This window comes from Streptomyces sp. NBC_00239 (assembly GCF_036194065.1).
GTDB lineage: Bacteria > Actinomycetota > Actinomycetes > Streptomycetales > Streptomycetaceae > Streptomyces.
The window spans coordinates 6752978-6808623 of the sequence record NZ_CP108095.1 but is presented as its reverse complement, the minus strand read 5'-3'; the positions used below and the strand labels follow the sequence as shown (position 1 = coordinate 6808623).

At 70.0% G+C, this 55646-nt stretch carries 71 protein-coding genes and 1 pseudogene (2 of these 72 running past the window's edge); 43 read left to right on the top strand and 29 right to left on the bottom strand.

What is annotated here, in order from left to right:
• Positions 1-84, bottom strand: the beginning of a protein-coding gene (locus tag OG764_RS30150; RefSeq protein ID WP_033215538.1) for a helix-turn-helix domain-containing protein. 771 nt of this gene lie to the left of the window's left edge; 84 of the gene's 855 nt are visible here — the first part of the coding sequence; its start codon is at positions 82-84; its stop codon lies beyond the left edge, outside the window.
• 568 nt (positions 85-652) lie between these two features.
• Between OG764_RS30150 and OG764_RS30145 the strand changes: the two genes are divergently transcribed.
• The 10 genes from OG764_RS30145 (at position 653) to OG764_RS30100 (ending at position 8834) form a co-directional block, all read left to right on the top strand.
• A complete protein-coding gene (locus OG764_RS30145) occupies positions 653-1735 on the top strand; it encodes a hypothetical protein (RefSeq protein WP_051762606.1) in 1083 nt (360 codons plus the stop codon).
• On the top strand, positions 1732-2490 hold the full coding sequence (locus OG764_RS30140; protein ID WP_033215536.1) for an ATP-binding protein: 759 nt from the start codon (positions 1732-1734) through the stop codon (positions 2488-2490). Before OG764_RS30145 ends, OG764_RS30140 begins: the two co-directional genes overlap by 4 nt.
• A 151-nt stretch (positions 2491-2641) precedes the next feature.
• Positions 2642-3358, top strand: a complete 717-nt coding sequence (locus OG764_RS30135) for a WhiB family transcriptional regulator (protein WP_051762604.1) — start codon at positions 2642-2644, stop codon at positions 3356-3358.
• Positions 3355-4278: a DUF2637 domain-containing protein gene (locus OG764_RS30130; RefSeq protein ID WP_328971563.1), complete on the top strand. Its 924-nt coding sequence runs from the start codon at positions 3355-3357 to the stop codon at positions 4276-4278. Before OG764_RS30135 ends, OG764_RS30130 begins: the two co-directional genes overlap by 4 nt.
• Positions 4268-4822 (top strand): hypothetical protein, encoded by a 555-nt coding sequence (locus tag OG764_RS30125; protein WP_328971562.1) that lies wholly within the window; start codon positions 4268-4270, stop codon positions 4820-4822. The genes OG764_RS30130 and OG764_RS30125 overlap by 11 nt, the downstream gene beginning before the upstream one ends.
• Positions 4819-5010: a hypothetical protein gene (locus OG764_RS30120; protein ID WP_033215534.1), complete on the top strand. Its 192-nt coding sequence runs from the start codon at positions 4819-4821 to the stop codon at positions 5008-5010. The genes OG764_RS30125 and OG764_RS30120 overlap by 4 nt, the downstream gene beginning before the upstream one ends.
• 458 nt (positions 5011-5468) lie before the next feature.
• Positions 5469-5819, top strand: coding sequence for a plasmid mobilization protein (locus OG764_RS30115; RefSeq protein ID WP_267803809.1), 351 nt, complete (start codon positions 5469-5471; stop codon positions 5817-5819).
• Entirely contained in the window at positions 5816-7552 is a 1737-nt protein-coding gene (locus tag OG764_RS30110; protein ID WP_328971561.1) for a relaxase/mobilization nuclease domain-containing protein, read from the top strand. The genes OG764_RS30115 and OG764_RS30110 overlap by 4 nt, the downstream gene beginning before the upstream one ends.
• 81 nt (positions 7553-7633) lie before the next feature.
• A complete protein-coding gene (locus tag OG764_RS30105) occupies positions 7634-8056 on the top strand; it encodes a hypothetical protein (protein WP_267803806.1) in 423 nt (140 codons plus the stop codon).
• A gap of 85 nt (positions 8057-8141) precedes the next feature.
• Positions 8142-8834: a hypothetical protein gene (locus OG764_RS30100; protein WP_328971560.1), complete on the top strand. Its 693-nt coding sequence runs from the start codon at positions 8142-8144 to the stop codon at positions 8832-8834.
• A gap of 137 nt (positions 8835-8971) precedes the next feature.
• Here the strand turns inward: OG764_RS30100 and OG764_RS30095 are convergent, their stop codons facing one another.
• The 3 genes from OG764_RS30095 to OG764_RS30085 all read right to left on the bottom strand — a co-directional run bounded on the left by OG764_RS30095 (position 8972) and on the right by OG764_RS30085 (position 10886).
• A complete protein-coding gene (locus OG764_RS30095) occupies positions 8972-9370 on the bottom strand; it encodes a hypothetical protein (protein ID WP_328971559.1) in 399 nt (132 codons plus the stop codon).
• Complete coding sequence (locus OG764_RS30090; protein WP_328971558.1) at positions 9367-10215, bottom strand: IS5 family transposase; 849 nt, start codon at positions 10213-10215, stop codon at positions 9367-9369. Before OG764_RS30090 ends, OG764_RS30095 begins: the two co-directional genes overlap by 4 nt.
• 146 nt (positions 10216-10361) lie before the next feature.
• Positions 10362-10886: an SMI1/KNR4 family protein gene (locus OG764_RS30085; protein WP_257854403.1), complete on the bottom strand. Its 525-nt coding sequence runs from the start codon at positions 10884-10886 to the stop codon at positions 10362-10364.
• Between the two features lie 276 nt (positions 10887-11162).
• Here OG764_RS30085 and OG764_RS30080 point away from each other — a divergent pair.
• Together OG764_RS30080 and OG764_RS30075 are read left to right on the top strand one after the other, a co-directional pair.
• Positions 11163-12016, top strand: a protein-coding gene (locus OG764_RS30080; RefSeq protein WP_328973228.1) for an IS5 family transposase whose coding sequence is annotated in 2 segments (ribosomal slippage) — positions 11163-11502 and positions 11502-12016 — 855 coding nt in all. Because the reading frame shifts where the segments join, the coding sequence is not laid out codon by codon here.
• Positions 12000-12335 (top strand): hypothetical protein, encoded by a 336-nt coding sequence (locus OG764_RS30075; RefSeq protein ID WP_328971557.1) that lies wholly within the window; start codon positions 12000-12002, stop codon positions 12333-12335. The genes OG764_RS30080 and OG764_RS30075 overlap by 17 nt, the downstream gene beginning before the upstream one ends.
• A 176-nt stretch (positions 12336-12511) precedes the next feature.
• Here OG764_RS30075 and OG764_RS30070 read toward each other — a convergent pair whose 3' ends face one another.
• The 5 genes from OG764_RS30070 to OG764_RS30050 form a co-directional block, all read right to left on the bottom strand.
• Positions 12512-13420, bottom strand: a complete 909-nt coding sequence (locus tag OG764_RS30070) for a hypothetical protein (RefSeq protein WP_328971556.1) — start codon at positions 13418-13420, stop codon at positions 12512-12514.
• 97 nt (positions 13421-13517) lie between these two features.
• Positions 13518-14264 (bottom strand): DUF317 domain-containing protein, encoded by a 747-nt coding sequence (locus OG764_RS30065; protein ID WP_328971555.1) that lies wholly within the window; start codon positions 14262-14264, stop codon positions 13518-13520.
• A 23-nt stretch (positions 14265-14287) separates the two neighbouring features.
• Positions 14288-14581: a hypothetical protein gene (locus tag OG764_RS30060; protein WP_328971554.1), complete on the bottom strand. Its 294-nt coding sequence runs from the start codon at positions 14579-14581 to the stop codon at positions 14288-14290.
• A gap of 52 nt (positions 14582-14633) precedes the next feature.
• Complete coding sequence (locus OG764_RS30055) at positions 14634-14996, bottom strand: DUF317 domain-containing protein (protein ID WP_328971553.1); 363 nt, start codon at positions 14994-14996, stop codon at positions 14634-14636.
• Positions 14997-15440: 444 nt separating this feature from the next.
• A complete protein-coding gene (locus OG764_RS30050) occupies positions 15441-15761 on the bottom strand; it encodes a DUF6087 family protein (RefSeq protein WP_328971552.1) in 321 nt (106 codons plus the stop codon).
• A gap of 225 nt (positions 15762-15986) precedes the next feature.
• Between OG764_RS30050 and OG764_RS30045 the strand changes: the two genes are divergently transcribed.
• Both OG764_RS30045 and OG764_RS30040 read left to right on the top strand, forming a co-directional pair.
• Positions 15987-16994 carry a hypothetical protein gene (locus OG764_RS30045; protein ID WP_328971551.1) on the top strand — a complete coding sequence of 336 codons (1008 nt, stop codon included), beginning with the start codon at positions 15987-15989 and terminating at the stop codon, positions 16992-16994.
• Between the two features lie 313 nt (positions 16995-17307).
• The gene (locus tag OG764_RS30040) at positions 17308-18135 is read left to right on the top strand and encodes an SDR family oxidoreductase (protein ID WP_328971550.1); all 828 of its coding nucleotides are present in this window, start codon (positions 17308-17310) and stop codon (positions 18133-18135) included.
• A gap of 114 nt (positions 18136-18249) precedes the next feature.
• On the opposite strand, the gene OG764_RS30035 is transcribed toward OG764_RS30040, so the two are convergent.
• From OG764_RS30035 to OG764_RS29945, 19 genes are all read right to left on the bottom strand, one after another.
• The gene (locus OG764_RS30035) at positions 18250-19242 is read right to left on the bottom strand and encodes a SpaA isopeptide-forming pilin-related protein (RefSeq protein ID WP_328971549.1); all 993 of its coding nucleotides are present in this window, start codon (positions 19240-19242) and stop codon (positions 18250-18252) included.
• A 60-nt stretch (positions 19243-19302) separates the two neighbouring features.
• Positions 19303-19599: a hypothetical protein gene (locus OG764_RS30030; protein WP_328971548.1), complete on the bottom strand. Its 297-nt coding sequence runs from the start codon at positions 19597-19599 to the stop codon at positions 19303-19305.
• Positions 19600-19788: 189 nt separating this feature from the next.
• Complete coding sequence (locus tag OG764_RS30025) at positions 19789-20628, bottom strand: DUF317 domain-containing protein (protein ID WP_328971547.1); 840 nt, start codon at positions 20626-20628, stop codon at positions 19789-19791.
• Between the two features lie 32 nt (positions 20629-20660).
• Complete coding sequence (locus OG764_RS30020) at positions 20661-21920, bottom strand: ATP-grasp domain-containing protein (RefSeq protein WP_328971546.1); 1260 nt, start codon at positions 21918-21920, stop codon at positions 20661-20663.
• Positions 21921-21976: 56 nt separating this feature from the next.
• Positions 21977-22387, bottom strand: a complete 411-nt coding sequence (locus OG764_RS30015; RefSeq protein ID WP_328971545.1) for a hypothetical protein — start codon at positions 22385-22387, stop codon at positions 21977-21979.
• A gap of 34 nt (positions 22388-22421) precedes the next feature.
• The gene (locus OG764_RS30010; RefSeq protein ID WP_328971544.1) at positions 22422-23687 is read right to left on the bottom strand and encodes an MFS transporter; all 1266 of its coding nucleotides are present in this window, start codon (positions 23685-23687) and stop codon (positions 22422-22424) included.
• A gap of 52 nt (positions 23688-23739) precedes the next feature.
• Entirely contained in the window at positions 23740-24195 is a 456-nt protein-coding gene (locus OG764_RS30005) for a hypothetical protein (protein ID WP_328971543.1), read from the bottom strand.
• Complete coding sequence (locus OG764_RS30000) at positions 24192-24710, bottom strand: hypothetical protein (protein ID WP_328971542.1); 519 nt, start codon at positions 24708-24710, stop codon at positions 24192-24194. The genes OG764_RS30005 and OG764_RS30000 overlap by 4 nt, the downstream gene beginning before the upstream one ends.
• Positions 24707-25579, bottom strand: a complete 873-nt coding sequence (locus OG764_RS29995) for a winged helix-turn-helix transcriptional regulator (protein WP_328971541.1) — start codon at positions 25577-25579, stop codon at positions 24707-24709. Before OG764_RS29995 ends, OG764_RS30000 begins: the two co-directional genes overlap by 4 nt.
• Positions 25580-25610: 31 nt before the next feature.
• A complete protein-coding gene (locus OG764_RS29990) occupies positions 25611-26006 on the bottom strand; it encodes a hypothetical protein (RefSeq protein WP_328971540.1) in 396 nt (131 codons plus the stop codon).
• Positions 26007-26456: a hypothetical protein gene (locus OG764_RS29985; protein ID WP_328971539.1), complete on the bottom strand. Its 450-nt coding sequence runs from the start codon at positions 26454-26456 to the stop codon at positions 26007-26009.
• Entirely contained in the window at positions 26453-26905 is a 453-nt protein-coding gene (locus tag OG764_RS29980) for a hypothetical protein (RefSeq protein ID WP_328971538.1), read from the bottom strand. The genes OG764_RS29985 and OG764_RS29980 overlap by 4 nt, the downstream gene beginning before the upstream one ends.
• A 150-nt stretch (positions 26906-27055) precedes the next feature.
• Positions 27056-27766: a hypothetical protein gene (locus OG764_RS29975; protein ID WP_328971537.1), complete on the bottom strand. Its 711-nt coding sequence runs from the start codon at positions 27764-27766 to the stop codon at positions 27056-27058.
• 54 nt (positions 27767-27820) lie between these two features.
• Entirely contained in the window at positions 27821-28489 is a 669-nt protein-coding gene (locus OG764_RS29970) for a hypothetical protein (protein WP_328971536.1), read from the bottom strand.
• Positions 28467-29027: a GNAT family N-acetyltransferase gene (locus OG764_RS29965; protein WP_328971535.1), complete on the bottom strand. Its 561-nt coding sequence runs from the start codon at positions 29025-29027 to the stop codon at positions 28467-28469. Before OG764_RS29965 ends, OG764_RS29970 begins: the two co-directional genes overlap by 23 nt.
• The gene (locus tag OG764_RS29960; protein ID WP_328971534.1) at positions 29012-29623 is read right to left on the bottom strand and encodes a DUF3631 domain-containing protein; all 612 of its coding nucleotides are present in this window, start codon (positions 29621-29623) and stop codon (positions 29012-29014) included. Before OG764_RS29960 ends, OG764_RS29965 begins: the two co-directional genes overlap by 16 nt.
• Positions 29623-30108: a type II toxin-antitoxin system RelE family toxin gene (locus OG764_RS29955; RefSeq protein WP_328971533.1), complete on the bottom strand. Its 486-nt coding sequence runs from the start codon at positions 30106-30108 to the stop codon at positions 29623-29625. Before OG764_RS29955 ends, OG764_RS29960 begins: the two co-directional genes overlap by 1 nt.
• Positions 30105-30710, bottom strand: a complete 606-nt coding sequence (locus OG764_RS29950; RefSeq protein ID WP_328973227.1) for a DUF4913 domain-containing protein — start codon at positions 30708-30710, stop codon at positions 30105-30107. Before OG764_RS29950 ends, OG764_RS29955 begins: the two co-directional genes overlap by 4 nt.
• A 214-nt stretch (positions 30711-30924) precedes the next feature.
• Positions 30925-31680: a DNA-methyltransferase gene (locus OG764_RS29945; RefSeq protein WP_328971532.1), complete on the bottom strand. Its 756-nt coding sequence runs from the start codon at positions 31678-31680 to the stop codon at positions 30925-30927.
• A 533-nt stretch (positions 31681-32213) separates the two neighbouring features.
• Between OG764_RS29945 and OG764_RS29940 the strand changes: the two genes are divergently transcribed.
• The 16 genes and pseudogenes from OG764_RS29940 to OG764_RS41795 all read left to right on the top strand — a co-directional run bounded on the left by OG764_RS29940 (position 32214) and on the right by OG764_RS41795 (position 46347).
• On the top strand, positions 32214-33353 hold the full coding sequence (locus OG764_RS29940; protein WP_328971531.1) for a C40 family peptidase: 1140 nt from the start codon (positions 32214-32216) through the stop codon (positions 33351-33353).
• Positions 33354-33468: 115 nt separating this feature from the next.
• Positions 33469-33783, top strand: coding sequence for a DUF6112 family protein (locus OG764_RS29935; RefSeq protein WP_266449619.1), 315 nt, complete (start codon positions 33469-33471; stop codon positions 33781-33783).
• Complete coding sequence (locus OG764_RS29930) at positions 33783-34466, top strand: hypothetical protein (RefSeq protein ID WP_443056092.1); 684 nt, start codon at positions 33783-33785, stop codon at positions 34464-34466. The genes OG764_RS29935 and OG764_RS29930 overlap by 1 nt, the downstream gene beginning before the upstream one ends.
• Positions 34467-34498: 32 nt before the next feature.
• Positions 34499-35851: an SCO6881 family protein gene (locus OG764_RS29925; RefSeq protein WP_328971530.1), complete on the top strand. Its 1353-nt coding sequence runs from the start codon at positions 34499-34501 to the stop codon at positions 35849-35851.
• 95 nt (positions 35852-35946) lie between these two features.
• Positions 35947-37410, top strand: coding sequence for an SCO6880 family protein (locus tag OG764_RS29920; RefSeq protein ID WP_266449544.1), 1464 nt, complete (start codon positions 35947-35949; stop codon positions 37408-37410).
• A 42-nt stretch (positions 37411-37452) separates the two neighbouring features.
• Positions 37453-37896 carry a DUF6238 family protein gene (locus OG764_RS29915; protein WP_328971529.1) on the top strand — a complete coding sequence of 148 codons (444 nt, stop codon included), beginning with the start codon at positions 37453-37455 and terminating at the stop codon, positions 37894-37896.
• A gap of 30 nt (positions 37897-37926) precedes the next feature.
• On the top strand, positions 37927-39444 hold the full coding sequence (locus tag OG764_RS29910; protein WP_328971528.1) for a VirB4 family type IV secretion system protein: 1518 nt from the start codon (positions 37927-37929) through the stop codon (positions 39442-39444).
• Positions 39441-40016, top strand: coding sequence for a hypothetical protein (locus tag OG764_RS29905; protein ID WP_328971527.1), 576 nt, complete (start codon positions 39441-39443; stop codon positions 40014-40016). The genes OG764_RS29910 and OG764_RS29905 overlap by 4 nt, the downstream gene beginning before the upstream one ends.
• A 116-nt stretch (positions 40017-40132) precedes the next feature.
• Positions 40133-40489, top strand: a complete 357-nt coding sequence (locus tag OG764_RS29900; protein ID WP_328971526.1) for a hypothetical protein — start codon at positions 40133-40135, stop codon at positions 40487-40489.
• Between the two features lie 278 nt (positions 40490-40767).
• The gene (locus tag OG764_RS29895; RefSeq protein WP_328971525.1) at positions 40768-41355 is read left to right on the top strand and encodes a hypothetical protein; all 588 of its coding nucleotides are present in this window, start codon (positions 40768-40770) and stop codon (positions 41353-41355) included.
• Positions 41356-41503: 148 nt separating this feature from the next.
• A complete protein-coding gene (locus OG764_RS29890; protein ID WP_328971524.1) occupies positions 41504-41806 on the top strand; it encodes a hypothetical protein in 303 nt (100 codons plus the stop codon).
• A 23-nt stretch (positions 41807-41829) separates the two neighbouring features.
• Positions 41830-42264, top strand: coding sequence for a hypothetical protein (locus OG764_RS29885; protein WP_328971523.1), 435 nt, complete (start codon positions 41830-41832; stop codon positions 42262-42264).
• A gap of 53 nt (positions 42265-42317) precedes the next feature.
• Positions 42318-43310, top strand: coding sequence for a hypothetical protein (locus OG764_RS29880; RefSeq protein ID WP_328971522.1), 993 nt, complete (start codon positions 42318-42320; stop codon positions 43308-43310).
• Positions 43311-43458: 148 nt separating this feature from the next.
• On the top strand, positions 43459-44514 hold the full coding sequence (locus tag OG764_RS29875) for a hypothetical protein (protein WP_328971521.1): 1056 nt from the start codon (positions 43459-43461) through the stop codon (positions 44512-44514).
• 54 nt (positions 44515-44568) lie between these two features.
• Positions 44569-45585: pseudogene (locus OG764_RS41800) on the top strand (MFS transporter); the annotation flags it as partial.
• A gap of 264 nt (positions 45586-45849) precedes the next feature.
• Positions 45850-46347: a hypothetical protein gene (locus tag OG764_RS41795; RefSeq protein ID WP_443056253.1), complete on the top strand. Its 498-nt coding sequence runs from the start codon at positions 45850-45852 to the stop codon at positions 46345-46347.
• A gap of 67 nt (positions 46348-46414) precedes the next feature.
• On the opposite strand, the gene OG764_RS29865 is transcribed toward OG764_RS41795, so the two are convergent.
• Entirely contained in the window at positions 46415-47152 is a 738-nt protein-coding gene (locus tag OG764_RS29865; RefSeq protein WP_328971519.1) for a TIGR02391 family protein, read from the bottom strand.
• 158 nt (positions 47153-47310) lie between these two features.
• Here OG764_RS29865 and OG764_RS29860 point away from each other — a divergent pair, with 158 nt between their 5' ends.
• The 13 genes from OG764_RS29860 to OG764_RS29800 all read left to right on the top strand — a co-directional run.
• On the top strand, positions 47311-47730 hold the full coding sequence (locus tag OG764_RS29860) for a hypothetical protein (RefSeq protein WP_328971518.1): 420 nt from the start codon (positions 47311-47313) through the stop codon (positions 47728-47730).
• Between the two features lie 23 nt (positions 47731-47753).
• Positions 47754-48485, top strand: a complete 732-nt coding sequence (locus tag OG764_RS29855) for a relaxase/mobilization nuclease (protein ID WP_328971517.1) — start codon at positions 47754-47756, stop codon at positions 48483-48485.
• A gap of 32 nt (positions 48486-48517) precedes the next feature.
• Complete coding sequence (locus OG764_RS29850; RefSeq protein ID WP_327167734.1) at positions 48518-49228, top strand: hypothetical protein; 711 nt, start codon at positions 48518-48520, stop codon at positions 49226-49228.
• Between the two features lie 24 nt (positions 49229-49252).
• Complete coding sequence (locus OG764_RS29845) at positions 49253-50002, top strand: hypothetical protein (RefSeq protein WP_328971516.1); 750 nt, start codon at positions 49253-49255, stop codon at positions 50000-50002.
• On the top strand, positions 49999-50640 hold the full coding sequence (locus OG764_RS29840; RefSeq protein ID WP_328971515.1) for a hypothetical protein: 642 nt from the start codon (positions 49999-50001) through the stop codon (positions 50638-50640). Before OG764_RS29845 ends, OG764_RS29840 begins: the two co-directional genes overlap by 4 nt.
• A gap of 29 nt (positions 50641-50669) precedes the next feature.
• The gene (locus OG764_RS29835; protein WP_328971514.1) at positions 50670-51428 is read left to right on the top strand and encodes a hypothetical protein; all 759 of its coding nucleotides are present in this window, start codon (positions 50670-50672) and stop codon (positions 51426-51428) included.
• Between the two features lie 28 nt (positions 51429-51456).
• Positions 51457-51867 (top strand): hypothetical protein, encoded by a 411-nt coding sequence (locus OG764_RS29830; RefSeq protein WP_266449489.1) that lies wholly within the window; start codon positions 51457-51459, stop codon positions 51865-51867.
• Between the two features lie 266 nt (positions 51868-52133).
• Positions 52134-52508, top strand: a complete 375-nt coding sequence (locus tag OG764_RS29825) for a hypothetical protein (RefSeq protein ID WP_328971513.1) — start codon at positions 52134-52136, stop codon at positions 52506-52508.
• On the top strand, positions 52505-53341 hold the full coding sequence (locus OG764_RS29820) for a DUF317 domain-containing protein (RefSeq protein WP_328971512.1): 837 nt from the start codon (positions 52505-52507) through the stop codon (positions 53339-53341). Before OG764_RS29825 ends, OG764_RS29820 begins: the two co-directional genes overlap by 4 nt.
• Before the next feature lie 35 nt (positions 53342-53376).
• The gene (locus OG764_RS29815) at positions 53377-53724 is read left to right on the top strand and encodes a hypothetical protein (RefSeq protein ID WP_328971511.1); all 348 of its coding nucleotides are present in this window, start codon (positions 53377-53379) and stop codon (positions 53722-53724) included.
• A gap of 161 nt (positions 53725-53885) precedes the next feature.
• Positions 53886-54545, top strand: coding sequence for a DUF317 domain-containing protein (locus OG764_RS29810; RefSeq protein WP_328971510.1), 660 nt, complete (start codon positions 53886-53888; stop codon positions 54543-54545).
• 210 nt (positions 54546-54755) lie between these two features.
• A complete protein-coding gene (locus tag OG764_RS29805) occupies positions 54756-55412 on the top strand; it encodes a DUF317 domain-containing protein (protein WP_328971509.1) in 657 nt (218 codons plus the stop codon).
• A 36-nt stretch (positions 55413-55448) separates the two neighbouring features.
• A protein-coding gene (locus tag OG764_RS29800; RefSeq protein ID WP_328971508.1) for a hypothetical protein crosses the window boundary here: on the top strand, positions 55449-55646 show its beginning. It continues 387 nt past the right edge of the window; only the first 198 of its 585 coding nucleotides appear in the window; it begins with the start codon at positions 55449-55451; the stop codon falls past the right edge of the window.

The following is a 55646-nucleotide window of genomic DNA, read 5'->3' as shown; positions in this document are numbered from 1 at the left end:
GGCGGTAGCCACGGCCTCCTGCGTCAGCTCGGCGGAGCGACGGAGCGCGCGCACACGCTGTCCATCGAAGATACGTGCCGGCATGCCCCTCCTCTCCTTCCGTAGCGTCCTGGGTTCACTGTATTCAGGAAACCTAGTTTTAGCCACTTGTGCGGTTCGCTGTACGCAGATAACTTCGACTCGACGAACGGTACCGGCCGCCGGCCAGGTCGCCTAGCCCTCGTGACTGTCTTGTCACCCGAGGGATCGGCGCTGGTCAGGATGCATGTCGTGACCTGTGAGGAGTTCTAGAGCGAAGTCTAGGTATTCCGGCAGGTTCTACGTATGTTCGTCGTCGCCCGCCGGCCACCAGGTCCGGCGGAAGATTCGGAGGGGGACTGGATGCGCAGCGGATGGACCTTACGGACTGGCTGAGCCCGGAAACAGCGACGGCGCCCGAGAGCGGGAACTCTCAGACGCCGGACGCTTCTGGCAGCACGACCGCCCCGGCAAGGGCGTGACAGCTACCCATCACCATCGCACCGGCCCTATCTCACGGGGCACACCGGTGCGATGTTCACAACGGAGGAGAGTGTCGCATGGCGACCGCCCTGCGCAAAAGACCGGAGCGTACGCCCAGTCCCGCCCCTCGCCAGCAGGGGGGTGCCGCCTGATGGCGCGAATCCGGACCATCAAGCCCGAGGCGTTCCTGTCGGAGGACCTGGCCTCGGTCGACGTCACCGCCGTGCTGACCTTCTTCGGACTGCTTACCCAGGCCGATGACAACGGGCGATTCCTGGCTCACCCGGCGATCATCGCCGGAGTCCTGTGGCCGCTGCGCGCCGAGCACACTCCTGCCCATGTCGCCAACGACCTGGAGCAGCTGGAGACGGCCGGCCTGATCTGCCGCTACACCGGATGCGACGGCAAGAACTACCTGCACATCGTCACCTGGGACAAGCACCAGAAGATCGACCGGCCGTCGGCATCGCGCATGCCGCGCTGCCCGGCGCACCAGACTCACCACCGGTGCAGCGGCTGCGGCGACGCGGTCTGCCCTGCCTCCTCTTCACCGGCCAAGACCTCGGTTCCGAACACCGCGGCCGAGATCGCAGGTGCCACCTCGCGGGGCTCGACGAATATTCGCCGAGCCCTCGATCAGACGGTTTCGTCCGATTTCGATTCGGCAGCCGATCTGCCCTCCCAGCCCCCGGGCTCCAGCACCGCCCCCGGATCCGCTCCGAATGCACCCGGCGAGGCCCTTCCGGACCGGTCTGGAGAAACTGCAGGTCAGACGGTGTTCGACGGGGACTCGACGCAAATGCGCGAGGGCTCGTCGTCTGGATCTAGGATCTTGGATCCTGGATCTGTACCTACGGGGCGCGCTGCGCCAGCGCCTGGCAGCGTCTCGGAGAGAGTCTCCGCGAAGGACCTGGTGGCCGAGTACGTCAAGGGCTGCCGCAAGGCACCGCCAAGTGACACTCGCGGGCTGCTGGGCCGCAAGATCAAGATGCTCCTCGACGAGGGCTTCGAGCCCAGGGACATCCGCGCCGCCATGGACCTGCTGAGGGACAAGGGCCTGCATCCGAGCGTCCTGCCCAGCCTGGTGAACCAGGTCATCAACGCCGCGCCGCAGTACGCAGGCTCGACGCCGTCCTCCGCCTCCGGCGCGGGGCAATGGGCCAGCACTGGATCCGCCTACACGCCCTACTTCAACCCGGCGCCCGCGCCCACCACGTTCGGAGGAAGCCTGTGACCCGCGCCCGTCTCGCCGACCCGCAGCCCGTCGTCTCCGACCGCCTGCAGGCCCGCCTTGCCGCCCGCCTCGCCGCCCGCGGTATCGACCCCGCCGCCCCGGTCCTCGCAGATACTCCGGAGCCGATCCCGGCCTTGGAGGCAGCCCAGCGGCGCATCCCGTACGACTACCGGGACGCCTTCGCCGACCACCCGGCGGTCATGACCTGGGTGCGAACCATCGCCGACGCGGCGACCGCACCGCACACCGATGACCACAACCCGCACTGGGGCAGTGGCGGGCGCCGGGTGATCGCCCGCGGGCCTTCGCTGCTGCTGTGGGGCAACACCGGTGCGGGCAAGACCCGCCAGGCGTACGGGGCGATCCGGTCGCTCACCGCCGCCGGGTGCGCGGTCCGCTGGCACGCCGTCAAGGCCGTCGACCTCTTCGGGCAGATGCGCCAGCGCAGCGGCGTGGACGTCGAGTGGCTGCTGCGCGACATCTGCCGGGTGCCGCTGCTGCTCCTGGACGACCTCGGGGCCGGCAAGTCCAGCGAGTGGAACGAGGAGATCACCTTCCGGCTGCTGGCCTGGCGCGGCGAGAACCACCTCCCGACGCTGGTCACCACCAACCTGGCACCGATCCGCACCGAGAACATGGACCAGCGTCAGCCGGTGCTGCGCGACAAGGTCGGGGACCGGATCCTCTCCCGGCTGTCCGGGATGTGTACGCCGGTGCAGTTCGACGGCCCCGACCGGCGCTTCCAGCGCGCCTGACCGGCCCTGCCCACTCTCTCCCCTTCGGCGCGGCCCCGTAGCCGCGCACCCTGACCTTCCTCACTGCCGCCTCGGCCGCACCCAAACCGCACCGCTGGTGTGCCGCGATGCTGCCCGCTGGCCCCTGAGGCGTACCCGGAGAACCATCACCATGCGCTACATCACCGCCAATGTCCCGCCCACCGACCTCCACGGCGTCGCCGACATCAGCTGGCACGCCCGAGCCACCTGCAACGGGGTCGACCCCTCCACGGCGGACGAGCTGTTCTTCCACACGCCCAACGATGACTACGCCATCGCGGAGGCGAAGGAGATGTGCAGCTGGTGCCCAGTCCGCCGCGAGTGCTTCAACTACGCCTTGGACAACGAGGTCAAGGAGGGCGTCTGGGGCGGCTTGACCGAGGCCGAGCGCTCGACCTGGCACGACCAGGTGGAGAACCGGCTGGACTACAGCCGGGTGAAGGCGGTGCTCGAGGGCCGGGACGTCCAGCTGAGCCGACTCGAGCGCAGGACCCTCACCCGCTACGCGAGCGCCCAGGGCTGGACGCCGACCCGCCTGGCCCACACCCTCCAGATCGGTGTCGAGTGGGCCCGTGACCTGCTCCGGGTGGAGGCCCGCGCCATCGAGAACCGCGACAACCACAACCTCGCCTCGGACCCGAATCCGGTCGAGACCGCCCGGCAGGCCGCCCTCGACGGGCGGCAGCCCCCGCTCGCCGGCCAGGTTCACGACGGTGACGGCCCCGAACGCGACCGCGGTATTCCCCGCAAGACCAGGCGAGGCAAGGTCGTAGCGCGACAGTCGAGGCCAGTGGCTCGCCACGTGCAGACACAGGCACTGATCAACAACCTCCGGGAGGCGGTATGACCACCCCCGGCATGGGCCCCAGGGCCACGAAGAGCACTGAGTCCGCGGAGCGGTTCACCCTCGCTGCCGCCGGAGCCGTCATCGCGGCCCTGACCGCCGCCGCGTTCTGGCTGTCCTACGCGCACCTGGCCGAGGTCGCCGGCCAGCACGGCCTGGCCAAGTCGCCCGAGCGGCAGTGGGCCTGGCCAGGCACCTTGGACGCCTTCATCATCATCGGCGAACTGCTGATGCTGCGGGCAGGACTGCGCAAGGTCACCGACTGGTGGGCCGTGGCCCTCACCGCCATCGGATCGGTCGGCTCCATCGCGCTCAACGTCGCCGGCGTCAGTGGGACCGGCACCGACCCGGTCCCCGTGCTGGACTACGTGGTCGCCGCTGTCCCGCCCACCGCCGCTCTGCTCGCCTTCGGGGTGCTGATGCGCCAGATTCACCAGCACGTCGCCACAGCCGAAGACCGGGCTCCACTCCCTGCGGAGACAGTCCCCGAAGGCGCCATGAGCTTTCGGACGGCCATTGGGGACCAGCCTTCCGCGCAGTCAGGGGACGGTATCGGGACCGCGGTCCGCTCCGGTGGGGACCACCAGGCGGGGGAACGTTCTGATGGGGACCGGACGAGCACGTTCCCCGAGCAGAGGCACGGTCCCCACCCGGTCCCCGACCCGCCGGTCCCCACCGGCTTCGATACGGCGGAGGCATCGGGGACCGTCCCCAGTCTGTGGACCGGGGACCGGCCAGACACAGTCCCCGCTCAGAATCCCGGTCCCCACACGGTCCCCGTCCCACATGGGGACCGTCCCAAGGGGACCGACGGTCCCGAACACGGGGAACGTCCCGACGGGACCGGCGGGCCCCGGCACGGGGACCGTCCCGGGGACCGGCGCCCCTGCGGGCACCGGCAACGAGCCCCGCGTGGTCCCTAACATCAAGGCCGCCAGCGGGGACCGGGTGGGCCACGCGCCCGCAACGGTGCGGAACAACGGCGTCAGCGGGGACCGTCCCCGACACGACCGCACCTCCTCGGTCCCGGGGACCGGGGACCGCCAGGAGACGGTCCCCGGGACCGAGACGGACGGTCCCCGTCCCCACCCCACACCGGACGGGGACCAGGACAGCGATGGGGACCGTGATGGGGACCGAGGCAACGCCGACCCCGAGGACCCGCCGGCGAAGCCGCGCCGGGGACCGGTCCCCAAACCGAAGCGGGGGACGGGAAACCGCGTACCGGAGCGGTCCCGCAAGGCACCGGGACCGCGGTCCCGGTCCCGCCTCACCGAGGACGAGATCGTCGACCGGCTGCGTCCCCACGTGCGGACCGCACTTGAACGGGACGGCAACGAGTCCGTCACCCGCGTGCAGCTGCGAGCGATCATGCGCGCCCAGCAGATCCCCATCCGCAACGACCGCCTCACCCCAGTCCTCGCCCGACTGCGCGACGACAACACCAAGACGAGGAGCCCCCGATGAAGACGTGCCCCCGCTTCACCCGCATCCGTGCCGACTTCGAGCGGGACATCCACTACCTCGGCAACCACGCTGCCCGCCACCCGGGCACTGCCCCGGCCAAGACCAGCGCCCGAGCCGCCCTCGGCACCAAGCAGCGCATGGCCGAAGCCCTCACACGGCACTACGCACACTGCCCCGAATGCGGATGACCAACCCATAACGGCAGACGGCTCGCCGTCTGAGGCGCTCCACAGGGTGGCCCGGGCTCCTGCCGGGCCACCCTGCCGTCCGGGCAGCACACTCCCGAACGCCCCTGCCGCACCCCCGACCGAACCAGCTCCACGAGGACCCGAACCCGATGACAGTCCCGCCGAACAGCGCACCCACCGACCAAGACCAGCCGGACGACAACTCGCTCTCGTGGCGAGCAAGTTATCCCATGAGTAGCACTCCCGTCGGGAGTGCTACTCATGGTGTCCCCGCCCCAGGGGAGGCGGGCCCAGGCAGGCACCAGGGGGCGCCGGCCAGGGAGGATGCGGCCGAGGGCGGACCGCATACCCAGGAGGAGACGCACTCGTGCCACAACCCACTCTGCGTGCATCGCGCACCCGAGAAACCGTCCGTCCGTAACCGTCTACGTAAGCCCGCCGCCGACAAACGCGTCCACATGATCGCTAGCCGATTCAACGACTCCGAGAAGCAGAGCCTCCTCGATGCCGCCAGCGCCAGCGCGATGACGGTGTCCGGCTTCCTCGCGCATGCCTCTCTCGCCGCCGCGCGCGATCTCTCCCGTACGGCTGCTGCGGTCGCCGGAGAACGCGAAATGCTGAACGAGCTGTTCGCCCTGCGCCGGCACCTCGGCCAGATCGGCAACAACGTCAACCAGGTGGCCAAGGCCTTGAACTCCGGCGCGGACGCACCCCATGCGGAGGCCGTGCTCGCGGCCGTACGCAGGGCGGCAGAGCGCGTCGACGACTTCACCCGCCGCCACGTCGAGTCGGCGGGCTCCGTACGGTGATACCCCGCGTTCACAAGCGGGGGACCCGGACCATCGGGCTGCTGTACTACCTGTATGGTCCGGGCACCCACGAAGAGCACATCGACCCGCACTTGGTCGCCGCCTGGGACAGCCTCGCGCCGGATCCCGGACGCGATCCCGAAGCCACCCACCAGGCCTTGCAGCAGCTTCTGGATCTTCCCGTCGACTCCGTCGCCCCGAGCCGGCGACCGGCTAGGCACGTGTGGCACCTGTCCGTACGAGCGGCCCCCGAGGATCCTGTCCTCTCCGACGAGCAGTGGGCGGACATCGCCCGGCGCATGGTTTCCGCTACGGGCATCGCTCCCGAGGATGGTCGGCCCGGGTGTCGGTGGGCCGCTGTCCGTCACGCGGACGACCACATCCACATCGTCGCCACCTTGGTTCGCGAGGACGGCCGCAAGCCCCGCCTTCACAACGATGCGGCCCGATCCCAGGCCGAAGCACGCCAGATCGAGATCGACTACGGCTTGCGGCGCCTCCATACCGGTGACGGCACGGCAGCCCAGCGCCCCACCAGCGCCGAGCGCCACAAGGCCGAGCGCCAAGGTCGCGAGCGGACCGCCCGGGAAGAACTGCGCGAGACCGTCCGCCGTGCGGTCGCCGGCACCCAGAGCGAAGGGGAGTTCTTCGAACGCCTTGCCTCGGCAGGTCTGCTCGTTCACAAGAGGATCGCCCCGTCCGGCGATCTTCTCGGGTACAAGGTCGCGCTCCCCGACGACCGCAACAGGAAGGGCGAGCCGGTGTTCTACCCCGGCGCACGGCTCGCCCCGGACCTGTCCCTGCCCCGAATCCGCGAGCGCTGGAGCACCACGGTGGCCCCCGACCGGGACACCGAGGGAGTCACAGCAGATGCTCCGTTGCGCTCGGTGCCCGGGCCCGCTTCCGCGCGGCGGGCCGCGACGACCGCCGCCTGGCAGGCGGTGCTGGTCTTCGACGACGGTGACGACGGCGCGATCTCCGCGCACATCGCGGCGGCCGGCGAAGTCCTGGACGCGCTCGCCAAGACCTCCGCCGCCCACACCCGCAAGCAACTGGGCGAGGCCGCCATCGCGTTCGAGCGGGCCTCACGCTCCCACGTCCGGGCCGCCCGCGGTCACGACCGCACCCTGCGCCAGGCCGCCCGCGACCTCGTGCACGGCGGGCCGGCGCTCGGCCGAGGGGAGGACGGGGCGACCACCGCGATGCTTATCGACATGGCGTTCTTCCTCGTCACCGCCGCCGCAGCCTGGCACGGAAAGAAGGAGCACGCCCAGCAGGCCGCTGCTGCCCTCCAGGCCGCCGAACACCTGCGCGCCGCCTACCAGGCCGCGGCCAGCCACCCCATGGCCGCACTGCACCAGCGGGGCCGCCTGTTGCCCCCCGTACTCCAGCGGCGGCATGCCGCCGTCCTGCGCGCAGCGGTGCCGCATCTCGCCGAGCAGGTCCTGGCCGAGGCGGGCTGGCTGGCGCTCGCCTCCACCCTTGCCGACGCCGAAGCGGCTGGGCACGATCCCGCTGAACTCCTCGTGCAGGCCACTGGACGACGGGAGTTGGACACCGCGTCCTCGGTCAGTGACGTCCTGGTGTGGCGGCTGCGCCGTTTGGCCGGTCTCCCCGCCGACGCGTCCGCCATGCCGCTCCACAGCAATCCCACCAGCCAGCCGTCGCTTTCGCACACGAATGGCCCCGCCGACGCCCGCCGGGACAGCCGTGACCGGGGCCGTGGACTTTGAGAGTTTCTAGAGTGGAACGACGACGGGAGCGTGGTGCACGATCTATGGTGCCCGGCAGGACAAGGACGAGGGGGGAACCTTATGTTCGGACGCAATCGCGAACGACGAGAACGGCTCGAAGCCCAGCAGCAGTGGGAAGCATGGACCGCGGGGCACATCGAGCCGCCGTTGGACCCGGACCACCAGGAGCCAGCGGCCGTGCCGGTCGTGGACGACTTCCTGCCGCCCGACCTGCGCCTGCCGACGCGCGAGGAGCTGGCCGGGATGCTGATGGCCCACGATTTTCCGCTCGTCCTCGACGGCGAGGTCCGCGCCTGCTCCGAGTGCGGCGCGTACCGGAAATGGATCGTCGTCAGCACCCCCGACGGGGTGTGGCTGCGGTGCCCGGCCGGCCACGAGCAGGTCGAGCCCCGGCTCGACGCCGCCTGGTACAACCGCACCAGCGGGCCCACCACCGGACAGCACGCCACGTACGAGGAATGCCTGCGCTTCCTCGGCCACTGACCCGAACCCCTGCCACCCATAACGCCGGAGGAGAACCCCACGGGGGTCCGGCCGTCAGACCCGCACGACCACACCAGGGGTTCACATGCGCATCCGTACCATCGCCACCGGCCTGGCTGTCGCCGCCTCCCTCGCCATATCCGGGTGCTCCAGCGGCACGCCCGCAGACGCCGCCTCCCCCCTCGGGAAGCCGTCGGGCCAGACCAAGCCCGGCACCCCAGCCTCCAGCACTCCCCTGTCGGCTTCCGCGCTCGCCGGGCGCCTCCTCACCGAGGCCGATCTCGGCCAGGACTACACCCGCAAGCCCGAGAAGGCCGCCCGTCACGACGACACGACGGTGATCGGCTGCCCCGAACTGGAACAGCTCGGCGGTGACGCCGCCGCCGGCGGAAGCCTGGACTTCCCGAACAAGGCGACGGCCACGTTCCTCTACAGCGGCAGCACCGGCTCCGAGATCTCCGAGGAGCTCTACAGCGATACCGCCCCGAAGCTGACCGCCGGCACGAAGCGGATCTTCGACGCGATGACCGACTGCCCCGTCTACCAGCTGGTGATCGGCAGCAAGCCCGTGAAGATCGCCACTCAGAAGCTGGCCGCCCCCGCTCTGGGCGACGAGGCCTGGAGCCAGCTCCTCACCTTCACCGCCGACGGGCAGGACAGCATCGTGAAGCAGACCGCCGTCCGCACCGGGACCATCCTGCTGGTCGTCTCCGGATCACCGGCCCTGGTCGACTCCCACGTGGAGAAGGCCCTCGCCAAGGCCAGCACCGGACGCTGACCGCACCGCCTGCACGGCCCCGCCGCTCCCCCAGGACCGGCGGGGCCGACTCGTACGCCCTTAGAGGGCGGTTCGTGAGCTGATGTCTGTTTCCGGGTGAGGCTGGGACGGGGCTGCTGGTCACGGTGCTCGGCCGGTTACTGCTTCCTGGTGAAGCTGCCGGTATCGACTTCGGTGAGGATGTCGAGCTTGACCAGGCGTTTCAGTTTGGCGCGGGTGCCCTCGATGTTCTTCGGCAGCAGTTCGTGGTCCAGAGCTTCGCAGACGTCCCGGGCACGCAGCGGGCCGGTCGCGTCGTTGAAGACGCCCAGGATGCGGGGATAGTCCGGGTGCTCGGGCAGGTCTGGCGGGCCGGCGGGGAGCCGGTCGGCAAGACCGGTGATGGTTTTCCGTGTGATCGCGAGGTGTTCGAGGTGGGTCTCGGCCTCCCGCAGGCGGGCCTGTAGTTCGCCGATGCGAGTGTGGAGGCCGTCGGCCAGGCCCCGGGCGGCGTTCTCCTGGATGTCGAGCGCGTCGAGCAGGGACTGGAGGTTCACGCGCTCACCGTCTGCCGTTCGCGCCGTGTGGGGGTGTTCTTGCCGGTAAGACGGCGGGCCATGACGTGGGTCATGGCCCAGTAGACCCGGGAGGCGGACGAGGCCGGGCGGTGTTCGTAGTCGCGGACCAGACGCCGGTGCAGTATCAGGATCCCGTAGGTCTGCTCGACCCTCCACCGCTTCGTCTGCGGAACGAACCCCTTCTCCTGCGGATTGCGTTGCACGGTCTCGACGTCGATGCCCAGGCCGGCTCCGTGCGCGGTGACCTGGTTCTTGAAGCCCTGGTCGACCAGGGCCTTGTTGACGCTTCCGCCGGTGTGCTCGGCGACCTGGTCCAGCAAAGCGACGCCCGCGGTGTTGTCGTGCGCGCTCGCGGCGAGAACGACCACCGCGATGACCAGGCCGAGCACGTCCACGGCCAGTCCGCGCTTGCGGCCCGGGACCCTCTTCGCCGGATCCCGGCCGGTCGTGGAGGCGGGGACCCCCGCGGCAGCGTGGATACTTTGGGTGTCCAGGACCACCAGGGTCGGGTCCTCTAATCGACGGGCCTTCTCACGTACCTGGCAGCGCAGGAGCTCGTGGATGACCTGGTCCGTTCCGTCGTCCCGCCAGGCCGCAAAGTAGTAGTACGTCGCGCTCTTCGGCGGCAGGTCGTGCGGGAGGTAGGTCCACTGGCAGCCGGTCCGGCCCTGATAGAGGATCGCGTTCACGATCTCCCGCATCGCGTATGCCCCCTGATGACCGCTGACCGAGCGGTGCCGGTCCTTCCACGCCGTGATCACCGGCTCGATCAGAGCCCATTGCGCCTGGGATAAGTCGCTGGGGTAGGACATGCGTTCACTCACATCATCACACCAGCAGACGAGTGCCTGCGGATCGGCGGGTTCCGCCCTGCACCCACACCATCAGGTGACGACAGAGTCGCTCAAAAGTCACGAACCGCCCGCTGAGAAGCTCTGGAGACAGTGTCCTACTCCGGTGCCCTGACCTGTCAGCCGGTGGTGAACTCCGCGCTACCCTTTCCGTACAGACGCGTCAGCCCTGTCGGGTTCCCATCGAATTCTCCAGTGAGGAGCTGCAGCAGGAATTCCGTCATGGTGCAGTCGTAGACCGTCCACTCGCCTCCGTGCGTATAGACAGCCACAGGCCAGGTGCCGGGTTCGTGGTTGCTCGTGATCCAGCCCAGTACGTCCGCTTCGGCTGTCTCCCCCCAGACCATGATGTCTGCCGGGCCATAGAGCTCGGCGTGCAGCGGGTCGTTCCACTCGTTGACCTCCGGCAGGTCGAGAACATCCGCCGGAAGCCTTGAGGTGTGACGGGAAGGAGCATAAGGATCCACGCTCGGAGCGAAGACGGCCAGCATTCCGTCGATTTCACCGCTGCCGTAGACGGACAGGAAGTTCCTGTAATCGGACGGGAATCGAGTGCCGTACGCCACCGCGATGTCGTCCCAGTCGATGAAGGTCCCCATACTCGACGGCTGCATGAGGTGTCGAAGTCGCTCAAGGGCGGTCATGGTTTCTCTCATCTTTCGTAGTCCAGCCAGTCGTGGCCTCGCTTGGGAACCGGTTCTCCACCTTCGGCGACTCGTCCGAGGTCATGCCACTGGAGTGTCGAAGGCCCGTAGGTCTTGGGAACATCATCACACCAGCAGGCGAGCGCCTGCGGACCGGCGGGTTCCGCCGCGCACCCACACCAGCAGGCGATGGCAGAGCCACTCAAAGACTCACGAACCGCCCTCTTAGAAGTCATCTCATTTGGCGGCCTGGGTAGGCTGCTGGTCGTGGCGGGGATTGTTGAGCGGCTGGTGCCGGATGAGTTGTGGGAGCTGTTCCAGCGGGTGGTGCCGGAAGCGCCAGCGCGGCCGCAAGGCGGTGGCCGGCGTCGGCATGGTGACAGGGAGGTGCTGGCGGCGATTCTGTTCGTGGCTACGTCGGGCTGTACTTGGCAGCAGCTACCCACGGCGTCGTTCGGGCCGTCGGGGGCGACAGCCCACCGGCGGTTCTCCGAATGGACGAAGGCCCGGGTGTGGGCCAAGCTCCACCGCTTGGTCCTCGACGAACTCGGCGCCCGAGGCGAGCTGGACTGGTCCCGCTGCGCGATCGACTCGGTGAACATGCGGGCCCTGAAAAGGGGGACCTGACGGGCCCGAATCCTGTCGACAGGGGCAAATTCGGGTCGAAGATCCACTTGATCACGGAGCGGACTGGTCTGCCCCTCTCTGTCGGAATCTCCGGGGCGAACCTCCACGACAGCCAGGCCCTCCAGCCTCTGGTCCGCGGTATCCCGCCGATCAGATCTCACCGCGGACCCCGTCGCCGTCGCCCCGGCAAGCTCCACGGCGACAAGGGCTACGACTACGCCCACCTGCGGAGATGGCTGCGCAACCGCGGGATCCGTCACCGCATCGCCCGCAAGGGAATCGAGCCGTCGAACCGGCTCGGCCGGCACCGATGGGTCGTAGAGCGGACGGTGTCCTGGCTCTCAGGCTGCCGTCGCTTACACCGGCGCTATGAACGCAAGGCTGACCACTTCCTGGCGTTCGCAGGCATCGCTGCAGCCCTCATCTGCTACCGCCGCTTGAAGATGAACGTCAAACCGGCTCCACGGCTACTGCAAGATGGCTCAAGTGAGCGAATCGACTGAGCAGGTGCAGACCACAGATCGTCTCTGGCAGGAATTCCGCCAAGAGCCTTTCCCCGACAGCCTGCGACGTGCCACGTTCGAGGGCACAGACGTGTGGCTCATCGAGTTGGACATCGCTGGCTGCGTTCTTCGCTGGCTCGACAACAACGGCACTCTCGACTCGAAGAACGACATCCTCCTGCAGAGCCGCATCGAGGACTTGGGCCGGGTCATCCCCGAGATCAATGACCCTGTAGGAGGCCAGTACTGCCAGCGGTTGCACCAGCTCGCTGTGCTCGTGTCAGGAACCTACCCAGCACCAAATGAGATGACGTCTTAGACGCCGGCGCAGCACGGGCACTGGCTGGGGGGGGTACGCGTCAGGCCCGGTTCCCTTCTCCTAGCGGAGGGGGAACCGGGCCTGTCCAGCTGGCGACGCGTGTGGGAAGGTGGCCACCCCGCGCTCAGGGTGGCCCAAAGCCGCTCGGTGGATCTCCCCAGGCGGCGTGCGGCTCGTTACGCCTCGCGTTGCGGGGCGGGCAGTCCGGTCGTGCTGCCGTCGGCGAAGGGTCGCTCGATGCCGAGGAGCCGGTCGCAGTGGACTCGGGCATCGGCAATGCGGTCCTCTCCAGGCAGATAGACGACGAGGTCGACATGGCTGGCGTAGCGATTCCGGGAGACGGCAACCACGTGGTGGCCTTCGCCGCAGCCCGAGATCGTGTACCGGTCGCCCGGCTCCAGCAGCCACGCCCGCTCTTCGAAGGCGCCGTGCACATCGACCGCCCATGCGGCGGTCTGCACGCGCATTTCGGGCAGGGTGTACATCTGGCGGAAGGTCTCCTCCTCGGCCCACAGGCGCAGGCAGGCAGGGCACTCGTGTGCCCCGGGGTTCGGAACGGTGGGCTGCCGTTCACCGCAGTAGGTCTGGCCGGTGGCGCTGTTGCGGCGGTGACCGAAGGTGAGGGGACCGGCGCCGGGTGGAGTCCACAGCAGGCTGTCGTCGCTGTGACACGACTCGCCCGCGGGGAGGATGAGTTCTCCCGCGCGCCCCCGCAGCGCCTCCAGCGTCTTGGTTAGGTGGGCGCAGTTGGCGCAGGCCCGCTTGCCGGTGGCGCGGCGGAGGTCGAGAGGCTTGCCGCAGTAGCCGAGCAGGTGGCCGGGGATCGGGCGGTGGGCGGCTGCGCTCCTTCCCGCACCGGCTGCGGGCCGGGCTTCGAGCTCGCCGGCGTGGGGCGGGGTCGTCAGCACCAGGAGAGCCCGAGTACAGCTCTGGCAGGTGTGGTGAGCTGTACGCTCGCCGATCGGCTCGAGTTCGGGTGAGTGCGTGGCGCACGCCGTCAGGGGCTCGTCGTTTTCGAGCAACACGCCGTAGTGGGCCACGCCGTTGGTGCGGCCGATGGAGAGTCGGATCAGGGGGTAGGGCAACGGGCCTCCTGGTGGCCGGAGAAGTGGGCATGCCGAAGGGGGCTGCCGTCGGCATGAGAAAGGACGGACGGCAGCCCGTTGGTGCAGGCCGGCAGTGTTAGCCGGGGAGGCTGAAGGTCAGACGTCCCGCGGCGAGTTCCGGCAGGATTCGGCGTCGCACCGGGGCGGGCGAGGCGATCGATGCGGCGAAGGCCGCGACCAGGTCGTGCGGGGTGCTGGCGCTGAAGGTCGCGCACCACAGGTAGGGGGCACCGAGGACCGGTTCGGCCCACGCCTGCCAGCCCACAAGGTCCGGGCGCGGGTCCCCGTCCTGGATCCCCGCCGGCAGCTCCCCCCACGTGAAGCCGGCAGACATTCCCGCATCCCAGGCAGTGGTCTCCGGGTGGTCGAAGTCCCGGAGCCATCCCAGGGCCGTCAGCGCCGACATGACGCTCTCCGGACCGCAGTAGTTGACGGTGGGATCGGTCCGGGCCTCGACGGCGAGGAGGAAGTCCGCGACGGCCTCGTGCGGAGTATCGGGGGTGAAGTATGCGTTCCACTCAGCCAGGGCATCGCCCGGGTGCGTGCGGGCGGAAATCTGCCAGGCCACGGGCAGTCCGCCCAGCAAGAAGGCGTGGTCGGTACGGATCCACTCGGCGCCGCACAGCCCGGACGGGCTCGGGAGGAGAAGGGTGCTGCGGGCGGTCGTCCAGCTCGTCCAGCCGGACTCGGCGAGGGAGTCGCAGATCCGGTCGGCGAGGACACCGTCGTCGCCTGCGAGGTGGCGGGGAGTGACCCAGTAGAAGGGGCCAGGGTTGGGGGTGGACGGGTAGCGGGAAGAGGGGGGGTTCAGGGGCGCCTCCAAGGCGGTACGGAGCGGGGAGCGGACTACTGGTTGCCGGTGGCGCTTCGGCGGCGGCGGGGCGGGGCTTCGAACGGCTTGTGCCAGGTCAGGTCAACGGCCACAGACTTGGGCAGGGGGCCGAGCTGCTCGCCGCCGTCGGCGAGGTAGACGACGGTCCGGCCCTGGGGGTCGAGGGTGCTGACGAATTCGCCGGCAGTGTGCTCCATCGGGAAGAGCGGGTTGATGGCCATCCGGCAGATGGCATTGCCGTCGAAGGCGGAGAGTCGTTCGATGATCTCACTGACTGTGTACTCCGGGTCCAAGGTGTTCTCCTTCATCGTCAACAGGACGCGTGCGCGGGGATCATGCCGCAGCGCACGCAGGTATGGGTCAGTGCGAGCGTATGGGTGCAGAGGTGGCGATGACCTCGGCCACCACCGCGGCTACGACCTGGGCTGGGGTCTCGGTGTCGAAGGTGACCCGATACCCGGGGACGGCGGCCGTTCCAGTGATGGCGATTACCCAGCCCTCGCCGTCCGTGCCGGGCCGCCCCGTAGGGAACCAACCGAGGTAGAAGCGGCCGTCGCGAGAGTTGATGTGCATATCGGCCCGGTCGTCCACGACGAGTTTGAAGTCCTCGTCGGTGAACTGGTCAATCACCATGGCCGGCTGCCCAGGGCCGAGTCGCCAAGTGCGGAGCCGAAGGGCCTCGATCGTCGTAGAGAATCCGGGTTTCGCTGTGTCCACAGTCAACGGCAGACACCTCTCTGACCTGGGGTTTCTTGGGAAGGTGTCTACGTTGACATTGGTTGCGGCGTTGCACCAGTCTTTTTGGACTCTTTCTTGTCTGCCCCGGGCGAACTGGCATTTCAGGGCCGCCCAACAAGGGGTCGGATAGGCCGTTCCGTACGTTTGCGGCATTGGCGCCGAGGTGGTCTCCTCGGAGCGGAAGGACTGCCGGGGAGACCGTCCTTACATGCGTCCGTAATACCGATAGCGGAAAAGAGGGGAGACTACCCCGCGGCCTCCCCCGATTCCGCTAGTAGGGGGTCACGTGTCTGAAGGTCCACCGAAGCCAATCCAGCCCTGCTCAGGGTTGCGCCCGGCTACGGCACTCGGGCGCAAGACTGCGAGGCATCAGACCTTGAGCTGGTCGGCTCCCGGGATCACCCCGAGCAGCGTGTCGAAGGTGCGCACTCAGGACCTGGGCTTGCGATGGCGCCCAGTACCCGGCGCCAGGGGATTGCGCCCCACGACCGGGCCCGTTGCCTCGACCTGGTCGCCGGACGTGCTTTCAGGCATCGGGCTGAGGGCGAGGCAGGCCGCTGCGTAGTTCTCCACGGTCATGAGCGGCTGCCAGGCGAAGCCATCCCATTCCAAGATCATCCGCGGGGCATCGGGGGCGACGTGGGCGGCTCGCTGTGGGCCGGCGCCGAGGGTGATGGCCTTGCGTTCGCCGGGCTTGCGCAGGCGCCCTTGACGGCGGGCAGCCCAGCGTTCGAGGGGTTCTTCGGTCATTGTCGTACCTCCGTGAGGGGCAGCACCCTACCGAAGTCGGAGAGCCAGCCGCCCCTTCTCCCGGGACCGAAGGAGGAGGCTCCAATTCGGAGCACCAAACTATACCGAGCGGTAGAGGAGTCACTGGAATGGGTGACATCGGGAACTAGTACCGTCTGCGTATCGTCTTGCTCGGTCAGTGGCCTCGCGTCCGTAGCCGGGCCTGATTTCCTGCGGAGGTCAGCCTTGCCCAAGCCTGTAGGCAGATACGTCTACTGGTCCGAAAGGCTCGTCGGTGAGGTGATCGACGACAACGGGATTCGACTGGACCATCGCATCAAGCCCGCCTTGAATCTTGGTCTGGCGGGGAACGGCGTCAATCTCGCCAGCCGGGACCGCGAGAACACCACCTTCGACATTGCCGAGAAGCTGAAGAAGAAGCTCCGCAGGTCCATCGTCACGGACTTCGACGCCCCGACTTCCGGGCAGTACGTTCAGGGAGCGGGCTGGGCCGAGATCGCGGAGTTCCAGCGGTGGGGGTTTCCGGAGCACCGCCTCCCGGGGCGAACCGCCCTGACCCACATACAGACCATCACCCAACAGAGCCGCCGTGTCGACCTCTGCCTGTTCGGAAGCCTGAAGAACCTGAAGGGCTACGACGTCCCTGAGGAAGACTCTGCCGGCGGATGGACCTCGTCGAATGCTCCTCTGATCGAGGAGTTCATGGCCCGCAGGGGCACGGAGGCGAGCACCAGGAGGGGACCGGAATATTCGCTCGACGACGAGGAGGCCGCCCTGGAGATCCTCAAGGTCGCGCTGACGCAGGGCATCTACGGCGCCCCGGCTGATCACCAGGGTCGTCCCGAAACCCGCGGCTACACGATTATGGGGTTCGACGCGACTGAGTACGTGGCCGTCATCTACAAGGACGTGACGCTCACGCCGAGCCGCTGGAACCTCCGAGGCGACCCGGACTTGGAGGGCGTCAGCCGCATCCTGATCGGGGCTCCGTTGTGGATGCGCACGACGCGCCAAGACAGCATCAAGGTCCACTACGGAGAGAACAGGGTGTTGGTCCCCAGCGTTTGGGACCGGAGTGCGCCTGCCATGGCTCCCACCCTCGGGCGGACTGCGGGGGATCTCCCGCCGTCCACCTGGCAGGACCCCGCGCCCGGCCAGGCCCCGCACCCATCTCTCGACTCGGCAAACGTCACTGGATCTCGACCCCGACGCTTTCGAGGCAGCCCAGGCTGATCCAGGCAAGGGCCACGAGCATCCCGGCCTGACGGCTCGACTGCGCTGCGAGCACGTCGATTCGCCGACTGGTTCTTCCTTCACCTGGCCACCGCGATCACCACAGTCCGTAGCCTCATCCGCAGTGCCTGGTACACCCACCGCTGGGACACTCGCCCCGTCAGCGCCCGCATCCGGCAACCCCTAGCTCACCGCCTCCCGGCGGACGCTCTTACAGAGCAGGGCTTCGGCGATCGGAGGTCCGGCAGTTCGTGGTGGTGGGCATCTCCTGTTCCACCGCGGACTGCGTACGATTCCACTAGCGTGTCCTGACATGACGGTGTTAATCATCGGCGGCAGTGGATTCCTGGGCACAGAGCTGCTGCGCCAGGCGACGTCCGCCGGCCGCTCAACGGCCGCGACGTTCAACTCCCGTCCCGGCGAGGCCCCTGGCACCTCGTGGCACCACCTGGACCTTCGTGACCCCCGGCGTCTCGACGAGGTCCTCGACGTAGTGCAGCCCAGCGTGGTGATCAACTCCTCCAGCGGGAACAGCAACTGGGCGGTCACCGCCGACGGTCCTGGCCGGATAGCCCAGAGCGCGGCGAGGCGGGGCATTCGTCTCGTGCACGTCTCAAGTGACGCGGTCTTCTCCGGGAACCGCGGCTCCGGCTATGACGAGAAGGCGCTCCCCGATCCGGTCACGCCCTACGGTGCGGCGAAGGGGGCCGCCGAGACTGCCGCTCGCCTCCTGCACCCTGCCGCAGCCATCGTGCGGACCTCGCTGATCATCGGGGATGGCGGGTCTGCCCACGAACGGGTGGTGCACGAACTGGCCGCTGGCACAAGGCCAGGAGCCTTGTTCACGGACGACGTACGGTGCCCGGTGCATGTCGCCGATCTGGCAGCCGCACTCTTGGAGCTCGGGACGTCCGAGGTGGGCGGCATCGCCCACGTCGCTGGCTCCGAGGCGCTCACCCGGTACGAGCTCGGTGTGCTCATCGCACGCCGTGACGGCCTCGACCCCTCTCTGCTGCCCGCCGGTCGTCGGGCGGATACCGGGCTCCCGGGAGCCCTCGACGTGCGCCTCGACTGCCGGGCCACACAGCAGCAGCTGACTACCCGATTCCGTGGAGCCCACGAGTTCCTCGGTCAGGGCTGAGAAGGGCATCTGCCAGGAGCGGCCTTGAGCGGAGACGCACGAAGGCCCCAGGAACCGGTCGGGCTCGGTTCCTGGGGCCTTGGCGTTGGTTATCAGTTTTGGGTGGTGGTCCGGTCAGCCGGTGGTCTGGTCATCCTGGTCGGCATCGCGGCGCCGACGTACGGCGATCAGTGCGCCTCCGCCTGCGGCGACCAGCACTCCCGCTCCGGCGAGCAGCCATCCGGTGGCGTCCGCGCCGGTCTGGGCGAGTGAGCCCGTGGGGGCGGGCGAGGAGGTGCTGGAGGTGGTCTCCTCGGGGGTCGGGGCCGCGGAGCTGGTGGGGGGCTGGGAGGTGGCCGGCGTACTCGGGGTCGGCTTGGTCGACGGTGTGACCGGCGGGGTCGTGGGGGTGGTCGGGGTAGGTGCCGGGGTGGTGGGCGGCTGGGTCGGCTGCTCCTTCTTCGTGTTGGTGAAGGCGGCGGTGACCGGGGCGCCGGGTTTGGCGGTGATCTTCACCGGGGTGGAGTTCAGCTGGTAGCCGTCGGGGGCCTTCGTCTCGGTGGCGGTGTAGCTGGTGCCGGCGCGGGCGGCGACCGGGAGCTTGGTCGTGGCGGTGCCGTCCTTGCCCATGGTCAGGGTGACGGGCTTGCCGTCGCCGGAGGCGGGGGTGATGTTGATGACGGCGCCGGCGAGGGGCTTCCCGCTGGTCTTGTCGGTCTTGGTGACCGTGAGGTCGGCGGGCTTGAACGGGTCGACGACGGCGAGCTTCACGGTCTGTCCGGGGGTGACGATGACGTCCTGGTCCGGTGCGAGGTCGTGGATCGGGCTGCCGGTGGCGGTCTCCTTGAGTCGCCAGACGCCGGGGGCGACGCTTTCGAAGCGCAGGATGCCGTCCGCGTTGGTCTTGCCGGTCAGGGCCTTGGTCCCGTTAAGGGTGTCGAGCAGGTTGAACTCGGCGCCTGCGAGGAGGGCTCCGTCGGGGTCCTTCTTGGTGATCTCGACGGTGCCGGGCTGCGGTTCGGGGGCTTCCGCCCAGGCGCTCGGGGCGCTGAGCAGGGTGCTCGCCACGAGGGCCGCCACGGTTGTGGTGACTACGGTCGGGAAGCGGTTGGTGGCGCTGGAGTGCATGGAGGGAGTGGTGTCCTTGATCGTGGAGGGTGGTGTGCCGGGGCCGCGTCGGGCCGGAGGTCAGCGGGAGCGGCCGGAGGCGGGGAGCGTGGCAGGCAGGGTGGGCAGACCCGGGCGGGAGTGATCGGGTGCCGGGGCGGGAGCCCAGATCTGGGTGTAGTGCGTGATGGCGCGGCGGAGGCCGGTCAGGTCTGCGCCCTTCCAGGGCGGGGGCCCGGTCTCGTGCCAGTCGCGGATGCGGGCGTAGCCGTCCCATCCGGGGCCGATGCCCTTTGCGGCGTCACGCCGGGCGAAGGTCTGGTGGTCGGCGAAGGAGAGGGAGGCCGTGTCCAGGGTTCCCAGGTCGGGATGGATCACCGCCAAGCTCAGGCCGCCGTATTCCCGGTGACGGATCGTGCTCTGGAAGTCGATACGGATCCGGACCGGGGAATCGGCTACGGGGCTGCCGTAGTAGGTGCTCCCGACGACCGCGCCGACGGGGAAGGGTGGCTGGAGTTCGGCGAAGAACTCCGCTGCGTGCAGGGACAGGTGATCCTCCAGGGCCAGTCAGCGGCGGGCGGGAGCTGGGGTGGTGCTGGTGCTCCATCGCGGCACGCTGGTCGTGGTGAGCACCGGCCGGGGCCGGGCTGCCGTGCGGCGGTGCACATCGAGCGGAGTGGGTGCCGGCGGCGGGGGCGGGACGATCGGCGTGAGCTGGATGTGCGGGAGGAGGGAGGAGAGGATCCCTTCCTGCCAGCGAGGAACGGGTGCGGGGTCGGCCAGGGCGGTGGTGATCGCGGTGACCAGGTGGACCGGGGTGCCGGTGGAGGCGGTGGCGTACCAGCGGGGTCCCTTGGGGCCGCCCCACATGTACCAGCGTGCCTCCAGGGTGGTGAGCTCCTTGGTCTCGTCGAGCCGACCGGTGACGTACTCCAGACCGGCCAGGCCGTCGGCGCTCTGGAGTTCCATCACGCCCCAACGGGGGTGCTGGAGTTCCCAACCTCCCTTCAGGAGCGGGGCAACGGCCTCGAACCGGTCGCGCGGCTCCTTGTCGAGGTAGGCGTCCGGGCCCTGGGCATACGCGGCGGCGAGGGCGGTGGTGAAGGCGGTGACCAGCTCTGTGGGAGTCATGTCGTTGAAGCACACGCCCCAGGCGGGAGCGGCGAAGGGGTCGCGGTAGGCCGTGATGCGCCACAGGCCGTCATCGTCTCCTTCGGGGAGGAAGCCGAGTCGGACCTTGCGGTCCGGGGAGGCGACGTACAGGTTGCCGTCGTCGTCGTGGTGGCGGTCCCAGCCGAGTTCGAACAGGGGCTGGAGGGCTGGGTTTCCGATCCAGGCGCTGCCGGCCAGGTAGCGGGGGGTGACGTAGACGTCGCCCTCGATCGGGTCAGGTGCGGTGTCGGTCAAAGAGCAGTCCAGGGGGCAGGGGTGAGTGGCGGCTATGCGGTCGGCGTGATGGTGATCGTGATGTGGTCGCGGGCGGCACGGATGCGGGCTTCGGCCTGGTCGGCGTCGGGGGCGGTGACGACGAGGAGGCCGACGCGGGCGACATCGACGTCGCCCTCCGGCGGCAGGGTGACCTGTTCGCCTGGGAAGAGGATCCAGCTGGTCTGCTCCAGCCAGTCGGTGGCCTTCGTGAACTCCGGGTCGATGCCGCGCTCGACGATGGTGCCGGAGACCTCGGGGTAGAGGAGGGCGACGGCCGCGGCCTGCTGTCGGGTGGGGGTGAGGTCGGGCTGCAGGCCGAGGGCGAGGTCGGCGGCGGCGCGCGGCAGGTCGATGCCGGTGGCGAGCAGGACGAGCTTGCCGATCAGGTCGCCGCCGATGCGGCCGTTCACTTCGATGATCCGCGGGCCCGTGGCCGTGAGACGCATCTCCACGTGCTGGATGCCTGTGGTGATCCCGAGGGCGGCGATGGCTGCCTGGGCGATGGGTCCGACGCGGCGGAGCAGGGGGTCGGCCCCGTCCACGGTGTGGCCGACTTCCTCGAAGTACGGAGCGAACGCGAGCTGCTTGCGGGTGACGGCGACCGGGGTGGTGACTCCGTGGTGGGTGACGCATTCGACGGATATCTCTTCGCCGTCGAGGTACTCCTCGACCAGGACGTCGGTGGACTCGCCGCCCCACAGGCTCGCTCCTTCGGTCGCGAACTCGAAGCCGGCGGGGAGTTCTTCGGCGCGGTCGACGCGGATGACGCCGACGCTGCCGGCCTGTCCGGACGGCTTGACGACGACGGGGTAGCCAATGAACTCGGCAGCGAGGACTGCCTCCAGGAGGTTGGCGGCCTTCATCGACCGGGCGGACGGAACCCGGTGGAGGTCAAAGAGCTCGCGGCTGAGGGACTTGTCGCGGCATCCGTGGAGAACGTCCGGGCCGTCGGTGGTCACCTGCAGATGCTGGGCGAGGGCCGCGGCGTTGACCAGGAGCATCTCGTTCCAGGTGAGCACGGCGGAGATGGGCTGCCGGGCGGCCAGCGCCTCCCCCGCGGCCAGCAGCGACTCGATGTCATACGGGTCGGTGACCTCATGGTCGACGACGAGAGACTTCTCCCAGGTGAGGGCGGCCGGGGTGATGACGACGGTGTCGTAGGCGGCGGCGACGGATTCGAGGCAGTAGCCGCGGTAAAGCTCGTCGTTGGGCGCGACGACCAGGACAACGGGGCGGGCCGGGACAGTACGGAGGTTCTCGGGCGGGGTCAAGGGTCAGGGGGCCTTTCGGAACGGACGGGAGCGGGGAGCGATCGGGGCGGGGAAGTTCAGCGGCGCATGCCGGGGCTCTGGGCGGAGGCCGCAGTGCGGGGCGCGGGTGTTATCGCTGCGGGTGGGGGTTGCCTGCGGGGCAGGGGCTGGGGGAAGGCCGTCTCCTTGGCCAGGAGCGCGAGCGGTTCCAGCTGGTCTGCTGCCTGGCCCAGTGCGTCCTGGACTTCGAAGGGGAGCGCTCCCTCGTAGAGGGTGGGGCCGGTGGTGCCCGCCCAGTGGGATACGGCGCGGAGCAGGTGGTGGACGTCGGCGACGAGGCCGTCCTGGGCCAGCAGGTTCTGGGCCAGGACGGTGGTCTCGGCGGTGGGCAGGGTGTCGAAGCGGTCGGTGAGCAGGCGTACGAGGCTTCCTGCTGCGGCTGCTTGGTCCGCGTTGAGCGAGGAGATGGCCGAAGAGCTCGGGGGCATGGGTCTCTCTGGTCGGGTGAGCGGAGTGGGGCGTTCAGGTCCGCTTGTGTGCGGGAGAGCGGCCGTGGCGCATGGCGGGTTCGCGGCGCAGGCGCCAGAACGCGGACAGGAGGCCGATGGCCTGGAGGGCGGCGCAGCCGGTCAGGACGTGTCCGAGCGCCGCTGCGGGCGTGACGGCGACGAGGACTCCGGCGAGCGGGAACGGGGCGAGCATGATCAGGATGGTGATGCTGAGGGTGGCGCCGAAAACCGCTTCGGGGATGAGGTGGGAGCGAAGAGTGCGCAGCACGACGGTCATGCCGCCTTCGCCTGCCATCAGTACGGCGGTCAGGACGAGGAGCTGGTTGTACGTGCCGGCCTGGGAGACGGCGAGGCCGGCCAGGGCTGCGACCACCGCGCTGGCGGCCCCGGTGGGCCACAGGCCGACGCGGTCGATGACGAAGCGGCAGCAGGCGACCACGACGAGGGAGACTGCGGCTGCAGCCGACCAGATCACGCCGACGGCGGCGCTGGAGTAGCCCAGGTGCTGCACGACGATGATCGGGGCGGCGGCCTGGAGCATGCCGGTGGCCAGGTTGGAGACGGTGAGTCCGGCGATCAGCCAAGCGAGGGCCGGCAGCGAGGCGAGGGTTGACCATCCGGTGCGCAGTCCGGTGAGCGCGGATGCGGCAGCGGGTACCAGACGGGTCTCGCGGTGCCAGGGGGCGAGGGCGGCGCCCAGGAGGGAACAGGCGGCGATGGTGATCAGGGTGCCGGTGACGCCAGCCCATGCCAGGAGGAATCCGGCGGCGGCGGGCCCGGCGAGGGTGGCGGTCTGGTCGATGCCCAGGAGGGCCGACTGCACCCGGTGGGCCCGCTCCCCCGCGTCCTTGCTGGCCGCCGCCCCGTCCGTCTCGGCCGCGATGTAGGAGAACTCGGTGGCCACCCCGGTGATGGCCGCGAGCGCCATCACCGTGATCGTCGCTCCGAGGCCACCGGCCTGGGTGGGCAGGATGACCGCCGCGGCCAAGACCACCAGAGCGCGCAGCACGGAAGCGATCCGGAAAACCCGCTTCGTGCCGTGCCTGTCGACCATCGTCCCGGCCAAAGAGAACGCAGCAAGGCGGGGAATCCACTCCAACGCGAACGCCAGCCCGGTGAGGGTGGCAGACCGGGTGGTGGCGAGCACGATCAGCGGGATGCCGTACGTGGTCATCGCGAACGCGCCAGCATCGGCAGTACGAGGGAGGTAGATGCGGCGCAGCAGGGATAGCTGCGGGAGGAGGGCATGCCGTGGGCCGGCGATCACAAGATCGGTCATCGTCGCTTTCACGCAAGAAGACGCCCGCCGCGGCGAGCAGAACAGGAAGAGGTCAGCGGCGCGGCGTGCGCGCCTGCGGCGCGGCGTGCGCCGGATGCGTCGGGCCGTGGGCCGGCGACGGCCTGACCGAGGGGCTCGGCTCGGCTGCGGCCTGGCGGTAGACGGCCAGGTGCGTGTCGAGCTGGCGGAGCAGGTAGCCCCGCTTGGTCGTCAGGTTGTCGATGCGGTCACCGAGGAGGCCCTCGGTCCAGCGGTGGCCGGCGGTGTCTTTGCCGGTCAGGGTCTTGGACAATTCCTTGATGGCACGGTCCACTTCGTGGAGGAGCTGCCGCTGCACGGCATCAACTTCAAATGCCGTGTTCATCACGGCCGCAACCGTCTCCTTCATGTGGCCGGGTGCGTCCTGCATCACCGTGAAGGCCCAGGCATTGGGGTCCATGCCGACCGCACGGGCCACCTCGCTGGTCCCCAGCGCGGCCACGGCGCCCTCGTACCGTGCGCCGCTCACGCGGCAAGTTCCATCTCGTCCTGGGAGACGCCGGTCAGCTGGGCGATCAGGGTTGCCCCGTGGTCGCGGACCCAGGACGCGAGCACGGTCCGGGGCCCATGAAGGGATTCGAAGTCGAACTCGAGTACGTGCCCGTTTGAACCGGCCGTGGTGGACCCGAGGAGGGTGAGGGTGGCCTGGACTCGCGTGACGAAGTCGCTGACGTCGCTGGGGTGGTGGTGGGTTCGGGCCCAGCGGGCTGCCGTGTCGTAGACCTCGGCCAGAGCCTCTCCGGCCGGGGTCAGGACCAGGCTCGGGATTCCTCCGTCGGTGGAGGCCTTCAGCAGGCCCAGTGCACGCCCGACCGCGGAGGCCTGGCGCAGTTGCCAGCGGGAGAGTCCGGTGAGAGTCCGGCTCAGGAGGTGCCGTTCCAAGGCCCCGTTGTCGTCGATATCGCTGACGATCCGGATGAGGCCCGGGTGGGAGAGAGCGGCCGTAGTCGGTACCAGCGCCTTCGCGTGGGTGTCGGTGTTCATCGGGTGCGGCCTCCAGTCGTCGGCGCACCCGCAGGGCGGACCACGGTGGTGGTGGTGTGGGAGAAGAAGAGATCGCCCGGCTTCCATGCCGGACGGGCCTGGGGCGTCGGAGCTGCTGGGATACGCGGCTGGGTGGTGACCCACAGGGCCGGGCGGTCCTGGGGCTGCACGGGCGGTGGTGCCCACACCGGGTGGTTCGCGGCCTCGGTCAGGGGGGCGCCGGCGGCCCAAGCGGACAGTGCCTGGTAGACGGGGGCCAGGTCCCGGCCGGCGGCCGTGAGTTCGACGCGGCCCTCGCGGTCCTTGGTGACGAGGAAGTCCTCGGCCAGGCGGTTGAGCGGGGCGTAGACGTTGGTCAGGTGTCGGTCGGGCATGGCGGTGGCGGCCAGGGCCTTGGCGCTGGATGTTCCGCGGACTCGCAGTGCCCACAGGATCGGGGTGGCCTGTCGCGGGGCGATCAGAGCGATGGCGTCCTCGATGTCCTGCGCGCGGGGCACCGCCTTGGGTACGCGGTGGCCGGTCGCCGGATCCAGCACCGTCTCCTTCTCCAGGTGCTTGCCACCCCAGGCAGCGATCACGCCGAGGACCGGCAGCAGCTCGCGGCCTCGGACGGACAGGCCGTACAGCACGTCCTGGGGCTCGAACTCGGTGCGTTCAAGGAGTCCGGATTCGGTGAGCTTGCCGAGCCTGGGGTGGAGCTGGCCGTCGGGCAGCCAAGGCAGTGCGCTCTTGATCTCCCGGTAGCGCAGAGGCTTCTGGGACAGGGTGAGCAGCACCCAGACGTTCCACCGCGGGGCCAGCATCTGCAGGCTCTCGGTGACACGGGACAGGTCGGACGATATGGATTCGGGCAGGCCGGTGGTAGCCAAAGCGGGTGCTCCTGGAATGTGGGTATGAGGTTCAGCGGGCGCGGGAGGGCGGGGCGGCGGCCGGGACCGGGGCGGCGGGTGTGGTCTCCAGCGCGGGGGTGCGGTGCAGGCTCTGCAGGACTGCGGAGATGTGCCTGGCCTGGGTGTCGCGGACAGCGACGGCTTCACCGATGCGGCGGGCGCAGTCGAAGATGTGGCCGGCGTCGTGGCGTCCGACCTCGCGCTCGGGGTCGACCAGCTTCCGCAGCCGCTGGAGCTGGAAGCCGATGTCGGTTTCGGCGAACTCGATGGCGCTGTTGGCGGCCAAGAGCGCGGACAGCATGTTCGGGTGGGTCGTGGAGCCAGCGTGCGCTTCAAGTTCGGCACGCGGGCGGCCGTACAGGGCCTCGATGTGCTCGGCGATCTGCCGGGAGGTGGTGTGGGTCAATCAGCGGCCTCTCGCGCTCTGCGCCGCCGGGCGCGCCCCGACAGGTGAGACTCCGGCGGCGGGTCGGGTGGTGGCCCATAGCTGGTCCAACTTCGGCGGTCCGTGGCGCGCGGTACCCGGCGGTGGCATGGCGCGAAGAAGTTCACGCAGGGCTGTGACGTACTGGGCGCGAGCGGAGAGGGCTGCGTCCATCCACTGCGAATCGAAGCGGAGCTCGGAGGCGGACAGCGTGCCCATGTCGGCGTCCGGGGCGGTGTACCGGTGGACGCGGTCCCGGACGCGGGCAACCTGCTCTTCGGCCAAGGCCAAGAATGAGCGCAGCTCCAGGGCGCGTTGCGCGGCGGGCGTGGCAGTACCGGCAGCCGCGGCGGCGTAGAGCTGCGCTACCGGAGTAGCGAAGACCTCTTCGAGGTGCGCGTCCTGGCTGGACGGCTTCGTGGGGGTGCTCATCGCACACCTCCCCTGACAGGTACGGCGGGCACTACGGCAGGCCGGGGTACGGGGGTGGTCGCGATGGCGGGCCCGGTGCGGGCGGCGCCGCGCCAAGGCCCTGGTGTGCGGTTGCCCGGGGCGTTGTCGTCGAGGAGGTGGCGGACGACCATGGCTCGGCCGTCGCGTACGGCGACCAGGGTGTTCACGCGGTCGGCGAGCGCCATCACCGGGTCTTCGAGCTCGCCGGCGGGAGCCCGGTCCAAGGCGGCGAGGAGGTGGTCCTCGGCGGCGGACAGGGCTCCTTGAGCTTCTTCGAGGAGCCCGTACCACCGGATCGTGGTCGTCGCCTCGGGGCTCGCCTGCGGGGCCGCCGTCACCGCGTGGCGCAGCTGCTGCAGAGGCATCTGGAAGCGGGATTCGATCTGCTGGGCGAAGACGCCGAGCACGTCGTCGAGTTCTTCGGGCATGGCGAACTCCTCTCCAAAGGGCATGGGGCGGCCAAGGCCGGAAGGGTGTCAGGGTGGCCCGGTCGTGCGTGGTGGGCTTGTTACAAGGGTCCGGAGAATCCCCGGTTTGGCTGACCGGGGATGTGCTGCTAACTTCCCGGGCCAGCGGCATCAGCGGGTTCGACCGGGGGCCTTCGGCGAGGTGCTCGGGAGGGCGGTCGGCACGGCGGTACGCACCGTGGACGGTGCGGGTGGCGGCAGCGGAGTGGAGCGGTCGTCCATCCAGCCGACGGCGGCCTCAAGGCTCTCGAACGCGCCTTCGCGCAGGGTGTGGGTGAAGGTTTCCAGGTCGGCTTGCTCCACCAGGACTCGGAACGGCTTCACCGCTCTTTCATCCAGGGCGCGCAGGAGCACGGTGGTCTCTGGCTTGCGCGAGGTGTCGTCGGTGTAGCTGTGGAGCAGCGCGTAGTGGTCTCCGTCGCCCATGAGCCGCTGTTGCAGGGCCACGGTGGTGGTGTCGGCGGCTGTCGTGCCCATGTTCGGCGGCAGGGCGATGGCCTCGGCGGGGCAGCCGCGCTTGATGAGCCAGGACTGGGCCATCGCCGCGAGCGGCAGCTCGGCGTGTTCGAAGCTGAACACCTGCGCCGCGTGGTCTCGTTCGATGCGCAGGGCGATGAGCTGGGGTTCGCCGGGGATGCCCCAGGTGACGGCGCCGTTGTGGATGACGTAGAAGCTGTGACGGCCATTGGGGCTGTGGTGGGTGGCCAGCGCGGTCATCGAGTCGTGGTCCGAGTCGAGGTGGTGCCAGAACGCCTCCTCGACGACTTCGTTGACGGGCTCGAAGCCGTCGAGCCGGAAATCAGGCCGGTAGCTTTGCGGCATTCAACTCATTTCGGTGCCGAAGTGGGGTGGGGTGGGGTGGAGTGGTTCGTTCGGTCAGCGCGACCGCCCGGAGGTCGCTGGCCAGGAGCCGACCCGGGGTGCGGACGTTGGCGTCGCGGCGGGAGGGCGGCTGGTGCCGGTGAGCGTCGTGCGCCCGGCGTCCGTGAGGGAGATGGGCTGTCCGGCGTGGAGGGGGTGTGAGGTGTCACGGGCCACCAAGTGGGCTTCCTCCAGGCGCTGGTAGAGCGGATGGGCGACCCGTACGCCGGAGGCCGTGACGACGGACATCCGCCCGGTTTGTAGGTGCTGGTGGAGCCGCGCGCCCTGGCTGATGGCCAGGAGTGCAGCAAATTCGTGTGCGAGCAGGTCTTTGCCCTCCGCCGTGATGCGCACCGGGGCCGCGGCCTCCAGCGATTCGAGTCCGGCGAGTGCCTCGGCTTGCCGGGTATCGCGTATGGCGACGGCGTCCTTGAGCTGGGTCACGGTCCGGTCGATGCGCGCGAACAGATGCTGGTCGACTTGCAGTTCGCCCGAGGCCAGACGTTGGAGGAGTACCCGGTAGAAGGTCACATCGCGCTCCGCGTTCGAGAGGGCGCGGTGGGCTTCGGCGAGGTGGGTGAGCGGCCCGTCGAGCAGCCCGCGGTCGTGGTGCGCCCACAGGAGGTCGACGCTGTATCCGACGGCTACCTCGACGCGGTGGTCAAGGCTGGTCAGGGCCTTCATCGGGGGTGTGATGGACGGCAGGAGAGCCTCCTGGGCGTGCGGTGCGGGGCGGGATCGCGCCTGCCGCGGACAGCGACAGGCGGACGTCGAGGTGGGGGGCGTCCCGGGATGCGGTGACGTGGCCGAGCCGTCGGAGCAGACCGAGCATGGGCTGGTTCGACGCCTGCGTGTAAACGGCCAGGGTGTGCGCACCGCGGGAATGGGCGTGGGCGGCGGCGTGCCGGGCGAGGGCCAGGCCGATACCTCGGCGCTGGTGGGCGTCGGCGACCTGCAGGCCGAGGTCGAAGACGCCCGGCTCTCGGCTGATCGGTCCAGTCGAAGCGAGGGCGATGACCGCGTCGGTGGCATGGAGGGCGATCCAGCAGCGGGAGTGGTTCAGGAGGCGCTCGATGTCGCGGCGGGTGATCCTCGTTCTGCCCCAGCGGCGGTGTAGGGCCTGCTCGGAGCAGCTGCGGTGGAGTGTCTCGATGAGCGGCAAGTCCGCCAAGGTTGCAGTCCGGACGTAGGTGTCGCCGGCGGAGTTCAGCAGCTGGTGCACACGCCCGTGGCGGCCAGGAGGGCTTCGCGGCTGTATGACTTGCGGCGGCGGCCGTCCGGCAGGGTGATGTCGCGGGTCCGTATGCCGTACGGGGCCAGAAGCTGGGCGAGGCGGGCCTGGGTGAGATCGTTGTATCGCCAGTCCTTCCCGGCGACGCCGGGCAGGTCTCGAAGGGCATCGACGAGGTCGGCGGAGGCCACAGCGTACGGGTCACCGAGCTGGGCGAACACTCCGAGGCAGGCTTCGAGCAGGCTGTCCGGCAGTTCCGGGTCCTGGCAGCACTCCTCGCCCTGTTCCAGACCGCACGGCGCGCAGGGCTCGGCGTCCTGCGCGCAGCAGCAGTCGGTGGACAGGAGCAGGGACAGCTCGTACCCGGCGATGAAGCGCTCGATCAGGGCATCGGCACATGCCTCCAGCTGCTGGGCGGTTCCCTTACCGGCCTCGATCGCGGTGGCAAGGTCGGTCAGCAGACGCCGGTCGCAGTTCTGGACATCGATGAAGGCGTCCAAAAGGGCCCGGTGCTGGGGGTTTGTCTCAGGCGGTGTGGCACCGGTGATGTTGGTGGCGAAGCTATCGATGAAATTGGGGAAGGGCATCAACGGGAGGGGCCTTTCGGGCTGAGGGGAAGGGCGGGCTGGGGAAGTCCGGGGACCACGTAGGTCTGGGGTCCGGGCTTGGGGATGGTGCGAGTGGTGCCGAGCTGGGGAGACCGGCCCCTGGCCGCATGGGTGAGGGCGTCGACCGGCCTACGTTTGATCCCCAGGCGGGCGGCGGCGGTGCGGTAGACGTCGCTCTGTTCACGGGGCCTGACCGCGACGACGTGGATCTCGTTGTGGAACGCGGATCCTTCGGGGGCTCGGCGTGTGGCGTAGACGATGCGCCAGGCCGAGCGGGAGTCGACGTAGACCTTGCGGAGCCCGTCGAGTTCGTGGGTGAGCTTCCCGCCGAACAGGTTGGCGTTGACGACGTCCTGGAGCTTGACGAGCGCGAGGTCGCGGATGTCGCTGGGTGCCTGGAGGAGGTCGGTCAAGGCACGGGGGTCGAAGGTCAGTCCGAATGCGGGTTGGTCGTTGCCGCTCACGAAGCCGCCTCGAAGGCGTGGCCCGCTTCTACCTCGGCTGCGGAGGAAGCTGGGCGGGTGGATCGGCCGGGGCCTCGCAGCAGGCGGTGCGCGGGGCGGTCGGGGTCGGTCTGGCAGGCCGAGAGCGGTCCACCGGCCGAGCGGATGGCCGCCATCGCGTGGGTGAGGAAGTCCCGGTGCCACACGAACATGCCGCTGGGCCCGGCCTCGGGGTCCTTGTGCTGCTGGTAGGCCATCCACAGGGCGTGCAGCCAGGCCACGACGTCGAGGTGTTCCTGCCATTGTTCGCACCACGGCGCGGCGGTGGTGATCTCCGCGCCGTAGACCGGCATGAGGAAGTCCTCCACCCAGTCGGTCAGCGAGTCGAGTTCGTTCTCCCGTTCCTCGCCGTCCAGTTCCAGGATCGGCTTCGGGTCGGGCGGCAGCGCGGGGGCGGGCATGCCGGGAAGGCCCGGCATGGAGAAGCCGGCGAAGGGCATCGGGTCGGGTGCGGCGGCCAGGCTGTCGAGCTGCCGGGCCTGCTGGGCCGACTGGTCCAGGAGCTTGCGGACGCTGGCCTCGATGCTCTCCAGGTCGGCTTCGGGAACGCGGATCGGATCCATCGGCTGGCCGTCGGGGCCGTCTATGGGTTCGAGCACGAAAGGTCTCTCCTTGCAGCCGCATGCGGCACGTCGGAATTCGAAAGAAGGGCAGGAGTTCAACCATCCACACATTCCCCGGTTTGGCTGACCGGGGATCACGTGCTACAAAGCCCCCGCGCTGCGGGGACAGAAAGGCGAGATATCGCCTCCTGCCCCCGCAGCGAGCCCGTGAGGGTCAGGCGGAAAGGACGAAGTCGTCCTGGGAATAGGCCTGCTGGAGGGCTTCGGTGAGCCGGTCGGAGGCGATCTCGGCATAGTGCTTGGTCTTCTCGACGCCGATGAAGTCCCGGCCCTCCAGCAGAGCTGCGACACCGGTGGAGCCGGAGCCGGCGCAGAAGTCCAGGACGGTGCCGCCCGGCGGGCTGATCTTGACGAGCTCGCGCATCACCGAGACGGGCTTCTGCGTGATGTGCTGCCGCTTCCGGCCGGTCGGCTGCGAGCCGGAGTACAGGCCCGGGAGGTAGACCTCGTTCCGGGAGCCGTCCATGTCTCCGTTGGATCCCCAGACGATAAACTCACAATTTTGGGTAAATCGCCCCTTTTGCGGGCGGGCGGCGGGCTTGTGCCAGGCCAGCACCCCGCGCCATGTCCAGCCGGCGGCCTGGATCGCGTCAGTGGTGATGGGCAGCTGGCGCCAGTCGGTGAACAGCAGCGCCGTGCCTCCGGGGCGGGTCGCCCGCTGGGCTTCGGTCATGATCTGCGTCAGCCAGAAGCCATAAGACCTCTGGTCCATGTTCTCGCCGGTGAAGTCCGGCAGGGCATGGCCGGCGTCCGCGGAGGTGTACTTCTGCCGGGCCGTCCGGGAGGTGCGCTCCTTCGCCGTCCGCCCGCCTGAGTTGTACGGCGGGTCGGTGATGACGGAGTCGACGCAGTTGTCCGGGAGGGTGGACAGGACGCTGAGGGCGTCGCCCTGGTGCAGGGAGAAAGGCAAAGAGGTACCCCAATATCGGTTCGGGAAGGCGAGGGTGAACTCCGGCTCGCCGCAACAAAACCGCCAGCCCGGATGTGGACACAGGTGTGCCATAGGGCCATAGGGCGGTCGTGCGGGGGGAGTTCCAAAACTGTAGGGCACGATCCCCGGTTGACCACGGTCGCCGCGAAAACCCTTGAAATAGAGCCTTGATCATCTTTTTCTTGGTCAACCGGGGATCGGCACTTACTGTTTTGGAACTGCCCGGTACACACACCGCCGATGGCCGTATTCCCCCGTCATGCCCACACGGAGGCACCCCCTTGTCCCGGCACACCTGACCGCCCGGACGTCATTGCGAGCGGCAACTCGCAGCGACGCCCCGAGGCACAGCTCACCCATCACCCGGCCTGCCGCGCTCCTTCTCACATCTCCACGGCACCGCGCGGCTGGGACTTCACACACTTCAAGGACACCGCTATGCCATTCCTGCGCCCTCCCCTGCCTGAACCCCGGCTGCCGGCCCTGACCGGCGAGCGCGGAGGTACTCCGGGTTGAAGGCCGTAGCCGCCGCCATCGGCGTCCTCTGCCTCTCCCCCCTCGTCCTCGCCACCACCGCCGCCATGGCCGCGGCCGGAAGCGGCGCCGCCTCCAGAAGCGCCGCCTGCACTCCCGGCGGCAGCAGCGTCGATGCCGCCGCGGTCGCCAAGCAGGTCGCGGCGATCCTCGGCGGCCAGGGCGGCGACAGCTCGATCCGCGTCGAGGGTCTGGAACTGCCCGACGAGCAGATCCCCCACGCGAAGACCATCGTCGCCACCGGCATCGCCCTGAAGGTGCCCGAGCGCGGACAGGTCGTCGCGCTCGCCACCGCCATCCAGGAATCCCGGCTCCGCAACCTCACCTACGGCGACCGCGACAGCCTCGGGCTGTTCCAGCAGCGGCCCAGCCAGGGCTGGGGCACCCCCGAGCAAATCCGCGACCCGGTCTACGCCTCCACGAAGTTCTACAAGGGGCTGCTGGAGGTCAAGGGGTGGCAGCAGATGACCATCACCCAGGCCGCCCAGGCCGTGCAGCTCTCCGGATTCCCGGACGCGTACGCGCAGTGGGAGCCGCTGGCCCGGGCCCTGCAGCAGGCCATCGTCAAGACCCTGCCGAACGGCGGCACAGGCCAGACCGGTCAGGAACCGGGTACCGCTCCGGGCGGTGCCGGTGGCTGCAAGCCGGGCGAGGACGGAGCCGACTGGGGCTCCATCCCGGAAGGGACCGTCCCCGCCGGGTACAAGATCCCTGCTGACGCCTCGCCGAAGGCCCGTACCGCGATCGACTGGGCGATGCACCAGCTCGGCACCCTCTACCAGTGGGGCGGCACCTGCACCGCGCCGCGCGGCCCCGACCCCATGGGCCGTTGCGACTGCTCCAGCCTCATGCAGCAGGCCTACGCCAAGTCCGGTATCCAGCTCACCCGCACCACGTACACGCAGGTCAAGGAGGGTGACGCCGTACCGGCGAACACTCTGAAGCCCGGCGACCTGCTCTTCACCCGCGGCACCGCCGCCGTCCCCGAGCACGTCGGCATGTACATCGGCGCCGGCCTGGTGATCAACGCACCGCGCACAACGAAACCGGTGCGGATCGAGAAGGTCGGCGACTGGCAGATCCTCGCCGTCCGCCGCATCCCCGCGCTCAACAGCTAGGCCGCCGCCCGCCGATGCGGGCCCGCGCCGGGCCCCTCTTCGCGCCCCGAGCGCCCCTCTCCCTTCCCCGCACAGCCGCAGGCCCCTTAGGCCTGCGCCCGCAAGGAGCTTCGCCATACCCATTTCACTCGCAGACCGCGTCCTCTACCTCGCCTACGACCCCGGAATCACTCCAACGGACGGCGGCCTCCCCGGGCTCGACGTCCTGAAGAAGGTCGTCAACTCGATCAACATGTTCGGCATCATCGCCGTCGTCGGCGCCCTCGCCGTCTCCCTCGGCGTGTGGGCCTGGGGCCACCACAGCGGCGGCCACCAGGCCGAGGCCAACGGCAAGAAGGGCGCCGTCGTAGCCGCGGGCGCCGCCCTGGGCCTGGGCGCCGCCAACGGCATCGTCGCGTTCTTCTCCGCACTCGGAACGCAGGTCAAGTAGTGCCGAAACGTTCCCTCTCCCCCCTTCACCGGGCCACCACGCACTGGACGACCAGGCGACGGATCCTCGTCGCCGCCATGGTCATCACCGCGCTCCTCGGAGCCGCCGGACTGACCGCCTGGTTCACCTCCCGCGACGGCCAGACCAAGACCGACGCATCCCCCGCAGCCCCGGGAGCGAGCTCGCCCGCCCCGACGGCCCCGAAGCCTTCGGTCGGTACGGGCTCGGTCCCGGCTCCGCCCAAGCTCACCGACCCGCTCACCTACGCCAAGGCGGCGGCGGTGCTGCTCTGGTCGTACGACACCCGCACCACCAGCCGTGACCAGCACCTCGCCGGCATGCACGCGTGGATGACCAGCGAGACGAAGTACACCGACTGGACGGCGATCTCCGGGCAGGTCCCGGACCCGGTGCTGTGGTCGCGCATGGCCGACAACGCCCAGTACGCCACCGCCGCCGTGGGCGAAGCCCACTTCCCCTCGGCGTTCAAACAGGCCCTCGCCGAGAACCCCTCCGCGATCACCGAGGCGTACATCTACGCGGTCACCGTCACCGGCAAGCAGACCATCGTCTGGAAGGGCGGCGGGGGCGGCGCCGAGGACCGCGCCGTCACCCTCGCCGTCCAGTGCCGCCCCAGCTCCGACTGCGCCCTGGTCTCCCTCGCCCCGAGCGTCGCCCCGTAACACGCCACTGAAGACAAGGAGGTACCCCTCCAGTGGACTTCTGTTCCATCCCCATCGCCAGCAAGCTCTGCAGCGCCGCCGACGCCATCGACTTCGTCAACGACCCAGGCAAGGCCATCACCGAGGGCATCGGCAACTGGATCGCCAAGTCGGCCGGCCAATTCGCCGCCGCATCCGCCGACCTCGCCGCCGAAGCCGTCAACACGACCACCAAGGTCGACCTGCGCGCCGGCTGGTTCGTCGCCAACTACGAGCTGCTGCTGCCCATCGGCCTGACAATCCTGGTCGCCACCTTCTGCGCCCAGCTCATCCGGGCCGCGATCCGGCGCGACGGCCAGGCCCTGACCCAGGCCTTCACCGGCACCGCCGGCGGCGTGATCTTCTGCTTCGTCGCCATCGCCGGCACCACCGTCGCCATCGAAGTCGTCGATGCCTTGAGTGACGGCCTGTTCGCGGCAGCCGGCACCTCGATCGAAGAGTCGGTGCGCCGCATGGTCAAGGCCAGCTCTGTCGCCTCCATGGTGCCGCTGGGCTGGATGATCCCCGGCATCGTCGGTATCGGAGCCGGCATCGGGGCCATCCTCTACTGGTGCGTGATGATGGTCCGCAAGGTCGGCATCCTCGTCCTGGTGACCTTGGCTGTCTTCGCCGGAGCCGGAGGCGGATGGGAGGCCGCGCGGCGCTGGCGCCGGGGCTGGATCGAAGCCACGGCCACCCTGGTCGTCTCTAAGCTGCTGATGACGATCGTGTTCCTCCTGGGCATCTCCGCCCTGGGCCAGACCCAGGCCAAGGACGGTCTGGGCGCCCTCGCCGACTGCCTCGCCGGAGTCGTGATCATGATGATGGTCCTGCTCTGCCCGTACGCCACGTTCAAATTTGTCCACTGGGCGGCCGAGGGCACCGACGGCGAGTCGCTCCACCGGGCCGGTGGCACCGGCGCGCAGATGGCCAAGCAGCACACCGAGCAGGCAGCCCGCAAGGCAGCCGCGATGGCCGCCACCGGCGGAGCCGGCGCAGCTGCCGGAGCGGGCGCGGCACCGCAGGGCCCCGCCGGGTTCCCCGGCGACATCGCCGCCAACCCCACCGGTGGCTCCGGAGGCGAGCAGAACAGCGCCCCGATGCCGTCCTCCGGCGGGGGTGCGGCAACCGATGCGCTGTCCAAGGCGGTTCAGCCTCCGCCGACCAGCGTGAGCCAGGACACCAGCGGCCAGCTCGGCGGAAGCACCGGATCCTCCCCGTCCGGTCCCTCCGGTCCCTCGGGTTCGGGCGGTACGGGTCCCGTTCCCCGCAGCACCCAGGAAGGCCCGCCGCAGGGTGCACCTGCGCAGGGTCCGGCCGCCGCGAGCAGTCCCTTCGCGAGCGGTCCCTCGCCCACCGGCTCCTGAGCTGACCCCTCCCCGCCACCCGGGCGGGACACGCCGCACCACGATGCCGTGTCCCGCCCGGGTCCCAACCCCGTGCCCCGAAAGCGGACTCCGCCTTGTCTGACCTTGTCCTCCCCCTCACGATCAAATTCCCCCACAGGTCGCGGCGCGGCATCCTGCTCGGCCTGTCCCTGCCCCAGCTCGTCCTCACCTCCACCGCACTCGCCCTGCTCCTGGCCACCGTGGTCTCCACCGGCCTCGTCGGCGCCCTGGCCCTGACCCCCCTGTGGGCCGCGGTCGCAGCCCTCGTCGTCATCCGGCGCCACGGCCGCTCCCTGATCGACTGGGCGCCGATCGTCCTGCGCTACGCCCAGCGCCGGCGCACCGGCCAGAGCCTGTGGTTGGCCCGGGTGGTGTCCAGGCCCCGCACCGACGGTGTGCTCCACCTGCCCGGCACCGCCGCCTCGCTGCGCGTGGTCACCCCCTCCGGATCGCAGGCCGCCGCCGTCCACGACCCCCACGCCCAGACCCTGACCGCCATCGCCCGCGTCTCCAGCAGGGCCTTCGCCCTCCTTGACCCCGCCACCCAGAACAGCAACGTCACCTCGTGGGGCCGGGCCCTGGCCGGCATCGCCCGCAGCGGCCACATCGCCACCGTGCAGGTCCTGGAACGCACCGTCCCCGACAGCGGCGACACCCTGACCCGGCACTGGACCACCCACGGCCATCCCCAGGCCCCGGTCGCCGGGCAGGTGTACTCCGAGCTCGTCTCCTCCGCAGGGCCCGCCGCCGCCCCGCACGAGAGCTACCTGGCGATCTCCCTGGACCTGAAGGCCGCCAAGCGGCTCATCTCCCAGGCCGGCGGCGGACTGCCCGGTGCCTTCACCGTGCTCGGGCAGACCACCGCCTCCGTCGCCCAGGCCGCGCGCGGCGCCGGACTGATGGTCACCGGCTGGCTCACCGCCCGCGAGATAGCCGCCGTGGTCCGCACCGCGTACGACCCCAAGGCCCTGGCCGGGCTGCAGCAGTGGTCCGAGCACGGCAGGGCCGAGGCCGAACCGGCCGCCGCAGGTCCCGTTGTCCAGGTCGAGGAGTACGACCGCGTCATCACCGACAGCGCCCGTCACGCCACCTACTGGGTGGAGAACTGGCCGCGCACCGAGACCACGTCGGGCTTCCTGCACGGGCTGATGTTCACCGCCGGCGTGCGCCGCTCCTTCTCCCTTATCTACGTGCCCCAGGGACTCGAGTCCGCGCTGCGCGACGTGCAGCGCACCAAGGCCACGATCATCGCCGACGCCGCCGAACGCCAGCGCCGCGGACAGGTCGACTCCGAGGCCGACTCCGTCGAGTACGGGGACGTCAAGGAACGCGAGCGCCAGCTGATCGCCGGGCACGCCGACGTCGCCCTCACCGGACTCCTGACCGTCTCCGCCGAGACCGACGCCCAACTCGACGCCGCGTGCGCACAGATCGAAACCGCCGCCGTATCCGCCCAGGTCGACCTTCGCCGCCTGATCTACCAGCAGCCCGAAGCCCTCACCCTCGCCGCGCTGCCCCTGGCCCGCACCGCTCTGTAGCCGACCATCCGCCGCACCGCCGCGGCAGCAAGGACCCACCACTTGACCAACACCACGATCCCGCCCGGCGACGCCCACCCCTACCTGCGGGCCGCGACCGCCGGCATCCGCCACCACACCCGCCAGTCAGCACGAACGCTTGGCCACGCCGACCGTGTGCACCTGGACGTCCTGCACAGCCACCTGACCGGCCTCCACCTCCTGATGGACCAGCTCGCCGAGACCACCCGGCCCCCGCATCCGGCAGCCGGAAGGCACATAGCCGCCGCCCACCTGCGGCTGTGGCAGGCCGCGACGAGCCTCCACGAGGCCTTCCACACCCTCCCGGCCACCGAGTCCAGCACGGATGCGGGCTGCCGCCCCGACCGGCTGCCCGAGGGACCACCGGTCCTCACCATCTGCCAGCGCCAGCTCGCCTCCGGCCACGCCATCCGCCGCAAGACCACCCCCGCCGACCACGGCCCCCGCCCGGCACGCACCGCCTGAGGGCAGCCCCCGCAGAAACGATCCGCCCCCATGTCCCAGCACCGCCCCGGACGCCGCGCCCGCCGCGCCTCCGCCAGCCCCCTGTTCACCCCCCACGGCACCGACCGCCATGCCCGCAAGGCAGCCCGCCGTCAGCTCGCCGAAGCCCAGGCCAAAGCCCGCGCCGAGTCCACCTCCTCCTCCGGCGAACACGAGCCCGCCGAGTCGGAGATGCCCCTCCCCCTCTACTCCGCCGCCGGACGGCCCGGCGCCGCCAGCGCCCGGGCCAACAAGCTCCGGCTGCCCGCCCACCGCATGACCACCGCCGTCGCCGCTGGCGCCTACCCGTTCCTCGCCGAAGGCGGTCTCGGAGCCGACGGCATCTACATCGGCCGCGACGTCCACGCCGAAGCCGCCTTCGTCTTCGACCCGTTCACCCTGTACGGCAAGGTCGACGGGTTCACCAACCCGAACATCCTGCTCGCCGGGGTGATCGGCCAGGGCAAGAGCGCCCTCGCGAAGAGCTTCGCGCTGCGGTCGGTCGCCTTCGGATACCGCGTGTACGTCCCCTGCGACCCCAAGGGTGAGTGGACGCCCGTCGCGCAGGCCCTCGGCGGCACCTCGATCGCGCTCGGCCCCGGCCTGCCCGGCCGCCTCAACCCCATGGACGCCGCCCCCCGCCCCCCGTCCGTGACAGAGGCCGACTGGGCGGGTGAAATCCGAAAGCGCCGCCTGCTCCTGCTCGGCTCCCTCGCCCGCACCGTCCTGGGCCGCGACCTCATGCCGATGGAGCACACCGCCCTCGACATCACCCTCGACGGCGTCGTCAAGGCCGCCGCCGCAGCTGGCCGCACCCCGCTCCTGGGCGACATCGCCCACACCCTGGCCCAGCCCGCCCTCCTCGACCAAGCAGCCGGCACCGTCTCCGGCCACCTCGGAGACGCGGCCCGCGACCTCGCCCACGCCATGCGCCGCCTGGTCCACGGTGACCTGGCCGGCATGTTCGACGCCCCCTCCACAGTCGCCTTCGACCCGGCCACCCCGATGCTGTCCATCGACCTGTCCCGCCTCGGCGGATCCGGAGACGACACCGCACTCGTCCTCGCCATGACCTGCGCCTCCGCCTGGATGGAGTCCGCCCTCACCGACCCGCGCGGCGGCCGACGGTGGATCGTCTACGACGAGGCGTGGCGCCTGATGCGCCACCCCGCGCTGCTGCAGCGCATGCAGTCCCAGTGGAAGCTCTCCCGCGGACTCGGCATCGCCAACCTCATGGTCATCCACCGGCTCTCCGACCTCCTGACCGCCGGTGACGCCGGATCCCAGGGCCGCGCCCTAGCCGAAGGCCTCCTCGCGGACTGCTCCACCCGCATCATCTACCGGCAGGAAACCGACCAGGTCCACGCAGCCGCCACCCTGCTCGGCCTGACCTCCGTCGAGACCGAAGCCATCTCCCACCTCAGCCGCGGGCGCGGCCTGTGGAAGGTCGCAGGCCGGTCCTTCATCGTCCAGCATCTGCTCCACCCCGCCGAGCAGGCCTTGTTCGATACCGACGCCCGAATGCATTGAAAGGCCGTGAACAGTCCATTCCTGACATCACGAATCCCGACTACTTCCTCCAGCTCGCACGAACCGTGGACAAGATCTCCAACGACCTTCCGAAGGCTGAAGAGCTGCGCCGCGGCGCCGACATCACCCCGGACATCCACACCATGGTTGGCGACCTCGGCGTGATCCTGACCGAAGTCTGCGAGGAGCTTGCCGCCAGTAGCCGCTACGAGACCCAGAAGCTCACCCACTACACCGAGTACGAGCGTTTCGGCACCGCGTCCCTCGCCCAGTGCGCGATTCCTATCGGTACGGCCCTGGCCCACCTGAGCCACGTAGTGGACCGTCTCGGCTTCCTCCACGCGAGCATCCGGCACTCCTCCACTGAGCGGACCCCACCGCCCGACGACGTCCGGGTTGTCATCCAGGCGTACCTCGATCTCGTCGGCACCGACCTGGGCATGGCCGTCCAGCAACTGCGCGGCAAGGCAACCGAGATCAGCCGGATGATCACCACCCGCGGCGCCCTCGCGGCCAATACACACACCGTGACACCCCCGACCACCGCGCTCCCGCCCGGCCGGACCCGATGATCGCGCGTCAGGAGCCTTCGGCAGCTCGGCCAAAGGAGCGTGCACTGGCGCCCCTGCCAGATCACCGCAACGTCTTCGACCCCAGCTGGCAGCGAGCCTGGGCCCGGTTCGGCCACGTGACCACGCCGCTGCGCGAACGCGGCCTGAGCTGCGATGTCCAGTACGGGCTGGACGACTGGATCGTCTACGCCTGGCTGCCCGGGCACGACTCCGTCGTCCTCGTCGGAAGGCAGAACGGCTGGCTGGCCACCCACCAAGCTCCGGCCGAGAGCCCGACCTCGATGTCGGTCCTCTACGACACCACGGTGTCCCCTGGCCCCGACGACTTCGCCGACGTCGAGCCACTGCTCTCCGCGGTCGACGCACTCCTCGCACGGCTCGCCCGCGCACAGTCACCACCGGCAGCCCACGGCGTGCACGTGGCCGAAGTCCCCGCCCCTCCGGCGACCGGGCGCGGCACCCGCAGCCGCTGACCACCCCGCCCCCGTCTTTCAGGAAGGTTCCCCGTGTACCACCCCGTCAGCATCCACATAGGACTGCATGCCGCCGGACCCATGACGCTGCCCCTCACCGACCCGGTGCAACGCCTTCTGTGGTCAAGGGGGTTCACGTATTGCTCCCGGCTGGATGCGTACACCGCGCCGGCCGCCCTGCCCGTCAAACAGCAGGAGCAGCTCGTGCACCAGGCCGTGCATGCACTGCAGCCGCTCGGACTTCCCGTGGCCCATCTCCACCACCCTGCGGCTTCCGCATGACCACCCGCTCCTTCATCGCCCGACCCACCGAGGCCGGCGGGTACGACGGCATCTACGTCCATCTCGACGGGCTGCCCAGCCACCATCTCCCCCTCCTCCTCACCGCCTACCAGTACAGGTTCAACTGTGACCTGGAAGCCATGTCCCGGCACCTGGTCGACGACGTGGCCATCGGCTGGGACGAGCTGGGTACCGACCTCCTCGACCACGCTCCCCCGGAGCTGTTCCTCGCGCTCACCGGCGGCGAGACCTGGCCGAGCACTCAGCCCGAGAACCTCTGGACCCTGGACGGCTCGCCCCCGCAGCGGATGACCGTCAACCCCGAGGCCACAGACGATCTGGAGTGGGGGTACGTGCTGCACCCGCACGGCATCGAGGTCATCAGCCTGAGCGAACAGCACCGCGGTCCTGTTGTCGGGTGGGCGACCGACCCCCTCTACCCCTTCACCGACAACGCGGCGATGTGGGCGCCGACAGGTCCTGGCCCGGGCCGGGTGCCCCGAACCGCGCCGAAGCTGTCCACCACCCCGGTCGCCACGAGCGTCTCCGCCCCCGCCTCCCCATCGCGCACCACGCGCCGCTGATCCACAAGGAGTCTTTCTGCCCGAACAGTTCGTCGTCGGCACGCACCCCAGGTACGGGTACGTCGCCTCCGCCCAAGGAATCCCCCACCACATCAGCCAGTGGTACCTGACCCGCCTCGGCTTCCAGCCCCTTCACGGCCTGCACGGCGTGTACCTGCTGACGGCCCCCACCCACGACGGGCCCCGCCGCACCCGCCAGGCCGTCGAGAGCCTGCGCAGCAGCGGATACCACGTCCACGCCGACTACTCCCTCGATCCCGCGAACACCAAGACGGCACAGACCGGGCCGGTCCGGGACCCGCGCGAGTGGTACCGCATCGGAGTACCGCAGGCCGCCGCCACTGCCTCGCCCCAGTACGCCACCGCACGGGCCTGGGGCTCCAAGCCGCCGCAGACCACGCCGGCCACCCCCACACCAGCCGCATCCACACAGCCCAGCCGCACCCGCTAACGCGAGAAGGATCCAACCCGCCCATGCTCACCACCACCTACGACGGGCCCGGCAGCAGCGAACTGCGCCGCCGGGCCGGCCAGGAGGCCGCCGCCTTCCTGCGCGGCCTGCCCGTCTCGCGCGATCCCGCCGCCCCGCTGCACGCCTGCACCGAGGCCATGTCCCAGGCCACGACACCCGCCGAGGTCCACGCTCTGACCGAACTGGCCGCCGGTGGCGAGGACGCCGGACTGATCGCGCTGCGGAACCTGCTTCGCGCCGCCGGCAGCCGCTGCCGGGAACAGGGCCACGCGCAGCTCGCCGCCCGTTACGACCGCACGAGCGACCTCCTCGACATCGCCGACCGCACGCTCTTCCAGCTCGGCGTCGACCTGCTGGCCGCCGCGCACGACACCCTGCGCGACCGGTCCGGGCCCGCTCCGGCACTCACCGCCGGCGCCGAGGGAGGTCCCCGCTGACCTCGTCCGAGATCACCCTGTTCACCAGCCGCCACGACGGCATCGTCGGCCTCGTGTCCGGCGAGAACTGGCGCTGGGCCCGGACCGCGCTCCAACTCGCAGGATTCGAGAAGAACAGCGACGGCAACTACGTCACGCCCCTGACCGACATAGCCCGCGCCCGCCAGTCGCTCGCCGCCCTCGGCGGCACCGCTCTGGCGCACGAGACCCTGGTCGCCACCAACGGCAGCCGCTACATCGGAGACTTCGCCCGCGAGCTTGGTGAGAACCTGCCCGGCCAGTGGAGCGTGCGGGTCGAGAACTACCCGGTCCCGATAGTGCAAGAGGACCTCTTGTACGACCTGTGGACACCCCGCGCCGACCCCCTCGCGCACACGGTCAAGACCGAGCGTCTGCTGGCCGCGGCGATCCTTCGCGGCGAGAGCGGCGTCGAGCTGGCCGTCGTACCGGTCCCCGGCCGCGATCAGTACCGCGTCGGCGCACTCATCCCGGCGGACATGAACCTGACCCCAGAGGTTGCCGGGCCCTCCAGCATCACAGTGGGAGACGCGCACGCTCACGCCGCCCACCAGGTCAGCTCCTCCCTCCTCGCCGAATACCACCATGCCTTCTGGCGGCTGCAGTTGATCACCCTCAGGGACGATCTGGATTGGGCCCACGAGGCGTACGAGCCCGGCACGGTCACAGATCCGCCCCAGCATGACCTGGCCGACGCCTTCGCCCGCTTCGCCGACGCCGCACCGCACATCATCAGCACCGTGCGCGCCAGCAACACCCAACTCAACCCACATGAGCAGGCGTTCCTGGAAGACATGGATGCCGTATTCGGCCAGCCAGCCCCGCCGCAGGAAGCCGCCACGGAGCCGCAGAAGACCTTCGATCCCGATCCGCTGGCGGTGTGGCTGCTCGAAGGCCAGGACCTGGTCGACCTCGCCCGCTCCGTCAGCCGAGCCTCTTGGCCCCGGACAGTCCTCCCCCCGGTCCGCACGGCAGCCGCTCTCCCCGCCCCGCCCCTGCAGATCGCCGCCTCACGCAACCGCAGGTAGCCGCCACCCTGGAGCCTTCATCCCTCACTCCCCAACCCCACCACTGCAAGAAGCGATCAACGCTCTGACCGGCTGGGGCACCCGGTTCTCGGTCACCACGCTCAGCTGCGAGCTTGCCCTGGAGCGCCTCCACAACCGCCACGGCGACATGCTCGACGAGCAGGCTGCCCAGGCCGTCGAGGCGGACCGCAACCGGGAGCTCGCCGAACTCTTCGGCAATCTCCTTCCCCACGTGCCCACGTTGCTCGCCCACGCGAGTGCCGGTATCGAGGCCATGCCGCCCGCTCGCCACCACGCCGGCTGGCAGCTTCTGGTCTCCGACCTCGCCCACGCCGCGGATGTAGCTGTACGCATCCTGGAGGACCACCCCACGGGCCACGACTCCGCAGCCCGCGACGCACGGCTGTGGCCCTACCTGCGGACCTGGGGCGAGCACGACGTACTCCTGCGGGACCTGGCCCTCCAGCCGGCCCATCCCCCGCGCCCCGGTCCGCGGCTCACGGGAGAGGAGCAGGAGTGGTGGACGGCCCGGGCCCGTGCGGCCCGCAGCCGTGATCTGCTCCAGCCTCAGGAATCGCGGTATGACGCCACAGGCCGCCAGCTCACCCTCGCCGTGCTCCCGTACCCGGACGAGGACGAAGAGGTCGTCCTGATCCTCGCTGGGGACATCGACAGCCCGCACATGCAGGTACTGGGCTGCTACGACACCGACGACGCGGCCATCCGGGACCTTCCGCCAGCGGTCCCGCCCGGGGTGCTCTTCCCCGAAGGGCACGCTCCGGCACCGCTCGCGCTCCCCGGGCTCCCTCTCGCCCAGCTGACGCGTGACGTCATCGACGCGCAGCACAGCGCCTCCGTCGCGGAGGCGATCTCCTACGTCACCGACCGGCCGCCCCACGCCCCTGCCGGGCACATCGCCCAGCTCACGGAGTTCCTCGACACGTGCGCCACCTGGGCCGCCGCGCTGGACACCCGGGCCGGTCACGAGATCGCCGTCCGCCTGCGGGTGCTCTCGGCACAGACCGGCCACCTGCTGCAGGACCTCACGCGCGTCGGAGAGCAGCTGGAGGAAGCCGTGGCCGTCCTGCCACCGCACCGAACCCCCGCTCCCCGGCATCTGCCCACGCCCCGCCCACCAGCCATCACCACCACGCCCGTGGCGACAGCACCTGCAGCGAGCACTACCTCCGCGCACCGCCGCTAGCGGCCAGCCCGGCGCCCACCCCTCGCCCGCCTTCTGACGGAAAGCCCTGCCCTGTTGACCCTGGCCGATCACCCGACCACCACCCCACCGCCCGCCACGTACGGCGCCGTCCTAGGCAGCCGGCACGTTGTCCGCCTGCTCGGCGGCACCCTGACCGGACGCCTGCCCAACGGCATGGTCCCCGTCTCGCTGGTTTTGTGGATCACCGGAGGTGGTGGGTCGCTGGCCTTCGCCGGCCTGCTCGCCGCGCTGTACGGGCTGGCGTCCGGGCTGTCCCAGCCGGTCAAGGGCAGGCTGATGGACCGCTACGGTCAGACCCGCGTCTCTGCCCCGGCGGTGCTGCTGAACTCCGGCTGCCTGGCCGCGCTCCCCTGGATCGGCGCAGGCGGGCATCCAGCGGTGGTGACCGCGGTGGTGGGGTTCGCGGGCCTGGTCACGGCGCCGCTGGAATCCGGCTTGAGGGCCCTGTGGCCGACCGTCGTGCCCGATCTCGGGCAGCGCCGAGTCGTCCAGGCCCTGGACACCGGATCGCAGGGACTCCTCTATATCGCGGGCCCGTTGCTCGCCTCCTGGCTTTCCACCACGCACGGTTCCGACACCGCCTTGACCGCGACCGCCGCACTCGGGCTCGTGGGCACGGTGATCGTCCTGACCGCCGCCCCGTCACGGACCTGGCGTCCCGTCACCGCAGACGGGGCGGCGGGAAGCGGCCGCTTGATCGGGGCCGGCCTGGTCCTGCTGTGCACCGCCCTGGCGGGAACGGGCTTCGCGCTCGGCGCGATGACCGTCTGGGCCGCCGGCATGGCCACCGTCCACGGACTGGCCATGCTCTCCGGGGTACTGCCCGCCGCGTTCTCCACCGGCAGCTTCCTCGGCGGCCTGATCTACGCGCGCAGGACATGGCCCGGCACGACCACCACCCAACTCATCACCACCAGCGCCCTGTTCCTCGTCGGATGGGTTCCGCTCCTGGCCCAGCCCGAACCCCGGGCCGCCATCGCCCTGGCGGTCGTCCCGGGACTGTTCCTCACCCTGATCATCACCAACGGCTTCCACACCGTTGACTCCCTGGCCCCCGCCTCCCGCACCACCGAGGCGTACGCCTGGCTGATCCTGTCGGTCGGCACCGGCCAGGCCGCCGGGACCGCTCTCGCCGGAGCGCTCGCCGAGCACCCCTACGTACTGGCCGGGCTCCCCGCCGCCGGAGCCGCCACCTCGCTGACCATCCTCACCCTCGCCCGCCGAAAGCTCGGCCCCGGCCGTCGCCTCGGCCGCCACCGGCGCCCCCGCCAGACACACAACCCCAACTCAGCAGCCCTCGAAGGAGATTCACGCATGGCCGTACGAACCGAATGGAAGATCGTCCACAGCTGTGGACACGTAATCACCCGGAACCTGTCGGACCGTCCCGCCGACAAACGGGCCGGATTCGCCCGCTGGCTCGGCGAGCGGGACTGCACCGACTGCTGGAAGGCCGCCCGCGACTCCGACACCGCCGCCAAGGAGGAATGGCTCGCCGCCAAGCGCGCCGAGGAGCAGCAGGCCGCACTAGCCTGGACGGAGCAGTTCGACATGCCGCCGCTGGAGGGCCCGGACCGGGCCCTGGCCTGGGGCGAGCGATCCCGCTACCAGCTGGCGACCACCGCGTACACCGCCCTCGTCGCCGAAGGGTCCTGGGACGAGGCGGACTGGTCCGCCCTGGAAGAGAAGGTCCGTACGGTCACCCGGGCCGGCTGGTGGATAGACCAGCGCGATGCCGAGGGCACGGACCTTCCCGAGCTGCTCGATGCGGCCACAACGGAGGATCGGGGAACGGAGAACCCGTTTCGTTAACCGCAGCACGATCGACGTCACTGCCACGCAATCAGGCAGCGCAGGTAGCTCTGACGTACATCCGCTACTACGCGGCTCCTCGCGCTTTGGCTCGCTCGACAAGTCGCAGGAGTAGATCCGCGAACTGGACGATCTCGGCTGCCTCAATCGCGTCGTCAAAGACAACTGTGCGGTGGCTCGGAGGATTCTTGAAGGCCCCCATCGCCGCGGCGAAGAGGTTCGTCATCGCGTCTTGCTCGCCGCCTTCTGCCCCTTGATCGGTGAGAGGGCCGGCTGGAGAAGTCTTCTGAGGATTCGCCACGCGGAACGCTGCCCTCATCAGGTTGACACCCACGAGGGAGTTCTCCAGACCAGCGGCGTTACGGACAGCGACTTCGACGGCCTTCATTGCAGCGAAGCAGGCCGTCTCATACTCGCCGAGGTTGAAGATGGTTCGTACGTGCCCGTCCAGGTCAGGGTGCAGGGGCCCCGCCAGGCGCTCGGCCGCCTCCAGCTTCCGGAGCGCGGCCGGATCGCCGATGAGCTCCCGACCTTCCTTGGTCACCCGATGATTGTCGCTGGGCCGTGAGGTCGCAACGCTGACCAGCGCCTTGGACTGCAGCCAGGCCCAAGCTTCGCCAATTCGCTCGACGAGCTCCTCCGCATCCGGAACACCTCGGAAGGCCATTCTGGCCCGAGCGAAGATGTTCTGCGGCAGGAAGAACGGCTCCTTGACCAGGTCCGCCAGCAGCAGCATCCCCAGCTCGGGTGTCGGGAGGGTGCGTAGAGCGTCGGCCGACACAGGGGCAGCGGTATTCGTGGTCACTCCGGGAAGGTAGCCCGCTGGCCCACCGGCGTACAGCGGTATCCGGGAGCGGACATATATAGCCGACGATCCCCGGTCAGCCAAACCGGGGATTCTCCAGACCATTGAAGTACTTCACCAGCCGCTCCCCGCGGCACCTTCGTGGAAGGACTTTTGCCGTGCCCGACGCCAACCGCGCCGCGTTCATACCCGCCGATGCAGTCACCCCCGAGCGGGACATCACCCACGAGCACTTCGCCCCCGGCGACCGGATCGTGGTCATCAAGGGTGTGGACGACGGCACCCTGTGGGGCGACGCGATGACGGTGGTCACCCCGTCCTGGCACACCCCGACGAACGAGGACGGGTGGCGCCTGCGCAACCCGGAGGGAGGGGCACGCAGCTTCATCACCGGACACCCCCGCTACCTCGTCCACCTCTCCGCGCACTGCCCCGACTGCCTGATCTACCAGCGGGCCCTGCAGGACTACCTGGTGCCGAAGTTCCCCGGCAGCGAGTCCGTCGATGTGGGCTGGTACTCAATCACCGAGCTGAACCAGCTCGTCCACGTCGCCGACGGCCGGGCCGGCATCCGATGATCCCTACGGTGCACGAGCCGAGCATGTCCTCAGTGGACGGGCTCGCCGAAGCGCTGGGCCGACCCGTCAGCGACCAGGAGGGGCTGACCACCGAGGGCACGATCGTCGCCCACTGGCACTACCTCGACTACTTCACCGACGACGACCGGACCTGGACCTCGGTCGAGTGGGCCCAGCACATCGACGACCCGCGCAGGCTCCACCCGTTCCCCGCCACTTACAGGGGCGACCCCCGCGTCATCTTCCACGCCAGCGTCCGCCTGCACCCCAAGGACCGGGAACTCACTCCCGCCGAATGGTCCGAGGTCGGCTACCGGCTCGCGCGCGTCGCAGGGATCGCACCGCCCGGCGAACCGAATCCAAGCAGGTGGATCGCTGTTCGAGACCAGTCCCACCGCCTCGACCTGCTCGCCAACCTGATCCGCGAGGACGGCAACCGCGCGGCCCTGCCCAGGCAGGTTCACCACGTCCTGGCCGCGGAATGCCGGCGTATCGAAGCAGACCTTGGTCTTCTCTCCCCCCGAGAGCACCACGTCAGCCCCTTCAAAGCCAACATGCTGACCGCTACGCGGCCCACCACCGAGCGACTCGACCCCAGCATCGCGGCGCACCTGTCCGACGAGGCGCACCGGCATCTGGCCGTCGCGCGCCGCCTCATGGAGAGGGCAGGTCAGCATCTCGGCGCCCCGCTCGCAAGCCCTTCCCCGCGTCTCCCCGCCGGCTTCCCGGCGCCCCGTTCCCCCCGGGGCCGCTGACCCGCCTCTCCCTTGCAGAAAGCATTCTCTTCTTGGCCCTTGCCCAACGTGTCCTGACCATCCGGCGCGATCCGCACTCCGGTGAAGTCCTCGCCCGTGGAGGCGATCCGGAAGCCCACAGCCTCCTTGAGCGCACCGGGTTCGTCCCCGTGGTCCGCCGCCACGAGACCTACCACCGCCTGCCCACCGGCCTCGACCAGGACGAGGAAATCCGCCTCGCCACCCGAGCCGTGGCCCGCCTGCAAACCGTCGGCTACGACCTCGACACCGACCCCGTCTTCGCCACCGAGCGACGCGAACCGCATTACCTCACCCTCGGCGACCAAGTCCGACACCTCGCGGTCCGGATCCGGGAAGCCGAGAGCACCGAAGAGGTTGCCGACACCCTCACGGAGCTGACCGCCACCCACGACGGGATCCTGGCGGCCCTCACCAAAGTCCTGCACACCGCGGCCGACTTCCTGCAGGACCTCGGACACCCCGCGGACCCGCACACGGCCGCCCGGCTGCGCCACCTTGCCGACGAGCGGCTCCACGTCCTCGCCTCCGACCTGCGGCACGTCCGAAACGATCTCGCCGACCGGCAAGCAGTACACCCCCACCGAGCACCCTGCCCGCAGGAAGTCGCCGGTGACGAGCGCGAGAAGTCGGCTTCCTGCCCCTGTCCCGCGCCCGCCCGTATCCCCACCACGCCCAGCGCACCGGCCGCCGCTCCGCCCGCCCCGGCCGGCCGCCGCCGCTGACGCCCGATCCCGCCCGAGGAACCCATGCCTGACCACGATCCCGAAGAGCTCGACTCCTTCGCCGCCATCCTCACCCAGCTCCTGCCCGGTACCTGGACCAGGGAACTGCGTCAGCACACCGCCCACGACGACCAGTTCTTCCTCACCGCCGACGTCTGGGACATGAACCGTGTCGCCGACGCCCTCGCCCAGCACCCCCTGAAGCAGGACGTCATCCTCACCAGCGAGGACGGCCGGCGCCTGTTCCTCATGGACCACCCCCGCTACGAGGACGAGTTCCTCGTCGCCGCCATGGCCCCCGCCGACACCCACGCGGAGGCGTTTCGCGGGGTGCCGGAGCCGGACGGAATCACGATCACCGCCGACCCCGAGCAGGCCGCCGACGCCATCGCCACCCAGCTCCTGCCCCGCTATGAGACCGCTCTGGCCCAGGTCCAGGGCAACGCCCTGAGCCTGAACCGCGCCTCCTCCCAGCCCGACACCTTGGTGATGAGCTGGACGGAATCCGGCGACCTCACCGCCACCACTGACCGGGCGGAGGTGGCCAAGGTCCTGACCGCCCACGGGTTCGTCCACGACCCCGGCCAGCAGACGTACGTCGCCTCCGGCGACGACACGGCTCACCAGGCACGGTGCGTGCGGGCGGCCGGCACCGCTCTCGGGGCCCTGAACATCGGTGTGACCCTGCGCAACGCGCCACACCGGGGCACGCCGGCAACGAGGCCGCTGCCCGCACCGCGCCCGGCCGGGGCGAACACGGTGCGCTCCCGGTGAAGGACGGCGGAGAGCCCGACTTCCTCGTCCTTGACTACGTCACCATCACCCGCGACCCGCGCACCCAGCTGGTGGTGACCAGCAGATGCACACCGGAAGCCGCGGGCATCCTGGAGACCGTCGGACGTTTCCGCGACGGCGGCGTCCACTACCTCCGCCAGCCGCACGACATGCCCGTCGACCAGCAGCGCCACTACGCGACCGCCGCGGCCCAGGCCCTCCTGCTCTCAGGGTTCAGCGTCTACCTGGATCCCTCCCTGAACACGCTCGCCACCCCCGACGGCGACCGGGCAGCGGCCCACCGCTACCTGGACCAGCTCACCGAGCAGGCCAGCAAGGCCACCGACGACAAGCAGGTCGCCGAGATCCTCGCCGAAGTGGCCGCGCCCACCGAGGGCCTGCTGTCCCACTTGGTGCAGACCCTGATCACGACCTGGGCCACCTGGAGCCAGCGCACCGAGGGCGCACTGTCCAAGAACGACCTCGCGATGCGGCTGATGGACACCACCAGCGTGCTCTCGCGCGGCGGCGACGAGATCCGGCACATCCGCAATCAGGCCGCTTCCGCCAAACCGGCCGCCCAGCAACCACCTGCACCTCCAGGCCCAGCGGCGTCGCCACCCGCCCGGGGACGCTGAACCCGCCGCACTCCACCCCCGAAACGACCATGCCTCCACGACACCATCGAAGCGACCTTGCGGCCTTCGCAGACGGCCTCGCCGCCCGCCTGCCCGATACCTGGACCAGCACCTACACCCGCCACGCCGTCTACCATGACCAAATCGCCACCACGTCGACGGTGTGGGACATGGGAGCCGTCGGCTACGCCACCTCCAACTTCGTCCTCGGCCACCAGGCCGTGCTCACCCGAACCGACGGAGCACGCCTGCTGCTCTTCGACCGCCCCCGATACCGGCACCAGTTCATGATCGGCGCGCTGGAACCAGACGCCCATCACGACGCCTTCCACCAGGTGGACGAACCCAACGGCATCACCATCCCCGCCGACCCGGCCCGCGCCGCCGCCCAAGTCACCCGCAGGCTGCTCCCCCGCTACGAGAAGGCGCTGCGCCAGGTCCGGCACAACACCGCCCACCCCGCGCCCCGCCGACCCGAACCGGTGCTGATCACCGGGGCGGTGAGCATGGCCTGGCACCCGGACGGGGCCGTCGGCGCCGTCACCGGAGTCCGCGAGGCAACCGCGGTCCTGTACGGCGCCGGGTTCCAGTACCACCCCTACCACCGGCAGTTCATGCTGCCGGCGTCGTACGGCGACCGCGAGCAGATCGCCCGCGTCCAGGCTGTCTCCCAGCAGCTGGCCCGTATCGGCGTCGGCGTCACCATGCGCCCGGCCCGACCGGCCCCCGCTCCCACGGCACTGCCCACTCGCCCGCCCGCCCCGGCGGTCGCTTCTGCGACCCGCTGATCCACCCACCACCGTGAGGAGATCCCCCGTGGGAAATCTGGCCGATGAAGCCGGCACCGACGTCGAGATCTACCGACGGGCCCACACCCCCGGCAGCGTCCACATCGTCAGCCGCAGCAACGCACCCGAAGAACTCCTGGCCCTCCTCGACAGCGCCGGCCTTGAACGCCACACGGAGGCGACCTCCGGCCCCGTCTACGTCTGGCACGAAACCCCCGACGGCCTGAGCGAACAGGCCCAGAAGCAGCTCGCCACCCGCGCGGCCCTGCCCCTACTCATCGCCGACTACAAGGTCAACATCGACCCGGACGTGTACGACGTGACCGCCTGGGCTCAGACGATGGCCGCCCACCGCCACGAGCAGGCCAGGACCGCGGGTGCCCAGGCTCCCGCTGCTGCTCCCCCGGCACCGCCCCGATCCCCTCCGCGGTCTCGCTGACCACTACCCGCATGCCGCCCCGGCCCATCCCATCCGGGCCGGGGCGGCCACACCACACGGAGCACCACGATCCAGCAGAACCCCACCAACCTGCCCCCTATCTCCCCCACCCGCCGCCCGCGCCTGGCCGTCTTCCTTCTGCGGCGCTATCTCCGCGCAGTGACCGCTGCCTCAGTCGGCCGGCACAACCCGCTCGCCACCGCCCCGTTCGGGGTGCTGGACGAGTCCCGGCGTACAGGCACCACCGCCGAGAGGCCAGGAGGAGCATGACCGTCCACGACCCTGACGTCCTGACCCGGCACATCGCGCAGCAGATCGCCTTGCTCAACGAACACTTGGCCACGGCTCCGCCCCGCCAGGCCGCCCGGACCCTCAGCCAGGTCCTTGACCACGAAGACGGCATCCTCGGACAGTTGACCAACTTGATGGTCACCGGTTCGCGCTTCGCCCAGGACCGGGCGACCGCAGGAGTACTGCCGCCCGAGGCATGGCTCGCCCTCGGCCGGGCCGCGAACGAGCTCCACGACATCGGCCTCGACCTCGACGACCACGCGGAAGACCTCCGCCGACTCGCTCAGGCCCCGGCAACCACCCCGCTCCCGGCCGCGGCCTCGGCTCTCGTCGCCAGGAGGCACCGGTGAAGAAGACCTGGACAGGCTGGGGGCCGACCGCCGACCAGCCCCAGCAGCACTATCTGGTCGAGCCCCGCTACCTCGGCGGCGGTGGTGACCTCCGCTTCGTCGCCGAGTACCTGCGCGCCTCCGGCTGGAAAGACATCTCCCGCACGGGCGGCCCGATCGTCTTCGACAGCCCCGACCGCTCCGTACGGGTTGGCTTCGACCCCACGGCGATGCCCGGCGGCTGGACCGTCTCCGGACAGCCCATCGGGCAGCAGCCGGCCTGGCACGCCACGTTCACCACAGCCGTACCGATCGAGATCGTCGCCGGGTTGACCGACACCCTGACCAAACCGCGCTCCGCCCATGCCCCGAACGTGTGGGCCCCGCTGGAACAGAACGGGTGGGAGACCTCCCGTGTCGAGGAGGACCACCAGGACCCCGAGCAGGACCTGGTGCACTTTGTCGCGGTCGCCCCGGACCGCAACGCCTGGCTGCAATACCACCAGGACGGGCCCAGCCAGGCGCACTGGTGGGCCGGTGCCCGCACTGAGCACGGCCGCGCCTGGGACGCCGTCTTCACCTCCACGACACCACTGCACCTGGTCCAGGAGTTCTCGGCCGCGCTCTCGGACCCCACCCCAGTGCTGCGCCCACGAGGCAACGTCCCGGCCACGAAGTGGATCCGCACCACCTCGGTGTCCGTACGCCCTTCCGAACTCGGGGCCTGGCAGCAGGCCCGGATCACCGCCGCCCGCGCCGCCACCTGGGCCCGCAACTCCTGGAGCGCCGCCCGCCCCCGCCAGCGAACCCCCTCCAGCACCCACACGACAGCCGGCACCAAGGCCCGCCGCTGACCGTCCGGCCCACACCACGACCACCGAGGAACCCCATGACCGCACTCTCCAATGGCCCCAGTCGGGAGAAGATCGACCAGGCCGTCGACATCCTCCTGGAGCTCAGGGACCACTTGCGGGCCGAGCCGCCCATCGACGAGGTCCTGACGCTGCTGATACCGCTTGTCGACGAGGACGACGGCATCCCGATGCTCCTGTCCGACGTCCTGCGCGCATCCGCCCGAGCCATCGCCACCAACGCTGACCCGTACACCAGCGACGTCAGCTCGGTGGTCGCCACCCTCCGCGAAGCAGCCACCGAGATCATGCAGTGGCACTCGCTGCACTGGGAGGTCCGCCGCCTGGACCAAGCCATCGACGACACGCCGGGAGTGTCGAACTGAGCCAGCGGCCTTTCATCCATACCCGCGCCGACGAACCGCACAGCCGGATCTGGTTCGAGACCAGCCCCCGGCACCTCGCCGGCCGCGGCGACCCCCGCCACATCACCCAAGCCCTGCGGGCAGCCGGATGGTCCAACCACTCCGACCCGGACTACCCGCACGTGATCCTGGCCAGCCCCGACCAGCGCTACGCCCTGGCCCTGGAGCCGGAGAACGAGTCGTACTCCAAGTGGTGGCGGATCAGCTGCACCAGCGACACCGAGAACTGGTACGCCGAGTTCGGCGGGAACACCCCGGTGGAGATCCTCGCCGGATTCACCGACGCCCTCCTCGCCCCAGCGCCCGAGACCGCCCCCGATGTGTGGTCCATCGTCACGAAGGCGGGCTGGAGCTACACCCAGAACGAGCGCGGCCACGAGCTCGCCGAACATCCCGACGGCATCCTGCAACTCCGCCGCTGGGACAGGAAGATCAGCTGGAACACCGGCTTCATCGCCTGCGCCCTGCTCCCCGACGGCCTCGGCGGGCAGGAAACGGTGTGGGAGGCCCACCTCGGCAACGCCCCGCACCTTGCCGCCGCGTTCGTCACCGCACTGGTCGATCCGGCGCCCGTTGCACGGGCCGAGTACGACGTCCCGCACAGCGGCCTCGTCACCCAGAAGCCCGGTGGCCGCCAAGGCGACGACCTCGCGAAGGAACACACCGCGCGCCTGGCCCGATCCCGGGCGACCGCCGTACGCAGCCGGCGCACCGCCCTCACCACCCAGCCCGTCCCCGGCTCGGCCCCGGTGGCGCCCGTCGCCACCGGGCCCCGGCGGTAACACCACCCCCCGACCGGTCTTCAAGGAGCCGTCCCTCTGTCCATCACCGACCGGCAGCTCGCCGCCTTCGCCTACGACCACGAGAACGCCCTCGGCTCGGCCATCACCCCGCGCTACCTCGCCGACGCCGGAGACCCCCGCCACGTCACCCACGCACTGCGGGCACGCGGATGGAGCCTGGACTCCGACCCCCTGCACCCCGCGATCCGGATGACCAGCCCCGATTACGCCTTCCGGCTCGACCTCACGCCGACGCCCAGCAGCTTTACCCGCTGGTGGCGCATCGACAACAACCACGGTCCCGGCTTCTGGTACGCCACATTCAACGGCGACACCCCCGCCGAGATCGTGGCCGGCCTGACCGACGCACTCATCCGGCCCGAGCCCGAAGAACCGGCCCCCTCGGTGATCGAGGTCCTCACCGGCCGCGGCTGGGAGCACACCACGTCCGAGACCGGCTCGCAGAGGCTGACCTCCCCCGACACCATCGTCCAGGTCGAGCTGTACGTCTCGCCTTCCCTGGGTGTCATGGGCTGGGAGATCGAGGCCGCCCACTACTTCGGTGAGCACGGCCCGGAGCAGCGCATCTGGCGGGCCCACCTCGACGCGGCGACCCCCGCTCACCTGCTTGCCGCCGTCGCCGAGGCGATCTCCAACCCCGCGCCGGTCCTGCGCGCCCGATTCAAGATCAACGACAGTGCCCATCTCATGCAGGGACCGGAGTTCGCGATCGGCTCCGAGGTCGTCAGCGCACACAAGCAGCGCCTGGCCGAGACCCGCCGCCACCGGCCCAAGCCGCACCTCACCACCGCCGTGACCGCGCCCGCACTTCCGCGCACCGCCGCGCCGGCCAGGCCCGCCCGGTAGCCGCCAGCCGAGAACTCCCCGACCCCCGAAGGACCCGTGACCAACGCCGACTTCCACTCCAGGCACCAGCACCTCCTGGACCAGCTCGCCCTCTACCTCCGCGAGGCGGAGCAGATCCTCGCCGCCTGGGACACCTACTCCGACGAGCACACCGGACCCGACGGTTGGCCGCACGACGAGGGGGCCTACGGGTTCCGCCAGGCCCAGCGCGACGCCGACACCTGGCGGTCCTTC

Excerpts from the sequence above, each read along its gene's own strand:
- OG764_RS30145 (WP_051762606.1), top strand. The coding sequence starts at position 653 with ATGGCGCGAATCCGGACCATCAAGCCCGAGGCGTTCCTGTCGGAGGAC.
- OG764_RS30135 (WP_051762604.1), top strand. The coding sequence starts at position 2,642 with ATGCGCTACATCACCGCCAATGTCCCGCCCACCGACCTCCACGGCGTC.
- OG764_RS30130 (WP_328971563.1), top strand. The coding sequence starts at position 3,355 with ATGACCACCCCCGGCATGGGCCCCAGGGCCACGAAGAGCACTGAGTCC.
- OG764_RS30120 (WP_033215534.1), top strand. The coding sequence starts at position 4,819 with ATGAAGACGTGCCCCCGCTTCACCCGCATCCGTGCCGACTTCGAGCGG.
- OG764_RS30115 (WP_267803809.1), top strand. The coding sequence starts at position 5,469 with ATGATCGCTAGCCGATTCAACGACTCCGAGAAGCAGAGCCTCCTCGAT.
- OG764_RS30105 (WP_267803806.1), top strand. The coding sequence starts at position 7,634 with ATGTTCGGACGCAATCGCGAACGACGAGAACGGCTCGAAGCCCAGCAG.
- OG764_RS30100 (WP_328971560.1), top strand. The coding sequence starts at position 8,142 with ATGCGCATCCGTACCATCGCCACCGGCCTGGCTGTCGCCGCCTCCCTC.
- OG764_RS30085 (WP_257854403.1), bottom strand. The coding sequence starts at position 10,886 with ATGACCGCCCTTGAGCGACTTCGACACCTCATGCAGCCGTCGAGTATG.
- OG764_RS30060 (WP_328971554.1), bottom strand. The coding sequence starts at position 14,581 with ATGAAGGAGAACACCTTGGACCCGGAGTACACAGTCAGTGAGATCATC.
- OG764_RS30050 (WP_328971552.1), bottom strand. The coding sequence starts at position 15,761 with ATGACCGAAGAACCCCTCGAACGCTGGGCTGCCCGCCGTCAAGGGCGC.
- OG764_RS30040 (WP_328971550.1), top strand. The coding sequence starts at position 17,308 with ATGACGGTGTTAATCATCGGCGGCAGTGGATTCCTGGGCACAGAGCTG.
- OG764_RS30035 (WP_328971549.1), bottom strand. The coding sequence starts at position 19,242 with ATGCACTCCAGCGCCACCAACCGCTTCCCGACCGTAGTCACCACAACC.
- OG764_RS30015 (WP_328971545.1), bottom strand. The coding sequence starts at position 22,387 with ATGCCCCCGAGCTCTTCGGCCATCTCCTCGCTCAACGCGGACCAAGCA.
- OG764_RS30010 (WP_328971544.1), bottom strand. The coding sequence starts at position 23,687 with ATGACCGATCTTGTGATCGCCGGCCCACGGCATGCCCTCCTCCCGCAG.
- OG764_RS30000 (WP_328971542.1), bottom strand. The coding sequence starts at position 24,710 with ATGAACACCGACACCCACGCGAAGGCGCTGGTACCGACTACGGCCGCT.
- OG764_RS29985 (WP_328971539.1), bottom strand. The coding sequence starts at position 26,456 with ATGAGCACCCCCACGAAGCCGTCCAGCCAGGACGCGCACCTCGAAGAG.
- OG764_RS29980 (WP_328971538.1), bottom strand. The coding sequence starts at position 26,905 with ATGCCCGAAGAACTCGACGACGTGCTCGGCGTCTTCGCCCAGCAGATC.
- OG764_RS29975 (WP_328971537.1), bottom strand. The coding sequence starts at position 27,766 with ATGCCGCAAAGCTACCGGCCTGATTTCCGGCTCGACGGCTTCGAGCCC.
- OG764_RS29970 (WP_328971536.1), bottom strand. The coding sequence starts at position 28,489 with ATGAAGGCCCTGACCAGCCTTGACCACCGCGTCGAGGTAGCCGTCGGA.
- OG764_RS29960 (WP_328971534.1), bottom strand. The coding sequence starts at position 29,623 with ATGCCCTTCCCCAATTTCATCGATAGCTTCGCCACCAACATCACCGGT.
- OG764_RS29950 (WP_328973227.1), bottom strand. The coding sequence starts at position 30,710 with ATGGATCCGATCCGCGTTCCCGAAGCCGACCTGGAGAGCATCGAGGCC.
- OG764_RS29910 (WP_328971528.1), top strand. The coding sequence starts at position 37,927 with ATGTCCCAGCACCGCCCCGGACGCCGCGCCCGCCGCGCCTCCGCCAGC.
- OG764_RS29895 (WP_328971525.1), top strand. The coding sequence starts at position 40,768 with ATGACCACCCGCTCCTTCATCGCCCGACCCACCGAGGCCGGCGGGTAC.
- OG764_RS29885 (WP_328971523.1), top strand. The coding sequence starts at position 41,830 with ATGCTCACCACCACCTACGACGGGCCCGGCAGCAGCGAACTGCGCCGC.
- OG764_RS29875 (WP_328971521.1), top strand. The coding sequence starts at position 43,459 with ATGCTCGACGAGCAGGCTGCCCAGGCCGTCGAGGCGGACCGCAACCGG.
- OG764_RS41795 (WP_443056253.1), top strand. The coding sequence starts at position 45,850 with ATGGCCGTACGAACCGAATGGAAGATCGTCCACAGCTGTGGACACGTA.
- OG764_RS29855 (WP_328971517.1), top strand. The coding sequence starts at position 47,754 with ATGTCCTCAGTGGACGGGCTCGCCGAAGCGCTGGGCCGACCCGTCAGC.
- OG764_RS29845 (WP_328971516.1), top strand. The coding sequence starts at position 49,253 with ATGCCTGACCACGATCCCGAAGAGCTCGACTCCTTCGCCGCCATCCTC.
- OG764_RS29835 (WP_328971514.1), top strand. The coding sequence starts at position 50,670 with ATGCCTCCACGACACCATCGAAGCGACCTTGCGGCCTTCGCAGACGGC.
- OG764_RS29825 (WP_328971513.1), top strand. The coding sequence starts at position 52,134 with ATGACCGTCCACGACCCTGACGTCCTGACCCGGCACATCGCGCAGCAG.
- OG764_RS29815 (WP_328971511.1), top strand. The coding sequence starts at position 53,377 with ATGACCGCACTCTCCAATGGCCCCAGTCGGGAGAAGATCGACCAGGCC.
- OG764_RS29805 (WP_328971509.1), top strand. The coding sequence starts at position 54,756 with ATGACCAGCCCCGATTACGCCTTCCGGCTCGACCTCACGCCGACGCCC.